This is a genomic window from Planotetraspora silvatica (assembly GCF_016863315.1).
Classification (GTDB): domain Bacteria; phylum Actinomycetota; class Actinomycetes; order Streptosporangiales; family Streptosporangiaceae; genus Planotetraspora; species Planotetraspora silvatica.
In genome coordinates this window covers 110,978-168,648 of sequence record NZ_BOOQ01000032.1, presented here as the reverse complement: position 1 = coordinate 168,648, position 57,671 = coordinate 110,978, and the positions used below count along the sequence as shown (strand labels likewise).

48 protein-coding genes and 2 riboswitches (2 of these 50 running past the window's edge) are annotated in these 57,671 nt (G+C 68.3%); of the genes, 39 read left to right on the top strand and 9 right to left on the bottom strand.

All coding sequences use genetic code 11. The features are described from left to right. Positions 1–1,437 carry the 5' portion of an FxSxx-COOH system tetratricopeptide repeat protein gene (gene fxsT / locus Psi02_RS25195; protein WP_239095134.1) on the bottom strand. The gene continues 1,110 nt to the left of window position 1, outside the view, so only the first 1,437 of its 2,547 coding nucleotides appear in the window; the start codon lies at positions 1,435–1,437; its stop codon lies off the left edge, out of view. Positions 1,438–1,581: 144 nt separating this feature from the next. On the opposite strand from fxsT, the gene fxsA reads away from it, so the two are divergent. The 4 genes from fxsA to Psi02_RS25170 all read left to right on the top strand — a co-directional run bounded on the left by fxsA (position 1,582) and on the right by Psi02_RS25170 (position 8,113). Further along, on the top strand, positions 1,582–1,734 hold the full coding sequence (gene fxsA / locus Psi02_RS41120) for an FxSxx-COOH cyclophane-containing RiPP peptide (protein WP_203978109.1): 153 nt from the start codon (positions 1,582–1,584) through the stop codon (positions 1,732–1,734). Between the two features lie 98 nt (positions 1,735–1,832). Further along, positions 1,833–3,824, top strand: coding sequence for a tetratricopeptide repeat protein (locus Psi02_RS25180; protein ID WP_344052452.1), 1,992 nt, complete (start codon positions 1,833–1,835; stop codon positions 3,822–3,824). 55 nt (positions 3,825–3,879) lie between these two features. Then, positions 3,880–5,298 carry an MFS transporter gene (locus Psi02_RS25175; RefSeq protein WP_308442266.1) on the top strand — a complete coding sequence of 473 codons (1,419 nt, stop codon included), beginning with the start codon at positions 3,880–3,882 and terminating at the stop codon, positions 5,296–5,298. Between the two features lie 52 nt (positions 5,299–5,350). Next, positions 5,351–8,113, top strand: coding sequence for a P-loop NTPase fold protein (locus Psi02_RS25170; protein WP_203978105.1), 2,763 nt, complete (start codon positions 5,351–5,353; stop codon positions 8,111–8,113). A gap of 12 nt (positions 8,114–8,125) precedes the next feature. On the opposite strand, the gene Psi02_RS25165 is transcribed toward Psi02_RS25170, so the two are convergent. Beyond that, positions 8,126–9,130: a DUF2278 family protein gene (locus Psi02_RS25165; protein WP_203978104.1), complete on the bottom strand. Its 1,005-nt coding sequence runs from the start codon at positions 9,128–9,130 to the stop codon at positions 8,126–8,128. A 254-nt stretch (positions 9,131–9,384) separates the two neighbouring features. Between Psi02_RS25165 and Psi02_RS25160 the strand changes: the two genes are divergently transcribed. The 3 genes from Psi02_RS25160 to Psi02_RS25145 all read left to right on the top strand — a co-directional run bounded on the left by Psi02_RS25160 (position 9,385) and on the right by Psi02_RS25145 (position 11,892). Next, complete coding sequence (locus Psi02_RS25160) at positions 9,385–9,663, top strand: YiaA/YiaB family inner membrane protein (RefSeq protein ID WP_373317673.1); 279 nt, start codon at positions 9,385–9,387, stop codon at positions 9,661–9,663. A 280-nt stretch (positions 9,664–9,943) separates the two neighbouring features. Further along, positions 9,944–10,906 (top strand): hypothetical protein, encoded by a 963-nt coding sequence (locus tag Psi02_RS25155; RefSeq protein WP_203978102.1) that lies wholly within the window; start codon positions 9,944–9,946, stop codon positions 10,904–10,906. Between the two features lie 599 nt (positions 10,907–11,505). After that, positions 11,506–11,892, top strand: a complete 387-nt coding sequence (locus tag Psi02_RS25145; RefSeq protein ID WP_203978101.1) for a VOC family protein — start codon at positions 11,506–11,508, stop codon at positions 11,890–11,892. A gap of 13 nt (positions 11,893–11,905) precedes the next feature. On the opposite strand, the gene Psi02_RS25140 is transcribed toward Psi02_RS25145, so the two are convergent. Further along, a complete protein-coding gene (locus tag Psi02_RS25140) occupies positions 11,906–12,739 on the bottom strand; it encodes a helix-turn-helix domain-containing protein (protein WP_203978100.1) in 834 nt (277 codons plus the stop codon). Positions 12,740–12,853: 114 nt separating this feature from the next. Here Psi02_RS25140 and Psi02_RS25135 point away from each other — a divergent pair, with 114 nt between their 5' ends. After that, positions 12,854–13,576, top strand: a complete 723-nt coding sequence (locus tag Psi02_RS25135; RefSeq protein ID WP_203978099.1) for a GNAT family N-acetyltransferase — start codon at positions 12,854–12,856, stop codon at positions 13,574–13,576. A gap of 9 nt (positions 13,577–13,585) precedes the next feature. Here the strand turns inward: Psi02_RS25135 and Psi02_RS25130 are convergent, their stop codons facing one another. Then, positions 13,586–14,701, bottom strand: a complete 1,116-nt coding sequence (locus Psi02_RS25130; protein WP_203978098.1) for an alpha/beta hydrolase — start codon at positions 14,699–14,701, stop codon at positions 13,586–13,588. A 154-nt stretch (positions 14,702–14,855) separates the two neighbouring features. Here Psi02_RS25130 and Psi02_RS25125 point away from each other — a divergent pair, with 154 nt between their 5' ends. The 6 genes from Psi02_RS25125 (at position 14,856) to Psi02_RS25100 (ending at position 22,955) form a co-directional block, all read left to right on the top strand. Next, entirely contained in the window at positions 14,856–15,692 is an 837-nt protein-coding gene (locus Psi02_RS25125; protein ID WP_203978097.1) for an alpha/beta hydrolase, read from the top strand. A 270-nt stretch (positions 15,693–15,962) separates the two neighbouring features. After that, positions 15,963–17,600 carry an ABC-F family ATP-binding cassette domain-containing protein gene (locus tag Psi02_RS25120; protein ID WP_373317672.1) on the top strand — a complete coding sequence of 546 codons (1,638 nt, stop codon included), beginning with the start codon at positions 15,963–15,965 and terminating at the stop codon, positions 17,598–17,600. Between the two features lie 215 nt (positions 17,601–17,815). Continuing rightward, entirely contained in the window at positions 17,816–18,607 is a 792-nt protein-coding gene (locus Psi02_RS25115) for a hypothetical protein (protein ID WP_203978096.1), read from the top strand. A gap of 85 nt (positions 18,608–18,692) precedes the next feature. Beyond that, positions 18,693–19,796, top strand: a complete 1,104-nt coding sequence (locus tag Psi02_RS25110) for a saccharopine dehydrogenase family protein (RefSeq protein ID WP_203978095.1) — start codon at positions 18,693–18,695, stop codon at positions 19,794–19,796. Between the two features lie 190 nt (positions 19,797–19,986). Next, positions 19,987–21,603, top strand: coding sequence for an RNA polymerase sigma factor (locus tag Psi02_RS25105; RefSeq protein WP_203978094.1), 1,617 nt, complete (start codon positions 19,987–19,989; stop codon positions 21,601–21,603). Positions 21,604–21,800: 197 nt separating this feature from the next. Continuing rightward, positions 21,801–22,955 carry a C40 family peptidase gene (locus tag Psi02_RS25100; protein WP_203978093.1) on the top strand — a complete coding sequence of 385 codons (1,155 nt, stop codon included), beginning with the start codon at positions 21,801–21,803 and terminating at the stop codon, positions 22,953–22,955. A gap of 66 nt (positions 22,956–23,021) precedes the next feature. Here Psi02_RS25100 and Psi02_RS25095 read toward each other — a convergent pair whose 3' ends face one another. Continuing rightward, on the bottom strand, positions 23,022–23,546 hold the full coding sequence (locus Psi02_RS25095; RefSeq protein WP_203978092.1) for an inorganic diphosphatase: 525 nt from the start codon (positions 23,544–23,546) through the stop codon (positions 23,022–23,024). An 86-nt stretch (positions 23,547–23,632) separates the two neighbouring features. On the opposite strand from Psi02_RS25095, the gene dacB reads away from it, so the two are divergent. The 11 genes from dacB to Psi02_RS25040 all read left to right on the top strand — a co-directional run bounded on the left by dacB (position 23,633) and on the right by Psi02_RS25040 (position 33,520). Next, positions 23,633–25,027, top strand: coding sequence for a D-alanyl-D-alanine carboxypeptidase/D-alanyl-D-alanine endopeptidase (gene dacB, locus Psi02_RS25090; protein ID WP_239095132.1), 1,395 nt, complete (start codon positions 23,633–23,635; stop codon positions 25,025–25,027). A gap of 76 nt (positions 25,028–25,103) precedes the next feature. Next, complete coding sequence (locus tag Psi02_RS25085) at positions 25,104–26,171, top strand: Rv3626c family coenzyme F420 biosynthesis-associated protein (RefSeq protein WP_203978091.1); 1,068 nt, start codon at positions 25,104–25,106, stop codon at positions 26,169–26,171. A gap of 148 nt (positions 26,172–26,319) precedes the next feature. After that, positions 26,320–27,300, top strand: coding sequence for a tRNA lysidine(34) synthetase TilS (tilS, locus tag Psi02_RS25080; RefSeq protein ID WP_203978090.1), 981 nt, complete (start codon positions 26,320–26,322; stop codon positions 27,298–27,300). Positions 27,301–27,312: 12 nt separating this feature from the next. Continuing rightward, on the top strand, positions 27,313–27,870 hold the full coding sequence (gene hpt / locus Psi02_RS25075) for a hypoxanthine phosphoribosyltransferase (RefSeq protein WP_239095131.1): 558 nt from the start codon (positions 27,313–27,315) through the stop codon (positions 27,868–27,870). A 264-nt stretch (positions 27,871–28,134) separates the two neighbouring features. After that, positions 28,135–30,135, top strand: a complete 2,001-nt coding sequence (ftsH, locus tag Psi02_RS25070; protein WP_203978089.1) for an ATP-dependent zinc metalloprotease FtsH — start codon at positions 28,135–28,137, stop codon at positions 30,133–30,135. Positions 30,136–30,137: 2 nt separating this feature from the next. After that, on the top strand, positions 30,138–30,722 hold the full coding sequence (folE, locus tag Psi02_RS25065; RefSeq protein ID WP_239095130.1) for a GTP cyclohydrolase I FolE: 585 nt from the start codon (positions 30,138–30,140) through the stop codon (positions 30,720–30,722). Positions 30,723–30,876: 154 nt separating this feature from the next. Beyond that, the gene (folP, locus tag Psi02_RS25060) at positions 30,877–31,752 is read left to right on the top strand and encodes a dihydropteroate synthase (RefSeq protein ID WP_203978088.1); all 876 of its coding nucleotides are present in this window, start codon (positions 30,877–30,879) and stop codon (positions 31,750–31,752) included. Beyond that, the gene (locus Psi02_RS25055) at positions 31,749–32,174 is read left to right on the top strand and encodes a nuclear transport factor 2 family protein (protein WP_203955131.1); all 426 of its coding nucleotides are present in this window, start codon (positions 31,749–31,751) and stop codon (positions 32,172–32,174) included. The genes folP and Psi02_RS25055 overlap by 4 nt, the downstream gene beginning before the upstream one ends. A gap of 26 nt (positions 32,175–32,200) precedes the next feature. Further along, a complete protein-coding gene (gene folB / locus Psi02_RS25050) occupies positions 32,201–32,560 on the top strand; it encodes a dihydroneopterin aldolase (protein WP_203978133.1) in 360 nt (119 codons plus the stop codon). Beyond that, positions 32,557–33,057 (top strand): 2-amino-4-hydroxy-6-hydroxymethyldihydropteridine diphosphokinase, encoded by a 501-nt coding sequence (gene folK / locus Psi02_RS25045; RefSeq protein ID WP_203978087.1) that lies wholly within the window; start codon positions 32,557–32,559, stop codon positions 33,055–33,057. Before folB ends, folK begins: the two co-directional genes overlap by 4 nt. A 13-nt stretch (positions 33,058–33,070) precedes the next feature. Beyond that, complete coding sequence (locus Psi02_RS25040; RefSeq protein WP_203978086.1) at positions 33,071–33,520, top strand: DUF3180 domain-containing protein; 450 nt, start codon at positions 33,071–33,073, stop codon at positions 33,518–33,520. Positions 33,521–33,527: 7 nt separating this feature from the next. Here the strand turns inward: Psi02_RS25040 and Psi02_RS25035 are convergent, their stop codons facing one another. Together Psi02_RS25035 and Psi02_RS25030 are read right to left on the bottom strand one after the other, a co-directional pair. Then, a complete protein-coding gene (locus Psi02_RS25035) occupies positions 33,528–34,712 on the bottom strand; it encodes an NADH-quinone oxidoreductase subunit D (protein WP_203978085.1) in 1,185 nt (394 codons plus the stop codon). Between the two features lie 75 nt (positions 34,713–34,787). Next, positions 34,788–36,095: an aminotransferase class V-fold PLP-dependent enzyme gene (locus Psi02_RS25030; RefSeq protein WP_203978084.1), complete on the bottom strand. Its 1,308-nt coding sequence runs from the start codon at positions 36,093–36,095 to the stop codon at positions 34,788–34,790. Between the two features lie 29 nt (positions 36,096–36,124). Further along, positions 36,125–36,240, bottom strand: a riboswitch (SAM riboswitch). A gap of 121 nt (positions 36,241–36,361) precedes the next feature. Here Psi02_RS25030 and Psi02_RS25025 point away from each other — a divergent pair. Continuing rightward, positions 36,362–37,561 (top strand): cytochrome P450, encoded by a 1,200-nt coding sequence (locus Psi02_RS25025; protein ID WP_203978083.1) that lies wholly within the window; start codon positions 36,362–36,364, stop codon positions 37,559–37,561. Here the strand turns inward: Psi02_RS25025 and Psi02_RS25020 are convergent. After that, positions 37,558–38,571, bottom strand: a complete 1,014-nt coding sequence (locus Psi02_RS25020; RefSeq protein WP_239095129.1) for an SAM-dependent methyltransferase — start codon at positions 38,569–38,571, stop codon at positions 37,558–37,560. The genes Psi02_RS25025 and Psi02_RS25020 overlap by 4 nt on opposite strands. 148 nt (positions 38,572–38,719) lie before the next feature. Here Psi02_RS25020 and Psi02_RS25015 point away from each other — a divergent pair, with 148 nt between their 5' ends. From Psi02_RS25015 to Psi02_RS24985, 7 genes are all read left to right on the top strand, one after another. After that, complete coding sequence (locus Psi02_RS25015) at positions 38,720–39,610, top strand: Rossmann-like and DUF2520 domain-containing protein (protein WP_203978081.1); 891 nt, start codon at positions 38,720–38,722, stop codon at positions 39,608–39,610. Positions 39,611–39,651: 41 nt separating this feature from the next. After that, positions 39,652–40,449, top strand: coding sequence for a pantoate--beta-alanine ligase (panC, locus tag Psi02_RS25010; RefSeq protein ID WP_239095137.1), 798 nt, complete (start codon positions 39,652–39,654; stop codon positions 40,447–40,449). A 734-nt stretch (positions 40,450–41,183) separates the two neighbouring features. Continuing rightward, entirely contained in the window at positions 41,184–43,682 is a 2,499-nt protein-coding gene (locus tag Psi02_RS25005; protein ID WP_203978079.1) for an L-aspartate oxidase, read from the top strand. Between the two features lie 7 nt (positions 43,683–43,689). Beyond that, positions 43,690–44,472, top strand: a complete 783-nt coding sequence (locus Psi02_RS25000; RefSeq protein WP_203955141.1) for a type III pantothenate kinase — start codon at positions 43,690–43,692, stop codon at positions 44,470–44,472. 59 nt (positions 44,473–44,531) lie between these two features. After that, positions 44,532–46,208: a lysine--tRNA ligase gene (lysS, locus tag Psi02_RS24995; RefSeq protein WP_239095128.1), complete on the top strand. Its 1,677-nt coding sequence runs from the start codon at positions 44,532–44,534 to the stop codon at positions 46,206–46,208. Between the two features lie 20 nt (positions 46,209–46,228). After that, positions 46,229–47,707 carry a bifunctional lysylphosphatidylglycerol synthetase/lysine--tRNA ligase LysX gene (gene lysX / locus Psi02_RS24990; RefSeq protein WP_203978078.1) on the top strand — a complete coding sequence of 493 codons (1,479 nt, stop codon included), beginning with the start codon at positions 46,229–46,231 and terminating at the stop codon, positions 47,705–47,707. Positions 47,708–48,070: 363 nt separating this feature from the next. Continuing rightward, positions 48,071–48,277, top strand: coding sequence for a helix-turn-helix domain-containing protein (locus Psi02_RS24985; protein ID WP_203955283.1), 207 nt, complete (start codon positions 48,071–48,073; stop codon positions 48,275–48,277). A gap of 79 nt (positions 48,278–48,356) precedes the next feature. Here Psi02_RS24985 and Psi02_RS24980 read toward each other — a convergent pair whose 3' ends face one another. Continuing rightward, a complete protein-coding gene (locus tag Psi02_RS24980) occupies positions 48,357–49,289 on the bottom strand; it encodes a C40 family peptidase (RefSeq protein WP_203978077.1) in 933 nt (310 codons plus the stop codon). Positions 49,290–49,478: 189 nt separating this feature from the next. Next, positions 49,479–49,642, bottom strand: a riboswitch (cyclic di-AMP (ydaO/yuaA leader). Positions 49,643–50,020: 378 nt separating this feature from the next. Between Psi02_RS24980 and Psi02_RS24975 the strand changes: the two genes are divergently transcribed. From Psi02_RS24975 to Psi02_RS24950, 6 genes are all read left to right on the top strand, one after another. Then, positions 50,021–50,569 (top strand): amino-acid N-acetyltransferase, encoded by a 549-nt coding sequence (locus Psi02_RS24975; RefSeq protein ID WP_203978076.1) that lies wholly within the window; start codon positions 50,021–50,023, stop codon positions 50,567–50,569. A 121-nt stretch (positions 50,570–50,690) separates the two neighbouring features. Next, positions 50,691–51,902 (top strand): RDD family protein, encoded by a 1,212-nt coding sequence (locus Psi02_RS24970; protein WP_203978075.1) that lies wholly within the window; start codon positions 50,691–50,693, stop codon positions 51,900–51,902. 163 nt (positions 51,903–52,065) lie between these two features. Beyond that, the gene (locus Psi02_RS24965) at positions 52,066–52,620 is read left to right on the top strand and encodes an RDD family protein (protein ID WP_203978074.1); all 555 of its coding nucleotides are present in this window, start codon (positions 52,066–52,068) and stop codon (positions 52,618–52,620) included. A gap of 556 nt (positions 52,621–53,176) precedes the next feature. After that, complete coding sequence (locus Psi02_RS24960; protein WP_203955147.1) at positions 53,177–53,521, top strand: histone-like nucleoid-structuring protein Lsr2; 345 nt, start codon at positions 53,177–53,179, stop codon at positions 53,519–53,521. 268 nt (positions 53,522–53,789) lie between these two features. Further along, positions 53,790–56,291 carry an ATP-dependent Clp protease ATP-binding subunit gene (locus Psi02_RS24955; protein ID WP_203978073.1) on the top strand — a complete coding sequence of 834 codons (2,502 nt, stop codon included), beginning with the start codon at positions 53,790–53,792 and terminating at the stop codon, positions 56,289–56,291. A gap of 451 nt (positions 56,292–56,742) precedes the next feature. Further along, positions 56,743–57,671, top strand: the 5' portion of a protein-coding gene (locus Psi02_RS24950; RefSeq protein WP_203978072.1) for a TIM barrel protein. 7 nt of this gene lie beyond the right edge of the window; only the first 929 of its 936 coding nucleotides appear in the window; the start codon lies at positions 56,743–56,745; the stop codon falls past the right edge of the window.

Genomic DNA, 57,671 nt, shown 5'->3' with positions numbered 1-57,671 from the left:
GAATGTCTCCTCGCTCAGCCGGCGGGACTCGGCGTACTCACCCAACTGCCAGCGCACCGTGCTGAGATGGCGGCGCAGTTGGAGGACCTCGGCGTTGGTGGTGCCGGACGCCTCAGTCCATTTCTCGTTGAACTCCTGGGCGAACGTCTTGGCCGACTGGTAGTCGCCCAGGCGGTACAGATAACGGACGATGTTGATGGCGAAGGCGCGTGGCATCCCCTCCGTGCACCTGGCCAGCCGGCAAGGCCCGATGTGCGGGAGCAACTCGCTGAAGTTGCGCCACATGCTCGTGTTCTCCGGATCGGCCGGAGCGCCTTCAGCGAGCAGGAGGTGGACCTCATGCCGAACCTCACGCTGTTCGTCCTCGAGCAGCGTGTCGCGGAGCAGGGCTTGTACGAGGCGGTGCACCTGGATGGTGCCGGTCTCCTGGTCGATTCTGGCGAGGGCGAACCGGCCGAGCTCGCCGAATGCGTCGAAGAGCATCAGGGGGTCGGTCAGGATGGGTCCCAACGCACCGCTCGCGATGGCCTTGTTGCCTCTGCGGAAGACGTCCATGGGAATGGGCTCGGGCCCGAAGAAGGCCAGACAGCGCAGCAGGGTGGCGGCCTCCGGCATTCTCTGCTCGATCGCCTGGACGGACAACTGCCAGGCCGCCGTCATCGACTGCGGGTAGTCCGTCGACTTGCCTTTGGTCAGCGTGCGTCGAGTCTGCCTGTCCAACTCCGTGATGTACTCGTCGGTGGTCATCCCCGTCTGAACCCGGTAGGCCGCAGCCTGCTCGATGGCCAGGGGAAGGTCGCCCAGGGCCTCGGCGAGGCGGTCGGCCTCCGCGGTGTCGAGATCTTTTCCGAGCCGCTTCCTCAGGAAGGCGACGCTCTCCTCACGGTCGAACACGTCGACGGCGATGCTCTCCGTCGCGGCACTCCATCGAGTGTTACGCGATGTGATGAGCACATGCCCCGGCCCGCCGTCGGGAATCAGCTCTCTGATCGACTCGGGATCGTCCGCGTTATCGAAGATCAACAGCCAGTCTTCGTACGGGTCGCCCTGCTGGAGAGCCTTACGGACCGCTGCCGCGGCCTCCTCGATGCCGACCAGGCTGGCCGGCGGCAAGCCCAGTTCCGGTGCCAGGCCGGCGAGCGTGGCCGGCACGAGCGAGGGCTGGTCCGCGGTGACCCACCACACCACCTGATAGGAGTGGCGGAACTTCCAGGCGTACTCGGTCACGAGTTGGGTTTTGCCGACCCCACCCAGCCCGTGCAGGGCCTGAGGCGTCGGCGTGTGGGCGATGACCGCGGTCGGCGTGGGTGAGCGCATGCTCGACCTCAAGCGTTCAAGCAGGGCCTCACGCCCGGTGAAGTTCCGGTTTCTCGGGGGGATCTTTCCCCAGACCCGGGGCATCCGTGTCGGCGTGTGCTCGCTGACCTGCTCATCCACGTTGCCCTCCAGTCGCTCTCCCGCAATTCGAATCCTAGGATTGATTTGACCGAACTGCCGTCACAGAATCGCATATAAGCGCAGAGGATCCGCTTGGTCGGCCATTAGCCGTAATTGTGGGTGACCGTAATCTAAGGGGACAGGGTGAGCGAAGAGGGTGGGACCGGCCTCATCGACGTCAGCACGATCGATCTCGAAACTCTCAAGAGTGTCGACTCGGCCGTCCTGAACAGGGCGTATCGACGGCTCGCCACGGACGACGACGGCGCGATCGCAGGATTCCAGTCTGCACTTTAACTGCAAGGGTACATTTGTATCAATTGTGATAATTCCACATCTGCTCGCGGAAGGCGCCCGAATAGCTGGCAGAATCGCGGCGTGGACGGGACACGGTGATGCATCCCAACGGCGGCGGAAACCCGCAAGAGCGCCCGTACGTCAACACGCGTGCCTTCCGCAGGGAGGACGCCGTCCGCTTCTTCGGCCGTGAGCGGGAAGCACGAAAGCTTGCGGGGCAGTGGCGGGACAACCGTGTCACGATCCTGCACGGACCGGCGGGAATCGGGAAGTCGTCACTGCTCGCCGCCGGAGTAGTGCCCATGTTCGACCCGTACACGACCGATGTGCTGCCGATCGGACGCATCAGCCGGCGGCCGGATGTGCCTGCCGCGCTCATCTCGAGGAACGACAACCCGCTCGTTCTCCGTCTGCTCTCGTCATGGTCCCCGTACGAGGCGCCCACGACCCTCTCCGGTTTGACCATCTCCGCCTTCCTTCGCAGACGGACGGTCAAACGTGATTCCTCCGGTGATCCGGTCCCTGTCATGACCGCGATCGATCAGGTCGAAGAACTTTTCACCGACTTCGACCGCAGATCGACTCATTGCGAGGAACTGCTGGAACAGTTCTCCGACGTCCTCGACAGCGAGCTGCCGTTTCACCTGCTCATCGCGGTGGACGACGACCATCTCGACGCGGTGGTCGGACACCGGCGAATCGGCGACCGCATGACGGCGCCCCCCTACAGGCTGGGTCCGCTGAGCGTCTCCTCGGCACAGAACGCGTGCCGGAAGCCCATGGAGGAGATCGGCCGGTCATTCTCACCAGGGGCGGTGGAGGCGCTGGTCGACGATCTTCGTACGGTGCGCCTGGGCACCGATTTCAAGCGGACCGTCAAGATCCAGGCTTCTGTGGAGCCTTTGCTCCTTCAAGTCGCCTGCGCCTCGTTCTTCGATTCGCTGGCTCCCGGACACCAAGTGATCAGCAAGGACGACGTGGCAGGCGTCGATCGATGGATCGCGGGTTTCTGCCGCAGGATGATCGAAGAGGTCGCCGACGATCATTTCCACGGTGATGCGTCAGAGCTCAGAACACGCTTACTGGAATCCTTCGTCGATCCACAGGGGCTGCCCGAGATCGTCAAGCGAGGAGCCACCGAGACCGGGGGGCTGCCCAACCAGGTGATCGAGGCGCTGATGGCGCGCCGCATCCTGCGTACGGCCGCGGATGAGATCGGGGGGCCGTGTCGGATCTGGCACGAACGCCTGGTGCTTCCCCTCGTGCGCGGTGGGGCTGTGGAGCAGGGAACACGAAGTGCCGCCGACGAATTCCAACTGGCGCAGTGGGCGCTGCGGGCCGGTCGGTTCGACGTGGCGATCAGGCGTGCAGGCCAGGCCCTTCGAACGGCGGGCGAGAACGGACGGCTGCGTGCAGAGATCGAATCCTTTCTCGGCGACGTGGCGTACCTCAGTGAAGATCTTGACGGTGCGATCGTCCACTACCGTAGGGCAGCCCAACTGCTCGCGGCCGGGCCGGGCACCGGCGTCCTCGTCGCGACTCTGTTGACCGCGGTGGGCCGAATTCTCATCAGACAGGGAGAGTTCGACGAGGCCATCAAGGAGCTTCACGCCGCGGGCCGTCGCAGCCCGGACGACTCCGCGATACAGACGGATCTCGCCTGGGCCATGTGGTACAGCGGGCGCGAAAACGGAGCCGTGGACGTCCTCGACAGCGCCTTGGAGTTGGAGGGGAACGCCCCCGAAGCGCTTCGCGCGCGAGGAGAGATCATGTCGGATCTCCAGCAGCCGGATCGCGCCATCCGCGATCTCGAACGCGTGCGCCCGCTCCATCGGTCCTCCACGAAAGCCGCGTACGCGCTGGCCCTCGCCTTACGCGGAGACGTCTCCGAAGCGGTGCTGACCATCCCGCCCATCGATTCGGAACAGAGCAGCGCCACTCTGCTTCGCGTGGCCAGAGTGCTGGAAGTCGCGGGGGAACTCTCGGAGGCGGCCCAACTCGCTCAGCGTGCTCGGCAAGCCACCGGCCGGCCGCTGCTGCCTCCCCGGCTCGCCGCCGAAGCCGACCGCCTGAGCCGTCGTCGAGACTGATCAGGGACTCGGGTAATCACCGTTACATCTGTCCTTGATGCTTTAGTCTCTGACAGTGCCACCCCCTCTACTCCTTCGCCGTGAACGGCACACTGTCGCCGGGATCCAGTCGAGGGGAGATGCGGCGGTGGTCAGGCGGGGGAGTGAGCGTTCATTCAGTGCGCTTTTCTCCGCCAATCAGGGATTCCGCCGATCCTGGACGGCATCCGCACTTTCCATGTTGGGCACCCGCACTCTCGGCGTCACTTATCCACTGCTCGCCTTCGCTGTGACGAAATCCCCCGCGTGGACGGGATGGGTGGTATTCGCGTCCACGGTTCCCGGACTTTTGTGCTACCTGCCGGCAGGGACGCTCATCGACCGCCTCGGCCCGGGGCGGGTGATGGCCTGCAGCGAGGCGGCGCGCGGACTCCTCATGGGAGCGCTGACCGCCGCGTTGATCTGTGACGTGCCGGAGATCAGAGGACTTCTGCTCGCGATCGCGTTCGTCGAGGGGGGTCTCGCTGTTCTGTCCTCGGTCGCGGAGACGGCGCTCATACCGGCTGCGACGAGGCGGGATGACATCCCCACGGCCCTGGCGGCGCACGAGACGACCGCACACGCCGTCGTCCTCGCCGGCCGGCCGGTCGGGGGGATCCTCTTCGGCCTCGGGGCATACATGTCGTTCTTCGCGAACGCGGTCGTCTTCATGTGTTCCGCAGCCCTGCTCTGGCGGCTGAACCCCGGTCAGCCGGCGCGAACGCCGCACCGTGAACCAGTCCTGCACCAGATCCGAGAAGGAATCCAGGAGGTCTGGCGGAATCCCTTCCTCCTTTCCGCGACCATCCTGACCGCGGTCATCAATTTGATCGTGCAGTCCCTGATCGTGGTGTTCATCTCGTATCAAACCTCGTCGGGGCTGGGCGCGGCGGCGGTCGGGGGCATCCTCGCGGCATCCGGGGTCGGAGGCGCGGCCGGTGCCTTCATCTCGCCCAAACGCAAGAAGATCTCACGGAAGATCGACGGATGGGCGAGACGCTGGAACTGGACCGATCGGCTGGCCGAGTTGGTGGGGCTCACCCATCGTGGCCGCTCCACGTTGCTGGTTCACGCATGGGTGTGTTCAGGCGCGATCGCGGTGATCTTCATGACCGGGTTCGCTCCGAGTGCGTTCGCGCTCGCCCTGCTGATGATCGGTGTGGCGGGGGGACTCAGCAACGTGACCATCCGGACCTTGCTCAGCCGGGTCCCCGCGGACAAGGTCGCCCGGGTGGTCAGCGTCTCGCGGCTCGGAAGCTACAGCACGGTCGCACTGGGACCGGTCCTCGCCTCACTTCTCTACGAGAGCGCCGGTCCGAGGGCAACGCTCGGAACCGTGACGGTGTCGATGGTGGTCGTCGCGCTGGTCATGACACTGGTGCCGACGTTCAGGAAGAGCCTGTCGCCCAGGTGGCCGTCCGGACGACTGTGGAAGGCCCGGCTGGCCTCCAGATAACCGACTGATCACACCACACACGCATCCATCGTGTTTGGGATGGAATCAAGGTATGCGCTTTCTGCGGTTGAGTTGCGGTCTGATGGCGGCTGTACTGCTGGGGCTCATGGGGACGGAGGTCGCGGCCGCGGGGGCCGCCGGGCCCGAGTTCATGGACAGGGATCCGCTCTCCATCACGCTGGATCGCCTGGCATCGGGCCGACCGTTGCAGGTCGCGATCGTCAATCCCGGACCTGCGGTGGACGCGCAGGTCCGGATCGCCGGAGCAGTCGCCGATGCGCTGACCGTCTCCGGCGCCGGAACGATCCACCTCGCCGCCGGTGGAGCCACGATGATCACCGTCACTGCCGGCCCGCATCGGCATGCCGGGGGTGGACAACTGGTCCTCATCGCGGAGACAGGCCTCGCGCGGCGCCAGATCATCGTGACCGAATCCTGGTGGTTCATCAGGTACTGGGTACCCCTGGCGATTGCTCTGCTCCTCGTGTCAGGTGGGCTCTTGTGGTGGTGGCGGCGCAGACGTCACACGGAGACCGACGGGGCGGGAATCGGCGACGAGCCGAAGCAGGCGGTGTTCACGCACAGTGACGAGCCCGCGAAGACGGACAGGCTCAACCGGTCCGAGTACGCCAGAGAGCTGGCACTGCTGGCCAGTTCCGCCACTCCGCCGATGGTCATCGGCGTGTTCGGGGAGTGGGGAACCGGCAAGACTTCACTGCTGATGCAGGTCAGAGAAGTACTCGAGCAGGATTACCCGGACTGCGCCCACGTTTGGTTCGATCCGTGGCCACATCAGTACGAGGGCAATCCCGTACTCCCCCTCCTCCACGTCATCGTCGCCGAACTCAAGCTGGCCAGGAGGGAGGAAATACGGCGGACACTGAGAACGATCTCTGAAGTCCTGGGCTCACTGGTCCTCACGTCGTCGGTCGGACTCAATCTGGATGACGTGCGCAAGTCCATCAAGGCCTATGACGAGACGAACTTCCGGATCCGTTCGGAGCGGACTCGACTGGACGAGCATCTCAGCTCGCTCATCAGACAGGCACTCGTGGCGACCGGTAAGCGCCGCCTCGTCGTTTTCATCGATGATCTCGACCGATGCGCGGCCGACCAGATCACAGCATTGCTTGAGGCGCTCAAACTGCACTTCAATCGCGACAACTGTGTCTTCTTCCTCGGCGTGGCCAAAGAGCCGCTGATCGCTGCGGTCCGTGGCAAATACGGTGAGCAGCCGGCCGTGAACTATCTCGACAAGATCGTTCAGTTTCCGTTTGAGATGCCGCGGCTTTCGCAGGACGAGTTCCGCGCCTACCTGGAGAGCTTGTTGCGGGATGAGATCAGGCCCGCCCGCGAACTGCTGGCGATAGGCCTCCCGCACAACCCGCGCACGGTCAAACGATTCGTCAATGTGCTCATCTTGCAGGACCGGGTGGCCAGAGCCAGGCGGCTGGCATCGTACGACGTGGCCATTCTGGCCGCTGTCCTGTTGATCCGGGACGGCGACGGAGAGTTCTACAAGCGGCTCGGTAAGGACTCGACCCTTCTGAAGAGGATCGCGGAGGACATCGAGACCGCCGAAGAGGGTCAGGTCCCCGACTGGGATCCGCTGGCGCTGGCGATCGTGGGATTCCTGCGGACGGAGCGCGGCGTTCCCGACGACGTGCGGCCGTACATCGACCTGGTGAAGGCTTCACCTGCGCCGCAACAGCCCGAGGGTCCGGAGCCGGAGTCGACCTCGGAGACCTTCTCCGATCTCGGCCGTCACGGCCAGGGGGAGTTGCGGTCCGTTCTGCATGTCCTCGCCGGTCGGGTGGACAGGCAGGTGAGTCAACTCGTGGGTGACGAGAGCACGCTGCTGGCTCCCGTGGTCCGCGTGGACGAGATGCCGCCGCGACCGATCGCGATGGAGGAACTCCTCGAACTCTGGAACGAGGGGTTGATCCTCCTAGGGTCTCCCGGCACCGGAAAGACCGTGCTCGCGGCGCGGCTGACCCGGCGTCTCATCCAGCAGGCGGGACCCGATGACCCGATCCCCGTGTTCCTCCGGTTCCGCGCACTCAAGTTCGCCGACGCGAACTTCGAGCTGTGGGTGACGCACGCGTTGACCGACGAGTACCGGATTCCGATCACCAACGCGTTCGCCCTGGTCAGCCGAGGCCATTTGGTCTACGTACTCGATGGGCTCGACGAGGTGGACCCCCCGGACCGAAGCAAGATAGTCCAGGAACTGCTGAACTGGCAGGCCCTGACCGGCGCGAAGATCCTGGTGACCGACCGAGTCCGGCCCGCTCGCGACCCTTTGGCGGATCACCCCGCATTCCGGCGGGCTGAGGTCCTCGGGGTGCTGGAAGAGGACTCCACCGAACTGCTGCGAAAGGTGCTGGCCGCGCGTGGGGTCCGCCTGGAGCGCCTGCGGATGCCCGCCGGGACTCTTCGTTCCCCGGAGTTCCTCGCGGTGCTGACATCGATGACAGCCTGGATCGAGGATCTGCCCGCCCGGCAGGTCGACTTCATTCCCTGGTACGCCGACTGGGCTCAGCAAAAGGCGGCCGCCGGCGTCGGACCACCTATCAAGCAGATTCTCCACGACCTTGCGCGTCATCTCGTCTACGAACGGAAGGAGACCTTTTCGAGCGAGGATCCCGAGGTCAGAAACATATTCCGCCGAGGCGAGGTGCGAGGGCTGGAGGTGCCGAATGCGATTCGTGCGATGAGTGAGGCCGGTCTCATCCGAGAGGTGGCCCCCGACGTCCACCACTTCGTCCACCCACTTCTGCTGGAGTATCTCGCCGGACCGCACAACGGGTCATGAGGGCCGGGAGTGTCAGAAGGTGATCGTCCACCCTTCCCTGGCCGCCTGCTGTTTGGTGTAGGAGACGCCGTCGGCTTTGGGGCCGGTGGGGTCGAGCAGGGTGATCGCCCCGCCGGAGTTGCCCAACTGGAGCCCCGCGGTGACGGGAAGGCAGAGGGCGGCCCCCGGGCCGATGAGCCCGGTGAGACGGAGCGTGCGTCTTCCCTGGTCGGTCAGGCGCCAGCCGTCGAGGTCGATCGGTTCGGGTGAGGCGTTCATGAGGGTGACGGTCTCGGGTTCGGGGGCGGGGCCGAGGGGGTTGACCAGTGCGGCGAGGATGCGCAACGCCCGCTCACCCGGCACGGGCCGCGGGGGCGCCTCGTCGACGGCGTGTCCGGTGGCGTCGTCGGTGTGCCAGGCCTGGGACTGGAAGGCCAGGAAGATCGCGATCCACCGCTGCTCGGCGGGCAGGTGGATCAGAAGGCCTCCGTCCTGCCAGACGCCGTCGTCCTTGCGGAAGCTTCCGCTGTTGCCCTGGTTCATGTGGACGTCGTGGACGCCGTTGCCGGGCAGGAAGCCGAAGACCTTGTCGCGGGTGGAGGGTTCGGGCCCCCACCGCTCGCCGAAGACGTAGACGCCGGCGGCCGGGTCGGCGATCGCCCGCTGGAGGTAATGGTCGAGTTTGTCGGCCAGGTCGTTGTCCTGGCCGGGAAGTTCGGGCGGGAGCGTGCGCATGAGCGCGGGGTCGAACAGGTTGCCGCGGATGAAATCCAGGCTCGCGCCGCCGGATCTCGACGCGAGTGCCGTCCAACCGCTGCCCGGCTCTGGCAGGAGCGCCGTGACAGGGTGACTGAAGTCCTCGTCGGCGAGGTAGAGCAACTCGGAGGGGGACTGCTGCGACTGGACGTTGACCGCGGCCCGATAGGCGGTCCCGCCGGCGTCGAGGAGATGGATCTGGAAGTGCGGGGTGTCGGTGGTTCCCTCACGGCGCCGGTCGACGGCGCGACCGGCCAGTACGCCATAGGACCGCAACGGCATCGGCGAGGCTCCAATCACCTGGCGTCGAGTCACATCGGCTCGTGTGCGATTTCGACAGTAATCTCGACGCCGGTCGAATGGCCAACATTGCGGCATTTGGAAAACAAGTCCCGTTATTCGTGCCTCCCCGCGGGCATCGCCGGAGAACTCCGTTCCGTACGACATCGGATCGTGCGCCTACTCATCTCGCGCTGAGTAGGCGCACTCACGACACGCGGACAGACCATGCCGACGATGGTCATATGACACGACCCGTGCAAACCGCTCCGACCACGACGACCGCCTTCTACATTCAGGCCGTGATCTCGTTCGGGATCTCGGTGACCGCTCTCGCGGTCGGCATCGCGTACCTGCCCGTGAACGGCTGGGTCCGGGCGTTTCTGAGCCTGGGCCTGCTCTACGTGGTGACGTCGACGTTCACCCTCGCCAAGTGCGTCAGGGACCGGCAGGAGGAGAGCACCCTCGTCGGCCGGGTCGACCAGGCCAGACTCGACAAGCTGCTGGCCGAGCACGACCCCTTCAAGGCCGACTGACCGCCGTCACCCGGCCGGCGGGATGTTGTGGTGTCCTCCCGAGTTGTCCGGACACCTACGTTCGGTGGCGGAGCGACTGCTGCGAGCCGCGCAGGAGCCGCCTTTCTTGACTGGTTCATCGACCGGTTGAGTCACGTTCGCTCACAAGAACATCACGGCCGAAAAGGTCATTTCGGGTCTGAGTCAGGCGTTTCGTTCGCGCGAACGCACCGGTCATCGGTCGCGGACGGGCGAGCGATCCGGCGCCTTCCCTCAACGCGAAGTGCCCTTGGAGGAAATGATGCCCACCCGAGCGAAGATCGCCACTGGACTGGCGGCCTCGATCACCGTTGGAGCGCTCGCCCTGAGCACGGGCCTCGTGCCCGCCCAGGCGGCAGCGCCGGCGCATGTCGCGACCACCGTGTCGGCCGCGGCCGCCGTCGAGCCCCCGGTGTTCACCGCCACTCTCTCCAGGTCCTATGACACCTTCGACGCGAACCAGGCCGTCGCCGTCGACAAGAAGTACTTCTACGTGGTCGACAACCGTAAGATCACCAAGCACGACAAGGCGACCGGCAAGCCGTTGCTGCAGTTCGTGAGTGACCCCGCCGGCCCGATCATCCACATGGACAGCGCCGTGGTGGTCGGCGACAAGCTGTACGCCGCGCACTCCAACTACGACCAGTCGCCGATGGAGAGCTCGATCGAGGTGTTCGACACCAAGACGATGCGGCACGTCGACACCTACAGCTTCGGCATCTACCGCGGCTCGCTGACCTGGCTGGACCGGCACGACGGGGCGTGGTGGGCGGGCTTCGCCAACTACGACGTAGTGCCGGACGGCGAGACCGTGCCGTATGGCGAGACCTACAACACGCAGATCGTCAAGATGGACGACCACTTCCAGGTCGTCGAGTCCTGGAACATCCCGAAGACGATCCTCGACCGGTTCAAGCCGATGAGCAATTCCGGTGGATCGTGGGGACCCGACGGCCGGCTCTGGCTCACCGGGCACGACCTCGGCGAGGCGTACGTCATGAACCTTCCGGCCGCCGGCCCCGAACTCGAGTGGGTCGCCACGGTCACCCTGCCGAACGTCGAGGGCCAGGGCATCGCCTGGGACCGCTCGGGTGACAAGCCCACCCTCTGGGCGATCAAGCGCTCCACCTCGCAGGCGCTCAGCTTCGCCGCTCCGTATCGGTCGATCGACGACCCGCACGGCTCCTCCTGGCAGGTGCTCGGCCCCGGCCACTTCCAGCAGTGAGCTTCACGCGCTGATCGGCGGATGATCGGTGGAGTCCCACTGCGAGGCGGCTCCACCACGAGGCCCTTCCGGTTCGCCGGAAGGGCCTCACGCGTGCACGCCCGGGGTTGACCCTCCGAATCGATCCGAAGAAGACTGCACCATGGCCGACATCGGAAACTCGCTGGAGAAGGCGTTCGACTTCGTCTGGGACCGCTTCCTCGATCGACTGGACGGCCTGAGCGACGACGAGTACTTCTGGGAACCCGTTCCGGGCTGCTGGTCGGTGCGTCAGGACGACGCCGGGCGGTGGCGGATCGACGGCGACGGGGGCGGCCCGACGGGAGAACCCGCTCCTGATCCGGCGCCCGTGCCTTCCTGGAGCGCGCCTACCGGGACTGGCGTGCGGGAATCGGCGGGATCGACGAGCAGCGGTGGTGGAGTCCCATCGGCCCGGCCTTCGGCCTCTACGCCAAGGACTCGACGGTCGACCTGGCCCTGCACGTCTTCGATGAGATCGTGCATCACGGCGCGGAGGTCGGCGTCCTGCGTGATCTCTACCGCCGGAGAAGCGAGCTCGGAAACCTCTGATCCGGGGCGAACTGGGAGACGATGGCGTCATGGCCCGGATCAAGGACATCGTGGTCGACTGCCGGCATCCCGCCACGGTCGCGCGGTTCTGGGCGGCCGCACTCGACGACTACGCGATAGCGCCGTACGACGAGGCCGAACTCGAGCGCCTGCGAAGCAACGGCATCGACGATCCGGAGGACGATCCGACCGTTCTGGTGGAGTCGCGGCCGGGTGTGACGCCACGCTTCTTCTTCGTGCTGATCCCGGAGCCGAAGGTCGTCAAGAACCGGCTCCATCTCGACCTGACCTGCGACGACCTCGACGCGGAGGTGGAGCGGCTGTGCGCACTCGGAGCGCGTCTGGCCGCCGTCCACGAGGGCTGGGTCGTGCTGACCGACCCGGAAGGCAACGAGTTCTGCCTCCTGCCGGCCTGAGCCGTACGGGAAGTCAGGCCGAGGCCCGCGCGAGCGTCTGGCCAAGATGGGCGAGAGCGCGTTCCGACGTGCTGTCGGGCTCGGCGCCCATGACGATGAGCTGCTGAGTGGGTGCGCTGTTCACGGTGAACACGTCCCAGGACACGGTCACCGGGCCGACGTCACGGTGCCGGAACCGCTTGACCTCGTTGCGCCGGGTCCGGACGTGATGGCGCGCCCACAGGCTGCGGAACTCCTCACTGTGCTCGGAGAGCTCCTCGACGAGCTGAATGAGATCCGGGTTGCCGGGGTCCCTTCCCACCGCCGCACGCAGTTCGGCCACCTTGTACGCGGCGGCCTCCTCCCAGTCGAGGTAGAAGTCCCGTGAGCTCGCGCAGAAGAAGACCAGCTTCAGGCAGTTCTCCTGGTGGGCCACTCCCTCATAGAGCGTGGTGGCCAGCGGGGTCGCGGCCAGCACGTTCAGGCCGCGACCGATCACGAACGCCGGATTGCTGTGCCAGCCCGCCATGAGCTGGAGAAGGGCCGGGCTGACATGCTCCGGTCCGCGGACGTCCGCACGAGGCGGCCACGCACGCGTGTGCACGAGCTCGTACAGATAGTCGGTGGTGTCGGCGTCGAGCCGCAGGGCCTCCGCGAGGGCGCTCAGCACCTGCTGGGACGGGTTGCGTTCCCGGCCCTGCTCCAGCCGGATGTAATAGTCGCTGCTGACGCCGGCGAGCATCGCGAGTTCCTCGCGGCGCAACCCCGGGGTGCGTCGCCGGCCACTGGGCGGCAGGCCGACGTCCTCGATGGACGTCGTCTCACGCCGGGTGCGGAGGAAGTCGCCGAGAAGCCTGTCGTTGTCCATTCGACCAGGCTATTTCGCATTACCTATCTAGACAGTGGGTGTGCTGCACCCCCTCATCCGCCGCCGGCGGAAATCCGGTTGCTCCCGCTCTGGGGCCTGCGCGACGCTTCCATAATGGACGACGAGCGCCAGATCATCGCCGATGACGACGGAAACCCCGTGCTCAGCTACGTGGAGGGCGTCCGGGACGGCAGGCCGTGGGCCGACCTCGTGGAGGTGCTCGGGCCGGGAGCGGCCGACCTCATCATGACCCGCCTGCGCGGCTGGATCGTCTCGACGTCGGAGGACCTGTCCGGCGAGCTGATCGAGCAGGGCGCCCGGCTCGTACGGCACGCGCACGGGATGTCCTGCGACCTGCGCGCCAGGACGCCGTCGAAGGTCGCGCCCCCGAGCGGTTTCCGGTTCGTGCCGTGCGACCGGTCGCCGGAGGACCTGCTTCCCACATGGATGGCGGCCTATCCGCCGGGCCACCCCGATCACCGGCCGCGCGACGAGGCGCAGACGTTGTCCGAGCATCTGGTGCCGCTGCTCGGCGGCGAGATCGTGGGCAGGCTGCTGCCGTGCAGCGCTCTCGCCGTGGACGCGGACGACACCGTGGTCGGGGGAGTGCTGGTCAACGACTGGCGCGGCACCCCCTGGATCTCGGACGTCGCCCGCCATCCGGTCGCCTCGCCCCCGGGCCTCGGGCACGCGCTGCTCGCGGCCACCATGGACAGGGCCGCCGCCGACGGGCACCGTGCCATCGGCCTGGCGGTCTCGCACGCGAACCCGGCCATGAGGGTCTACGAGCGACTCGGCTTCACCGTGGTCCACACCGGGGTCACGGTCGCGATCTGACGCACGGGTCTACAGGCCCGACACGAACGTCCGCACGGCGTCCTCGTACTGCTCCGGGTCGACGTTCCACGAGCCGGTGTGCCCCCCGCCCTTGGTCCGCACGAGCGTGACGAGGTCGGATCGGATCCTGGCGAACTCCAGAGCCGGTTCGACGGGAACGGTGCCGTCGGCCGAGTCGACGAAGATCAGCGCCGGGATCGAGAAGTCGCGGGCATGCCGTACGTGGTCGAGGTCGTCGAAGGACAGACCGGTGCGCCGCTCGATGACCCAGTCGGCGACCGAGACCAGGAAGTCGGGCACGCCCATCTGGCGGCCGCCGTACGCGATGGGCGACCGCCAGTCCATGACGGGACTGTCCAGGATCATGCCCGTGATCGGTTCGTCCGGGAGCTTCCGCACGGCCATGGGCACGATTGCGCCGCCCATCGACCACCCGTAGAGGACCATTTCCGTCGCGCCCTGGCCCTTGGCGTAGGTGATGGCCGCCGCGAGGTCCTCCCACTCGCCCGCCCCGAGGTGGAGCTTCCCGTCAGGGCCCGCGGGTGCGCCCTCGTCGTTGCGGTAGGTGATGCCGAGCACCGGCATTCCGAGCCGGCGGAGGGTCGGCAACACACGGAGCGCCTCGGCCGCGTCGCCGTTCCGCCCGTGTACGGCGATCACCCACGTGGACGAGGTGCCCTCGGTCTGCCACGCGGGGAAGTCGCCGAGCGGGGAGGGGACCTTCACGTCCTTGTACGGCATGCCGACGGCCGACGGGCCCACGCGGCCCCACAACGATCGGTCGAGATAGGCCCGGACGCCCGGACGGAGTGTGCCCCGCGACACCTTCTCGACTCTCCGGGTCACCGTCCCGATTCCGGTGGAGACGACAGGGCCGAGGAGGGCGTTCCCACCCGCCCAGGTCAGGCCGTATGTCCCCGGTGCCGCCGTGTCCGCGCCGCCCTTCAGCGTGACCTGGTCGCCGTTCACCGCCGTCACCTCGAGCGGATAGTCCGAGGAGTGGTAGGGATCGATGACGAGACCGGAGTAGTACCACCCGGCACCACCCAGCGCGATCACGGATGGGAGGGCGACCCCCGCCACGGCCCAGACGAGACGACGTCTCCATGGGGGCATCGCGCGCATGGCCCAAAAACCTAGCGTGAAATGCCGTGATACCTCCATTTATGAGGCCGGATCTGCATGTGGTGTGCACCACGGCGGGACGACCGGTGATTGTTCACCCGTTCGCGGCCATTTGCTCGATTGCGTATCCCGGCCCGCCGCGTAGTTTCTTGGCATGACCACTTCGCATGACGTACAGCAGGTCGAGGAAGCCAACGCGAGCGGCCGCACGCCGGTCGTCTTCGTCCATGGCCTGTGGCTGCTTCCGAGCAGCTGGGACCGGTGGGCCGCGTTGTTCGCGGAGTCCGGATACGCTCCCGTGAGCCTGGGCTGGCCGGACGACCCGGAGACGGTCGAGGAGGCCAACGCCCATCCCGAGGTCTTCGCGAACAAGACCGTCGGACAGGTCGCCGACCACCTGGCCGACCTGATCGCCAAGCTGGACAAGAAGCCGGTCGTCATCGGCCACTCCTTCGGCGGGCTGCTCACGCAGATCCTCGCCGGGCGCGGCCTGTCGGTGGCCGCCGTGGCGATCGACCCCGCTCCCTTCCGCGGCGTACTCCCCCTGCCGATCTCCGCCCTGCGGTCCGCCTCGCCGGTGCTGACCAACCCGGCCAACCGGCACCGCGCCGTCCCACTGACCTACGACCAGTTCCGCTACGCCTTCGCCAACGCCGTCAGCGAGGACGAGGCCAAGGAGCTGTACGAGACCTTCGCCGTGCCCGCCCCCGGTGCTCCGCTGTTCCAGGCGGCCGCGGCCAACCTCAACCCGTGGACCGAGGTCAAGGTCGACACCGACAACCCCGACCGCGGCCCGATGCTGATCATCTCCGGTGAGAAGGACCACACCGTCCCCTGGGCGATCGCCAACGCGTCCTACAAGCAGCAGAAGGACAACCCCGGCCTCACCGAGATCGTCGAGATTCCCGGCCGCGGCCACGCCCTCACGATCGACAGCGGCTGGAAGGAAGTCGCCGACACGGCCCTGACCTTCGTCCGCCGTTTCGCCTGACACGGCGGTCGCGTCCTGTGACGCATGCGCGGGTCCGCCCGCCGGGCCGGTCTCCGGTTCCGGCCGGCGGCCTGCCTGAGAGGCGGGCTTGAGAGGCCTGCTCGGGAGGCCTGCTCGGGAGGCCTGCCAGAGAGGGCGGGCCTGAGAGGCGGGCTTGAGAGGGCGGGTTGAGGGGGCCGGCCGCATATCCGGTGGCCAGGTTCGTTCTTCGCTGTCTACGCTTCGCGGGTGTCCTCTTCATCCGATTGGCCTGCGACCAGGGGCCACAGTGTGCAAGTGAGCCGTCTGACCCATGTGCTCCCTGACGGCAGGCCGTTGCTGAACGACGTGTCGTTCCGGATCGGCGAGGGAACCAAGGCCGCCCTGGTCGGCCCCAACGGGGCGGGCAAGACGACCCTGATCCGGCTGATCGCCGGAGACCTCCAGCCGATCGAGGGGTCGGTGACCCATGCCGGCGGACTGGGCGTGATGCGGCAGTTCATCGGCAGCCTGCGAGGTGCGGGCGAGAGCTCTCCCGGAGGAGACGGCCGCGACAGCCGTACGGTCCAGGACCTGCTGCTCAGCGTCGCCCCCGTGCGCGTGAAGGAGGCGGCGGAGCGGCTCAACGGCGCCGAGCTCGCCATGATGGAGCGCGAGGACGAGAAGACGCAGATGCGTTACGCCCAGGCGATCACCGACTACACCGACGCCGGCGGTTACGACATCGAAGTGCTCTGGGACACCTGCACGATGGCGGCGCTCGGCGCGCCATACGACAACGTGAAATATCGGGACCTCACCACACTGTCGGGCGGCGAGCAGAAGAGGCTCGCGCTGGAGGCCCTGCTCCGGGGACCCGACCAGACCCTGCTCCTCGACGAGCCGGACAACTACCTCGACGTGCCCGGCAAGATCTGGCTCGAACAGGCTCTCCGGGAGACCTCCAAGACCGTGTTGCTGGTCTCGCACGATCGCCAGCTGCTGGCCAACGCCGTCGACCGGATCGTCACCGTCGAGTCGGGGAACGTCTGGATCCACGGGGGCGGCTTCGCGACGTACTCCGAGGCGCGCAAGGATCGCAACGAGCGGCTCGACGAGCTTCGCCGCCGCTGGGACGAGGAGCACGCCAAGCTGAAGCGCCTGGTCGTGATGCTGCGGCAGAAGGCGACCTACAACGACAGCATGGCCGCGCCGTACCACGCGGCCCAGACCCGGCTGCGCCGGTTCGAGGAGGCCGGGCCGCCCGAGCTCGCCCCGAAGGACCAGCTCATCAGCATGCGCCTGCGCGGCGGCCGCACCGCCAAGCGTGCCGTGATCTGTGAGAATCTCGAGCTCAGCGGCTTGATGAAGCCCTTCGACCTGGAGATCTGGTACGGCGAGCGCGTCGCCGTCCTGGGCTCCAACGGCTCGGGCAAGTCGCACTTCCTGCGCCTGATCGCGGGGGAGGAGGTGCGGCACACCGGAGTGGCGCGTCTGGGCGCACGGGTCGTCCCCGGGCACTTCGCGCAGACGCATGCCCGGCCCGAACTGCTCGGACGCACGCCCTGCGAGATCGTGATGACCGAGCACGCCCGCCTGAAGAACGAGGCCATGAAGGCGCTCGCCCGCTACGAACTGGCCGGCGGCGTCGCCGAGCAGCGGTTCGAGACGCTCTCCGGTGGCCAGCAGGCCCGGTTGCAGATCCTGCTGCTCGAGATGTCCGGGGCCACGCTGCTGCTGCTCGACGAGCCGACCGACAACCTGGACCTGGCCAGTGCCGAGGCGCTGCAGGCCGGGCTGGACGCCTTCGACGGCACGGTCCTCGCGGTAACGCACGATCGCTGGTTCGCCGCGGACTTCGACCGATACATGGTGTTCGGCACCGACGGCCGCGTCTACGAATCCCCGGAGCCGGTCTGGGACGAGACTCGGGTGGTCCGCCCGCGATAAACCACGATAAAAAGCAATAAAAATCGATGAATCTGCTTGATCGCGGCCGACTCGATGCCCGGACGGCGACCGCCCGCTCATCACGCGCGCGTAATGGCATTTCCGGCGCCGGTTGCGCGGCCGGTGGAGAAGGCGAAGAGAACGGCCGTTAAAAACAACGCACGCATTGCGCGTGTCACGGGTCCGGCCCTCTGATTCCGGGTTAAGACGGCTGAGTGACGCGACGCACCCACATCACGATCGCCCTCGCCCTCGCCGGACTGGTGGCCACGGCGTGCTCCGGCGACGACAAGTCGGACGGCCTCCGGCCGCTCTCGCTGAAGGAACAGGCCTCCTCCGTCGTCAAGTCGGGCAGTGGTTACGTGGTGAGCTGGGCGGGCGTGCTCAGCAACGCCAACCGCTGGCACTTCGGCGAGAACGCGGTCGCCGTGATCACCGCTGTGGACGCCGCGGGCAAGGAGGTCGTCCACATGGAGCAGCCGCTCGACGCGGTCGCTCCGGGCGCGTCGTTGCCCTTCTCCGGGCAGGTGACCTCCAGTGCCAAGCCCGTCCGAGTGAAGATCGACTACAGGCCGGCCTCGTGGCGTGCCGCGACCCGGATACCGTCGGCGTTCCTGGCCTTCCCGGTGTCCGAGGTCTCGACCGACCGGCTGCCGGCCGGTTCCTACCTGGTGACCGGCTACGTCTCCGACCCGTTCCTGAAGGCGGCCGACGGGCTCGCGGTCACCGCGCTGCTCCGGGACGCCGCCGGCAAGCTGGCGGGAGGCGGCACCGCCTACGTCGACGACGTCCGCGCAGGTGACAAGCGCCGTTTCGTCATCACCGTGGACGGGGTGCGCGGAGCCGTCGCCAAGACCGACGTCCTGGTCACCACCTGGGGCGCGACGGCCAAGCCGTACGAGGACCTGGCCACCGCGGGGGCGGTTCCCATCCACACGGTCATGCCCACCACCGAGCCGTTCGTCAAGGACCGCGGCTACCAGACGATCACCGACCGGCGTCAGTGATGCAGCCCGTCGCCGGCTCCGGTCACCCGGAACCGGCGGCGACCCACTGTGGATCTTGAAATCCGAGGCAGGTTACCGTAACGGCATGACGAGCCCCAGGATCGTGGTCTTCGGAGCCACCGGCTTCACCGGCGGGCTCATCGTCGAGGCCCTGCTCTCGATCGGGGTCCGGCCACTGCTCGCGGGCCGCGACCGGGCCAGGCTCGACGCACTCGCGGCGACCCTCCCCGCCGAGGTGCCCACGGCCGTCGCGGACGCCAGGCGGCCCGAGTCGGTGCGCCGCGTCGTCAGGCCGGGTGACGTGCTCGTCTCCGCGGTCGGGCCGTTCGTCCGCATGGGTGACGCGGCGGTGAGCGCCGTGACGGAGGCGGGGGCCGTCTACCTGGACACCTGCGGCGAGCCGATGTTCATCAAGCGGGTCTTCCAGCGGTACGGCCCCGCCGCCGCCACACGGGGGGCGGCCCTGGTCACCGCGTTCGGCTACGACTACGTGCCCGGCAACCTGGCCGCGAGCCTGGCGCTGCGGAAGGCGGGCGCGGAAGCGGTCCGCGTCGACGTCGGATATTTCCTCAGCGGCAACGTCGCCAGGCGCGCCAGCGCCGGCACCCGTGCCTCCATGCTCGGCGTCGCCCTCGACCCCATGTACGGCTTCCGCGAGGGCCGCATCGTCCGCGAACACGGACGGACGAGGGTGTTCCACACCGGCGGCCGGCGGCGTCACGGCGTCTCGGTGGGCGCCTCCGAGCACTTCACCCTTCCGCCCGCCCATCGGGGGCTGCGCGAGGTGAACGTCTACCTGGGCTGGTTCGGCGGTCTCGGCCGGGCCGCCGGCCTGCTGGCCAGGTCGGCCCCGGTGATCGCGGCCCTGCCGGGCGCCAAACGGGCGACGGAGAACATGGCCGATCGCCTGCTCCGTTCCGCCGACCGGGCGCATCCGGCGGGCAGGCCGCTCTCTTCGCAGGTCGTCGCCGAGGCATACGACGCCAGGGGCAGGCTGATCGCCTCGGCCGAACTCGACGGGGGAGACCCGTACGACTTCACCGGGCGCGTCGTCGCCTGGGCCGCCGCGACCGCGCTGGCCGGGGGCGTGCGAGGAAAGGGCGCTCTCGGCCCTGTGGACGCCTTCGGTCTGGATCCCCTCGTCGAGGGCTGCGCGGAGGCGGGGTTCACCGCCCAGGAGAACGGCTGACGCTCGGCTTTCTTTCCCGCGCACGATTTCGGCAATGAACATGAATTGTCCGAATAAGGTGGCATAGAAGCCGAGCGGAATCGACGTTGATCGCCAGTCGGCATCCACGCGTTAAATGCGAGCCGTGTAGTTACGCGACTTCAGGTGAATCGGTGGAGCTTTAAGTAACAGAGCCTTTACGCTCGGTTATATGAACGATGGCATCCTGGTCGAGGCATTGCGGGCCCGCGATCCCGGCGCGCTCGCGGCTCTCTATGACACGTATGCCGAAGGGGTCTACCGCTACTGCCGCGCGACGCTGGGCAGCCCCGACGGCGCCCAGGTCGCGTTGCGCGACACCTTCGTCGCGGCCGAGGCTCTCGTGGGTTCGCTCGGCGACCCCGCGAAATTCCGGCCCTGGCTCTACGCCCTGGCTCGCGGCGAGTGCCTGCGCCGCCTGATGCCCGGGGAGCCCACGCCGGTCGGCACCGGCCCTCTTCCCGTCATGACGCCGCCGAACGGCGATCCCGGCGACGCCGATCTTCGGAACGTGGCGTGGAGCGCCGTCATGGGGCTCGACCCGCGGGATCGCGAGGTGCTGGAGCTGGCCACCCGGCACGAGCTCTCCGGAGCGGAGGTGGCGGCCGTTCTCGGCACGGGCGAGCGGTACGCCGAGGGGCTCCGCGAGGCCGCGGTCGCCCGGCTCCGCGACGCCGTCACCGCCGAGATCCTCGCCAGGCAGGAACCACGCGGCTGCCACCGCCTGGCCGGAATCCTCGCCGGCTTCGGCGGCGACCTCCCGCGTGAGATGCGTGACCGGGTGACCAGGCACCGGGCCCGTTGTGAGACGTGCTCCCGCCGAGGGATCAAGCAGATCTCGGCCGCCAAGGTCTTCGCCCTGCTGCCCGAGATCACGCTGCCGGGCGCATTGCGCGTTCGCGTGCTGAGCTGTTTCATCGATCCCGAGCTCGTGCCGTACCGCCGGTTCGTCGCGCGGAGGATCGGCCCGCTGGACATCTCCGGATTCCCCCGCTCGGGGATCAGGGGCGAGGGTCGGGTGGCCCAGGGGATCGCCGGGACGGTGGCCGCCCTCGCGGCCGTGGCCGCGGTGGTGCTGGTACTGGCGCAAGTGGTCGGCGGCCCGGAGGAGACGATCACGACCATCACCGCGCGCCGGGTGCCCGTCCCCAGCGGGACCTCGGTGGTCGCGGCGCCCCCGCCCTCGCAGAGCGCGAAGCCGGAAAGGACGCCGACCCTCATCATGCCGGTGGCGGAGGAGGCGCCGATCGACACCCTCGGGCCCCGCAAGCTCGTGGCGGCCGTCCCCGGATCGACGAACAGGCCCCAACCGACCCCCGAGCCCCTTCCAGCGCCGACATGGTCCAGGCCGCAGGGCCCGCTCCGTCCGCCCTCGTGGACGCACCGGCCGACTCCCCGGCCCTCCAGCCCCGCTTCACCGACACCCACACCGACGCCGACCCCGACGCACACACCGACTCCTGAGCCGAGCGAGCCGACCACGCCCCCCACGCCTTCCGCGCCGCCGGAGCCGCCGACGTCCCATCCCCGGCCCCCGCACGAGCATCAGCACGGCTCCGGTCATCCTCGGCCGCACCGTGAGCGGGACTGCCCGCCCTCCACTGACCCGCAACCCCGGCCGAGTCGTCCCGGGGGATCGCACCCCAGGCCGGAGCGTCGCGCCGAGCCGGAGCGCCGCGCGGAGCCGCGCCCCGAGCCGCGCCCCGAGCCGGAGCAGCCCGCTCCGCCCGCGCCCGCGCCGACTTCCTCGGTCGAGCCCACCGCGCGCCCGGAGGCGCCGGCGGAGTGACTGGCGCGACACGTCGTCGGGGTCTCCGTGTCACCCGACGGCGGGTCCGACCGAGCCCGCTTCCCCGGGGCAACGGCCGACCCTTTCCACCACATGCCGGGCGATCTACCCCATAACCAAATTACTTTCCGTGTCTTAGATGTGTACGGAGAGTAACCAGTGGGAACTGAGGGATGTGGAATTAGGGAAGGGGTAGCATGCCACTCCTCAGAGCGTCGGGCCTGGTCGCAGGCTTGGGTTCAGGTCTCGTCCTGACCCTTGGCTGCCCGGCCGCGGCGGATCCGAGACCCTCGGCACATGACGTCGCCGAGGCCCGGCAGCAGGCTCAGGACCGAGCGCATCAGCTGGGCGAGGCGGAGGCCGACCTGGCCGTCGCGCAGGCCCGGCAGGACGACCTCGCCTCCAACGCGGAGCGACTCGTCGAGGCCTACAACGGTGAGCTCGTCCGGCTCGAGAACGCGCGGACTCAGTATGAGCAGGCGTCCAGCCGCGTTCGGCAGGCCGCGGACCAGTACCAGCAGGCGCGGGCGGCCGCGGCCGCGGAGGCCGCTCGGGCCTACAGCGACCTGATCGCCTTCCGGCCGGCAGCCGCGATGTTGTCCACCTCGGGAGGCTTCGGCGCCTACCTGCAGCAGGCCAGCGTGCTCAGTCATCTCGACAGCGAGCGCGCCGCGACCCTGCAGCAGTTGCGCGACGCCCAGGAGGTCTTCGGGATTCTGCGCGACCAGGCCGCCGAGGCCTACGAGACGCAGAAGAAGACGGCAGAAGAGGTGAAGCTGGCCAGGGACGCCGCCCGCGCGTCCGTCGACCAGCAGGTCCAAGAGACAGAGAAGATCAGGCACCAGAAGACCGCGATCGCACAGCGGCTCGACGCCGCCCGGTCGCGGGTCGAGCGTCTGCGCAGCGCCCGTGCCGTGGCGCAGCGGACGAGTGTGGGGCTGCGCGCCGGCCTGGCCGTACCAGGCTGGGCGGGATCACTGGCCTCGGGCAGAGGCGGCCGTGCGGCGCAGTGGGCGCTCAAGCAACTCGGCAAGCCATACGTCTGGGCGGCTGACGGGCCCTCGAGCTTCGACTGCTCCGGCCTGACCATGCGGGCCTGGCAGCGGGCGGGCATCTCGCTCGACCACTGGACCGGAACTCAGTGGAGCTCCGGCCCGCACGTGCCGGTCAGAAATCTCCGCAGTGGCGACCTGGTGTTCTACGGGCAGCTGACCCGTTACCCGGGCACGATCCACCACGTCGGGATCTACATCGGCCGGGGGCTGATGGTCCACGCCCCCCAGACGGGGGACGTGGTCCGCATCTCGAGCATCTGGCGTCGTGACCTCGTGGGGGCGACCCGGCCGAGATAGCCCGGCGCGGCGGGGGGAGCACGACTTCAGGCGTCCGGTATTCCGGGGTCCCGATTCTTCGGCGACTCAGTGCTCCGGGCTCTGCTCCTGGTCCTGCTCCTCGTGGTGCTCTTCCGCGAGGGCCCGCTTGGTCGAGGCCACGATCTCGGCCTCGGCCTCGGTGCGGCCGACCCAGTTCGCGCCCTCGACCGACTTGCCGGGCTCCAGGTCCTTGTAGACCTCGAAGAAGTGCTGGATCTCCAAGCGGTCGAACTCGGCGACATGGTGGATGTCGCGGATGTGTTCCATGCGAGGATCCGTGGCGGGGACGCACAGAACCTTGTCGTCCCCGCCCTTCTCGTCCGTCATCCGGAACATGCCGACGGCCCGACACTTGATCAGGCACCCGGGGAAGGTCGGCTCCTGCAGCAGCACCAGGGCGTCAAGGGGGTCACCGTCCTCACCCAGGGTGTTCTCGATGAACCCGTAGTCGGCGGGGTACTGAGTCGACGTGAAGAGCATGCGGTCAAGGCGGATCCGGCCGGTCTTGTGATCGACCTCGTATTTGTTCCGTTGCCCCTTGGGAATCTCCACGACAACGTCGAACTCCACTGCGGTTCCTCCGCTCACGCCCCCGGATTCCCGGGCTGGCGTTAATGTCTCGTATGCGTTTTATGGCTGGCGCGAATTGAGGTCTCGTGGTGCGACGTGAGCGATGGGTGGCGGTGGCCACACTCGCCCTCCTGCAGGTCTTCGTCGTCGTCGCGGGCAGCTACGTGCTCTCCCATGACAGCGCCGAGAATCCGGTCTCCATCGCGTCCCCGAAACCGACCCCGACCCCTCTCGTCACCGCGGGTCCGGTTCTGGCCGCGGCGGGGGACGGGGCGCTCCCCGCCAAGGGTACTTTGAGCGCCGGCCTCGCCGAAGCGCTGGGTGACCCGGGGCTCGGCAAGAACGCCGCCGGTGTCGTGCTGGACGCGAAGACCGGCGGAATGCTCTTCGACGGCCGTGCCACGAAAGCGCTCACGCCCGCCTCGACGACCAAGGTGGTCACGGCGACGGCGGTGCTCGACTCCGTCGGGACCGACGTGCGACTGGCCACCACCGTGGTCATGGGCAAGGCCGCGAACTCGATCACGCTCGTGGGCGGAGGCGACCCCACCCTGGCAGGGCCCAAGACGGTGGCGGACGCGAAGAAGTCGAAGCAGGACCCGTATCCCAAACCCGCGTCGCTCGCCCAGCTCGCGTCACGGACGGCCAAGGCGCTCAAGGCCGCGAAGATCACATCGGTCGAGATGTCGTACGACGCGTCGCTGTTCAGCGGGCCGGTGACCGCTCCGGGCTGGAAGCCGAACTACGTGCCGGAGGGCACGGTGGCTCCGGTCGCGGCGCTGACCATCGACGAGGGCCGCTCGCTCAGCGGCCCGCGGTACTCCGACCCGCCGCTCTCCGCCGCCAAGGCCTTCGTCACGCAACTCGAAAAACACGGCATCGAGGTCGAGGGGGAGATCACCCCGGCCAAGGCCGCGCCCGGCGCCCGGGAACTGGCCAGGGTCGAGTCCGCGCCCATGTACGCCCTGGTCGAGAAGATGCTGACCGAGAGTGACAACGATCTCGCGGAGGCCCTCTCACGTCAGGTCGCCATCAAGGAGGGGTTGCCGCACACCTTCGTGGGGGAGGCCAAGGCCGTCCACCAGGTTCTGGGCCGCCTAAAGGCGGACCAGGGGGTCGAGGTCCACGACGGCAGCGGCCTGTCGACCAGGAACCGCATCACGCCGGCCGCGCTCGCACGCCTGATCGCCGTGGCGGCCTCTCCGGCGAACCCCCACCTGCACTCCCTCATCAGCGGCCTGCCCGTCGCGGGCTTCACCGGAACGCTGGACAACAGGTACGGCAGGAGCGACTCGAAGCCCGGCGCCGGATTGGTCCGCGCGAAGACGGGCACGCTCACCGGCGTGAACACGCTCGCAGGCATCACCTACACGGCCAGTGGACGATTGGTGGCCTTCGCGTTCATGGCCGACGAGGTGTCCGATCCCGGAGCGGCCGTCGCCGTCCTGGACAAGATGGCGACGATCGTCGCGCAGAGCTGATGGTGCCTGCTCACCCCACTCGCTGCCCGAGGTGCTCCTCGCGCGGCGGGAGCGAGGAGAACGTACGGTGGTGGGTATGCAGGTGATCGACTGGGATCTGGCCGTAGCGACCGGCGTGCGCCTGGTGCGCCCCGGTCCGCAGGTGACCCGAGAGGAGGCCAAGCAGGCGGTCCTCGACCTGAGGACCCTCTCGCGCGAAGCCGAAGGGCATGTGCGTGAGTTCACCGGTATCGACTCCGCGCCTCCGGAGGAGGCCACCGTCGTCGACCGGCCGGGATGGATCCGGGCCAACGTCGACGGGTTCCGGGTCGTCCTCGAACCGCTGACCGACAAGATGTCGAGCATGCCGCCGATCGTCAGCGCGGTCGGCTCGCGGATCACCGGCGTCGAGGTGGGCGCGGTTCTGGCGTTCCTGGCGTCCCGCGTGCTCGGGCAGTATGAACTGTTCCTCCCGCCGGATCCGTCGGGCAACGCGCCGACGGGCCGTCTGACCCTGGTCGCGCCCAACATCGTCCACGCGGAGCGCGAGCTCGGGGTGTCCCCGCGCGATTTCCGCCTGTGGGTCTGCCTGCACGAGGAGACGCACCGTGTCCAGTTCACCGGCGTGCCCTGGCTGAGGGAGTACGTCCGGGGCCAGATGACCGAGTTCCTGCTCGCGTCCGACATGGACCTCACGACCCTCCTGGAGCGGCTGCGCGCGGCCGGTGACGCGGTGGCCGACGCCTTCAAGGGCGGCGAGGGCAACCTCATCGAGGCCATCCAGACCCCCGAGCAGAAGGCCGTGCTCGACCGGGTCACGGCCGTGATGACCCTCGTCGAGGGGCATGGCGACTACGTCATGGACGCCGTGGGGCCGTCCGTGGTGCCGTCGGTCGCCGACATCCGGGCCAAGTTCCAGCGCCGCCGCGAGGGCGGCTCGCGGATCGACCAGCTCATCAGGCGCTTCCTGGGCATCGAGCTCAAGATGAAGCAGTACGCCGAAGGTTCGCGGTTCGTCCGCACCGTCGTCGACGAGGCCGGAATGTCCGGGTTCAATCGGGTCTGGACCTCCCCGGAGACCCTCCCCGACCGGGACGAGATCGCCGACCCCCGCGCCTGGATGAACCGAGTCCTCGGCACCCGAGCCGTAGAACCCGGCATCTAACCCCTTTCGGCGTGATCATGCACAGGTTCGGCCGCAGGCCCTCTGGCCTGCCCCGACCCCCGGCGTGATCATGCACAAGTTCGCGATCGGCCGGGGCGACCTGCGCGGATGCGTTCCGTGATCATGCACGGGTGGACACAATGGGCCTATGGGCCCACATCCCGCCGTCGCCGACGTGCGCCGTGCCGTACGGCAGTCGCTCGGGGGTCTCACGCCCGGCGGACTGGTGCTGGTCGCCTGCAGCGGCGGGGCCGACTCGCTCGCCCTCGCGGCGGCGCTGGGGTTCGCCGCGCCCCGGATGGGCCTCAAGGCCGGGCTCGTGACCGTCGACCACCGCCTGCAGGACGGGTCCGCCGCCCGCGCGCTCGATGTCGTACGGCTCGCACCTGCACTCGATCTTGAGCCCGCCGAGGTCCTGACGGTCACCGTGGGCCGGGCCGGAGGTCCCGAGGCCGCCGCCAGGGACGCCCGTTACGCCGCACTCGCGGAGGCGGCTCAGCGGCTCGAGGCCGCGGCGGTGCTCCTGGGGCACACGATGAACGATCAGGCCGAGACCGTGCTTCTGCGGCTCGCGCGCGGCAGCGGCAGCCGTTCCCTGTCCGGCATGCCCGAGGTCTCCGGCGTCTATCGCCGGCCCCTGCTCGGGCTGAGCCGTACGAGGACCAGGGACGCCTGCGCGGCTCTGGGCCTGCGGCCGTGGGAGGACCCGCACAACACCGATCCCGCCTACACCAGGGTCAGGGTCCGGCATGACGTGCTTCCGGCGCTCGAGACGGCACTGGGGCCCGGCGTGGCCGAGGCCCTCGCCCGTACGGCACGGCTCTGCCGGGACGACGCGGACGCCCTCGACGCGTGGGCCGACACGGTGTATGCGGCGTCGGCGGGCCCGGACGGGCATCTGGAGGTGTCCGCGCTGGAGGACGTGCCGGCGGCGGTGCGGCGGCGGGTGATCCGTCGGGCGGCGGTGTCGGCGGGCGCGTCCGCCTCCGCGCTGGGCGCCGTCCACATCGAAGAGGTGGAGCGCCTGGTCACCGAGTGGCGAGGTCAGAAGGCCGTTCACCTACCCGGGGGGGTGGGCGCCGTTCGGCGCTATGGGACGCTGATATTCGCCACAGACAACCTCTCGTAAGGAAAACCCCAGGTGGACGCAGCCGACATGGGTCAGGACCTCTCGAGTGTCCTCATTCCGGAAGAAGATCTCCAAACCAAGATCAAGGAGCTGGCGGGCAAGATCGACGCCGACTACGCCGGGAAGGACCTCCTGATAGTCGGCGTGCTCAAGGGCGCCGTCATGGTCATGGCCGACCTCGCACGCGCCCTCCACGTGCCCGTGCACATGGACTGGATGGCCGTGTCGTCCTATGGAGCCGGCACCAAGTCGTCCGGTGTCGTGCGGGTGCTCAAGGACCTCGACACGGACATCGCCGGGCGGCACGTCTTGGTCGTGGAGGACATCATCGACTCCGGGCTGACGCTGTCGTGGCTCATGAACAACCTGAAGTCGCGGAACCCCGCATCGGTTGAAATATGCACGCTTCTCCGCAAACCGGACGCGGTAAAAGTGCCCATCGACGTGCGGTACGTCGGTTTTGACATCCCGAACGAGTTCGTGATCGGGTTCGGCCTCGATTACGACGAGCGATACCGTAACTTGCCCTTCATCGGGACGCTCGCCCCTCATGTCTACGGCGGGGAGTAAGCCCTAAGCGAAGTGCCCTTCCAGTCCGGCGTTATTCGCTCCCAGGTAGGGGAACACGGGAACGGCTGACGTACGTTGGAAGGGCAAGCCGGAATCGCACGGGCAGTTACCGCCTGGGGCGGCCCGGTGTACCTTCGGAGATCCGTGGGGAACCAGTCGGTTACTCATGGGTAGTCAGAAGGAGCGGCAGGATGCCGCGACCCCGGGTTTCCCGGGGCCAGGCCTTGGTCAGGAAGGGACGGGCCCGCCGGGGTTCCGCAACGGATGGATCTCAAGCGATTTACACGTGGGCCACTGCTGTGGATCCTGGGCATCGTCGTGCTGCTCCTGCTTGTCACCACGATGTTCAGTGGCGGCGGCAATTACACCACCGCGGACACGTCCACGGTGGTGCAGCAGATTACGTCGGGCAACGTCAAGAACGCGACGGTGGTCGACAAGGACCAGCGCGTCGAGCTCACCCTGAACAAGCCGATCGAGGTCGCCGGTAAGTCGACCGACCGCATCCAGGCCCCGTGGGTCGAGGGCCAGGGTGTCAAGCTGACCGACGCGCTGACGGCGGCCAACCCCTCCAAGGGCTGGACGGTCGAGGTGCCCCGGGAGAACTTCCTGGTCAGCCTGCTGGTCAGCTTCCTGCCGATCATCATCATCGTCCTGATCTTCCTGTTCATCATGAACCAGATGCAGGGCGGCGGCTCCCGGGTGATGAACTTCGGGAAGTCCCGCGCGAAGCTGATCACGAAGGACACCCCCAAGACGACGTTCGCCGATGTGGCGGGCGCGGACGAGGCCATCGAGGAACTTCAGGAGATCAAGGAGTTCCTCCAGGCTCCCGCGAAGTTCCAGGCCATCGGCGCCAAGATCCCCAAGGGCGTCCTCCTCTACGGCCCCCCCGGAACCGGTAAGACGCTGCTCGCCAGGGCCGTCGCCGGTGAGGCGGGCGTCCCGTTCTACTCGATCTCCGGCTCCGACTTCGTCGAGATGTTCGTGGGTGTCGGCGCCTCCCGCGTCCGCGACCTGTTCGAGCAGGCCAAGGCGAACGCGCCGGCGATCATCTTCATCGACGAGATCGACGCCGTCGGCCGCCACCGCGGCGCCGGCCTCGGCGGCGGTCACGACGAGCGCGAGCAGACGCTGAACCAGTTGCTCGTCGAGATGGACGGATTCGACGTGAAGGGCGGTGTGATCCTCATCGCCGCCACCAACCGGCCCGACATCCTCGACCCGGCGCTGCTGCGTCCCGGCCGCTTCGACCGGCAGGTCGTGATCGACCGGCCCGACCTCGAGGGTCGCAAGGGCATCCTGCGGGTTCACGGCCGCGGCAAGCCCTTCGCCTCCGACGTCGACCTCGATGTGATCGCCCGCCGTACGCCCGGGTTCACCGGTGCCGACCTGGCCAACGTGATCAACGAGGCGGCCCTGCTGACCGCCCGCCAGGACCAGAAGCTCATCACGATGAACACCCTCGAGGAGTCCATCGACCGCGTGATGGCGGGTCCCGAGCGCAAGTCCCGGGTCATGTCGGACCAGGAGAAGAAGATCATCGCGTACCACGAGGGCGGCCACGCCCTGGTGGCCCACGCGCTGCCGAACTCCGACCCGGTTCACAAGATCACGATCCTGTCCCGCGGCCGCGCGCTCGGTTACACGATGACGCTGCCGATGGAGGACAAGTTCCTGGCGACCCGGTCCGAGATGATGGACCAGCTCGCGATGTTGCTCGGCGGTCGCACCGCGGAGGAGCTCGTCTTCCACGAGCCCACCACCGGAGCGTCCAACGACATCGAGAAGGCGACCTCGATCGCCCGCCGCATGGTCACCGAGTACGGCATGAGCGAGAAGCTCGGCGCCCGTAAGTTCGGCAGCGGCAACGGCGAGGTCTTCCTCGGCCGCGAGATGGGTCACGAGCGGGACTACTCCGAGCAGATCGCCTCCTCGATCGACGAGGAGGTCCGCCGCCTCATCGAGACGGCGCACGACCAGGCGTGGGAGATCCTCGTTCAGTACCGTGACGTGCTGGACAACCTCGTCCTGGAGCTCATGGAGAAGGAGACGATCTCCCGCGAGCAGGTCGTGCAGATCTTCTCGTCGGTGGTCACCAGGGAGAAGCGCCCCTCCTACGCCGGTTACGGCAAGCGGCTCCCGTCCGACCGTCCTCCGGTCATCACGCCGAAGGAGCGGGCGAACGGCAACGGGGCGGCGCTGCCCGCCGGCAGCCCGGCCTCCTACTCACAGGACCAGGCGACCCAGCGGGACGAGGCCTGACAGTGGTGCCACCAGTTCCGCAGTTCGACCACGGGCGGATCGAGAAGGCCGTTCGCGAGATCCTTTCGGCGATCGGCGAAGATCCGGATCGGGACGGGCTGCGGGACACCCCCGCTCGCGTGGCCCGTGCCTACGCCGAGCAGTTCGCCGGTCTCGGTCAGACGCCGGAGGACGCGCTGACCACGATGTTCGACGCCGACCACGATGAGATGGTGCTGGTGAAGGACATCGAGGTCATGTCCACCTGCGAGCATCACCTCCTCCCGTTCCACGGCGTCGCGCACATCGGCTACACGCCCAACGAGAAGGGGCAGATCACCGGCTTATCCAAGCTGGCCAGGCTGGTGGACGTGTACGCCCGCCGGCCCCAGGTCCAGGAGCGGATGACGTCGCAGATCGCCGACGCCCTGATGCGGGTGCTCGAGCCTCGCGGAGTGATCGTGGTCATCGAGGCCGAGCACATGTGCATGACGATGCGCGGCGTCCGCAAGCCGGGAGCCAAGACGATCACCTCGGCCGTCAGGGGCGACTTCCGCACGAGCGAGGCGACGCGCGCGGAGGCGATGTCCCTGATCCTCCGCGGCTGATCGCGGCGGGACCCGATTCGTTATGGCGGTGGGCGCACCCATGCGACTGATCGCGACTCGGCAGCACCTAGGCTTGGTTGCGAGCGAAACGAGTGGGCCCTCCGACGCGGGAGGCCACGGTCATTCGCCGACGAGCCGCAGGCGAGGAGGGGCAATGACCACACGACATGTGCGCGGCCTGCCCGCGCTTGGGCGCTGCCTGGTCATGGGCGTGGTCAACGTGACGCCTGACTCGTTCTCCGACGGCGGCCAGTGGTTCGACGTGGACACCGCGATCAGGCACGGCCTCGACCTTGTCAGGGAGGGTGCCGACATCGTCGACGTGGGCGGCGAGTCGACCCGCCCCGGCGCCGTCCGGGTGTCGCTCGACGAGGAGCTGCGCAGGGTCGAGCCCGTGATCCGCGCCCTCACCGAGGAGGGCGTGACGGTCAGCGTCGACACCATGCGGGCGGAGGTCGCCGAGGCGGCCGTCAAGGCCGGGGCGAAGCTGGTCAACGACGTCAGCGGTGGGCTGGCCGACCCGGTGATGCCCCGGGTGGTGGCCGCCACGGGCGTGCCGTACGTGGTGATGCACTGGCGCGGGCACAGCCGCGACATGGAGAGCCGCGCGATCTACGCCGATGTCGTGACCGAGGTGGCCGAGGAGTTGCGCAAGCGGGTCGACTCGGTGCTCGCCGAGGGGGTCCGCGAGGAGCAGATCGTCCTTGATCCTGGTCTGGGTTTCTCCAAGCAGGCCGAGCACAACTGGGCTCTGCTCGCCGGCATCGGCACACTGAACGAGCTGGGTTACCCTCTGATCATCGGCGCGTCCAGGAAACGTTTCCTCGGCCGCCTGCTCCCGGACGCCGACGGCACGCCCAGGCCGTTCAGCCGCAGTGACGACGCGACGCTCGCGGTCACCGCGCTGGCCGCCCAGGCCGGTGCCTGGTGCGTCCGGGTGCATCACGTCGCGGCCAACGCCGACGCCGTGCGCGTGGCCGCCGCGTGGACGGCGGCCAGCGATGGACATGCCGACAAAGGACGCGGATGAAGGACATCGAGGAGCTCAACGAGGCGTTCTACAACGCGATCGAGAGCGCCGACCTCGACAAGATGTCGGAAATATGGGTGGAGGACGTCGCCGACCGGGTCGCGATGTGCGTGCACCCCGGCTGGCCGATGCTCAGCGGCCGTTCCGAGGTGCTCAGGTCATGGGCGCTGATCATGGCGAACACTCCGTACATCCAGTTCGTGCTCACCGACGTCCAGACCACGGTCGTGGGCGACGTGGCCATCGTCACGTGCGCGGAGAACATCCTCACGGCGGCCGACACCGACGAGCCGGGCTTCGCGGCCGGCCGGGTCGTGGCCACCAACACCTTCCTGCGGACCCCCGCCGGCTGGCGGCTCTGGCTGCACCACGGGTCTCCCGTCCTGCAGGGTGACGACGACGACGAGGAAGAGGAGCCGTGAGCGAGCCGACCGGACGTACGGCCCGGATGGACAGCGTGCGCCTCGCCGGGCTCAGGGCGCGCGGGCGGCACGGCTGCCTGCCCGCCGAGCGCGAGCTCGGCCAGGAGTTCGTCGTCGACGTGACCCTGTTCCTCGACACCGCCCCCGCCGCCGCGTCCGACGACCTGACCAAGACCGTCGACTACGGCGCGCTGGCCCTCCAGCTCGTCCGGACGGTCGAGGGCGAGCCGGTCAACCTGATCGAGACCCTCGCGGATCGGCTGGCGTCGGACTGCCTGGCGTATGACCTGGTCGACGAGGTCGAGGTCAGCGTGCACAAGCCGGCGGCGCCCATCCCGCTGCCGTTCGACGACGTGGTGGTGACCATCAGAAGGGCTCGCGGATGAGGGTCGTCCTGTCGCTCGGCAGCAACCTCGGCCGCCGGATCGACTACCTCCAGGGTGCGCTGGACGCTCTGTTCGACGCCCCGGGGCTCACCTTCGTGGCGGTGTCGCCGGTCTACGAGACGGATCCGGTGGGCGGCCCGGAGCAGGACGCCTTCCTGAACGCCGTGGTGATCGCCGAGAGCATGCTGGCCCCTCGGGTGCTCCTCGACCGGGCGCACGACATCGAGAAGGCCTTCGGCCGCGAACGGCTCGAACGCTGGGGACCGAGGACGCTCGACGTCGACCTGATCATGGCGGGTGACGTGGTGTCCGGCGATCCCGAGCTCACCCTGCCGCACCCGCGGGCACACGAGCGGGCATTCGTGTTGATCCCCTGGGCGCAGGCCGATCCCGCGGCCGACCTTCCCGGCCTCGGGCCCGTCTCCGCGTTGCTCGCCGGCCTCGACCACAGTGGCGTACGGCTGCGCGCCGATCTCTGCCTCGAACCCCCTGCCTGACGAGGAGCCCAGCGTGAAGCCCAGCAATCCCGGCGTGCTCGTGGGCCTGGTGGTCGTGTTCGCCCTGGCCACCTGGGGAGTACTGCAAGAGCTCTACTCCCAGATTCCGACCGTCCCGTGGACGGCGATCCCGACGCTGCTGATCCTCGCGATCGGCGAGGGGTACACGGGCTGGCTGACGCGCGCCAGGATCCTCCGTAAGCCGGACACCAAGCCGGTCGAGCCGCTGGCCGTAGCCCGGCTGGCGGCGCTCGCCAAGGCGACGGCCTACGCGGGGGCGGTCTTCGGCGGGATCTTCGCCGGGTTCGTCCTGCATGTGCTGAACCTGCTCGATCTGCCGAAGCCGCGGCAGGACGCGATCGTGGCCGGCGGCTCCTTCATCGCCTGCGTGGCCCTGATCTGCGCCGCCCTGTTCCTCGAGTACTGCTGCCGGGTCCCCGGCAAGCCCGAGGACGAGGAGTAGAGCCGGCCTACTTGTCGATGTCGCCGACGACGAAGAACATCGAGCCCAGGATCGCCACCATGTCGGCGACCAGGTTGCCGGGGAGCAGTTCGCGCAGGACCTGCACGTTGTTGAAGGACGCGCTGCGGAGCTTGAGCCGCCAGGGTGTCTTCTCTCCCCGGGACACGAGGTAGTAGCCGTTGAGGCCGAGAGGGCTCTCCGTCCAGGCGTACGTGTGCCCCTCGGGGGCCTTGAGAATCTTGGGCAGTCGCTGGTTGATCGGCCCCGGCGGGAGTTGCCGTAGCCGCTCGACGCACGCGTCGGCGAGGTCGAGCGAGACCTTGACCTGCTCCAGCAGCACCTGGAACCGGGCGTTGCAGTCGCCGGCCGAGCGGGTCACGACCTTGACCGGCAGTTCGCCGTACGCCAGGTAGGGCTCGTCGCGCCGCAGGTCGAAGTCGACTCCCGAGGCCCGGGCGATCGGGCCGCTCACGCCGTACTGCATGATCGTCTCTCGGTCGAGCACGCCGACGCCCCTGGTCCTGGCCAGGAAGATCTCGTTTCCGGCGATCAGCTGCTCGATGTCGGGCAGGCGGCGGCGCACGTCGGCGACGGCCCCGGACGCGCGGTCGAGCCAGCCGTACGGAAGATCCTCCTTGAGGCCGCCCACCCTGTTGAACATGTAGTGCATGCGGCCGCCGGAGATCTCCTCCATGACGTGTTGCAGGGTCTCCCGCTCGCGGAAGGCGTAGAAGAGCGGCGTGATCGCGCCCAGCTCCAGCGGATAGGAGCCGAGGAACATGAGGTGGTTGAGCACCCGGTTGAGCTCGGCGAGCAGCGTGCGTGCCCAGATCGCCCGCTGCGGCACCTCCATGCCGAGCATGCGCTCCACCGCGATCACGACGCCGAGTTCGTTCGCGAAGGCCGACAGCCAGTCGTGCCGGTTGGCCAGCACGATGATCTGCCGATAGTCGCGCACCTCGAAGAGCTTCTCCGCGCCCCGGTGCATGTAGCCGACGATCGGCTCGGCCGACACGATCCGCTCGCCGTCCAGCGTGAGCCGCAGCCGCAACACCCCATGGGTGGACGGGTGTTGCGGGCCGATGTTGAGGACCATGTCCTCGGTGGCCAGCTCCCTCGCCTGGACGGCTTCCGCGCCCGCGCCGATCCCGACGACGCGTTCGCGGAGCCTGCCCTCGGGCTCTTCCGTCATAGGTCCCATGCTCCCACGCTCGTACGGCCTGGCGAAGAGCGTGAACCCCAGCGAAGCCGTACGAGCCGGGATATGTCAGGCCTTGGCCAGGCCCCGCAGCGCCTCGAGCAGGCGGTCGACGTGTTCCTCGGTCGAGCCGATGCCGATCGAGGCGCGCACCGCGCTCGCCGTGTCGTCGTCGCAACCGCCGTCCGCGGTGCCGAGAAGGTGCCGGACGAACGGATGGGCGCAGAACTTGCCGTCCCTGACCCCGATGCCGTGCTCGGATGACAGGAACTCGGCCACCTCCCGCGCGGAGCGGCCGTCGACCACGAAGGACACGATGCCCACCCGCGGGTGGTCCGGACCCCACAGCGAAAGCTCCCGGACGCCCTCGATCCCGGCGATCCCCGCGCGCAGACGGGTCACGAGCCGCTCCTCCTCGCGCACGAGGTCCGTCCAGCCGGTGGCGCTCAGGGTGTCGCAGGCGGCGGCGAGGGCGATCGCGCCCAGCACGTTGGGCGTCCCCGCCTCGTGCCTGGCCTCCGGGTCGTCGCTCCACTCCACGACGTCCGTGACGGACTTCACCGCGCCGCCGCCCCGCAGGTACGGCAGGGCCTGCGCGAGCCAGTCCGCGCGGCCGATCAGGGCGCCCGCGCCGAAGGGGGCGTAGAGCTTGTGACCGGAGAAGGCCACGTAGTCGAGGTCGAGCGCCGTCAGATTGAGCCGCCGATGGGGGACGAGTTGCGCGGCGTCCACCGCGATCCTGGCGCCGTGGCGGTGGGCGATGTGCGCCAGACCCGCGATCGGCCACAGCTCGCCGGTCACGTTCGACGCCGCGGTGACGACGAGCAGCGCGGGGCCGTCGATCTCCGACAGGGCCTCGTCGGCCGCCCGGATCGCCTCGCCGGGGAAGGCCGGGGGCGCCAGCCGTACGACCTGGGGCCAGGGCAGGAGCGAGGCGTGGTGCTCGGAGTCGAAGACCACGACGGTGGCGCCCTCCGGCAGGGCGCGGGCGAGCAGGTTCATCGCGTCCGTGGTGTTGCGGGTGAAGACGAGCGCGTCGTCGGGACGGGCGCCGACGAAGGCCTTCACGGTGTGCCTGGCCTGCTCGTACCTGGCGGTGGTGAGCTGCGAGGCGTAGCCGGCGCCGCGGTGGACGCTGGAGTAGGCCGGGAGGGCGGCGGCGACCGCGGCGTTCACGGCCTCCAGACAGGGCGCGCTCGCGGCGTAGTCGAGGTTCGCGTACGGCACGAGCCTGCCGCCCTTGACGGGCACCTGGAGGTCGGAGCCGAGCACGGCGGGGATGTGGGCTTCCCGGACGACCGCGGTGATGGGGGAATCAGCAGAGGCGGAACGGCTCAGAACGGACAACGTAGACAACGCCGGACTCCTTGGGGTCATGGGACCCCGGCCATGGCGTCGTACGGCGGAGCCCGCGCTTGCCCGGCACACCTCGTGCCGGACCTGGTCCTCACCCGGGGCACCCCGCCGCGGACGCGAGGGTTGCCGGCCAGCGAGCCGGGGCTTGACGCTGGCGCTCATGACCTGATGTGGACTATAACCGACAGCCCCCTGTCGTCCGCAAATCCCCAGGTGAAGCGGGCAATGGTGGCGAATGGGGCAGTGACTCGGGTGCGGTCCGCGGCCGGGATCCGTATGGTGGCTTTGTGAAGTTTGATCCTTGGAATCCCCAGTTCGTGGCTCATCCGTACGACGCCTATCGCGATCTGCGGGACAACGAGCCGGTCAGCTTCTTCGAGCCCACAGGACAGTGGCTGATCGCCCGGCACGCCGACGTCAACGCGCTCCTGCGCGACCGGCGGCTCGGCCGGTCCTACCTGCACGTGGCCTCGCACGAAGCCTTCGGACGGGAGCCGGAACCGGCCTTCCAGGAGCCGTTCTGGCGGGTGACCCGCGCCGGGATGCTCGATGTGGAGCCCCCCGTCCACACCCGGCTGCGCCGCCTGGTGTCCAAGGCATTCACTCCGCGGATGGTGGAGGCGCTGCGTCCCCGTGTGCGCCGCATCGCCACCGAGTTGGTCGAGGGTTTCGTGGAGCGCGGCGGCGGAGACCTCATCGCGGAGGTGGCCGAACCCCTCCCGGTCACCGTGATCGCCGAGATGCTCGGCGTGCCCGAGTCCGACCGGCACCTGCTCCGGCCCTGGTCGGCCGACATCTGCAAGATGTACGAGCTGAACCCGCCGATGGAGTCGCAGCAGGCTGCGGTGCGGGCGTCGCTGGAGTTCGGCGACTACCTGCGTGAGCTGGCCAGGTCGCGGAGGGACGAGCCCGGAGACGACCTGATCTCGGCGCTCGCCCAGGTCGTGGACGAAGGAGACCGGCTCACGGAGGACGAGCTCGTCGGGACGTGCGTGCTCCTGCTCAACGCCGGTCACGAGGCGACGGTCAACGTCACCGGCAACGGATGGTGGTCGTTGTTCCGCAACCCCGCCGAGCTGGACCGCCTGCGGGCCGACCCCGGCCTGCTGCCCACCGCGGTCGAGGAACTCATGCGCTACGACACCCCGCTGCAGATGTTCGAGCGCTGGGTGCTCGAGGACATCGAGGTCGGCGGCGTGGAGATCCCGAAGGGCGTCGAGGTCGCGCTGCTGTTCGGCTCGTCCAACCGGGATCCCGCCGTGTTCGACGATCCCGACCGGCTGGACGTCGGGCGGGCCGAGAACCCGCACATCTCGTTCGGCGCGGGCATCCACTTCTGCCTGGGCGCGCCGCTGGCCCGGGTGGAGCTCATCGAGTCGTTCGGCGCGCTCCTGCGGGCCGCTCCCGATCTGGCGCTCGTGGAGGAGCCGGTCTGGAAGCCGGGCTACGTCATCCGGGGCCTGGAGTCGCTGAAGGTCACCGTCTAGTTCGCGGACCTCGTGGACCGGCTCCGCCCGTGGATCGGTTCGGCCTGAGTCGTGGACTGGCTCAGCCAGCCGAACCCGCCCAGTCCGGAGGGGGTGATGAGCTCGGCCTCCTCGGACGCCAGGCTCAGTGCCCTGAGATAACCGGCCGGATCGCCGCGGGCCAGGTCGAGGGGCGGCCGCCCGCCGCGTATCCCCAGGTCGCGGAGGGCGTCCCGCTGGGTGGTCAGCGTGGTGGAGACGGCGCCCGCCCGCTCGCCCGCCGCCGCGCACGCGTCCAGGGCCACGTGCGCCGTGATGTCACAGGTCCCGTCCGGTACGGCAGGCACGATCGACCCGGCGCGGTAGCCCGTCAGCGTGCCGATGGGCGGTCGCCGGTCCCGCTGGTGGGCGTAGTCGACGGCGACCGCCGTGCCGCGCGAGAGCCGTACGAGCACGGAGGCCCAGGCCTCGTCGCGCGGGCGGCCGATCTCGGCACGGCAGCCAGGTGCGCACATCGGCCACCAGCGCTCCAGCCAGTCGAGATCGGCGGCGTCGGGCGCCGGTCCGACGCGTTCGTCGCCCGTCGCGGGATCGACCAGTACCAGCCGCGGCCCCGACGGCGTCTGCTCCGCGACGTCGAGGGGGATGTTGTCCAGCCACTCGTTGGCGACGACCAGGCCCTCCGCCGTTGCGGGCGGGGTGGAGGCCCAGGCGATCCTCTCGTCGAGACCCGGGGGGCGGGAGGACAGGTCGACGGCGGTGACGCGCAGCCGTACGGCCAGGTCCGGGGGAGCGGAGGCCAGGACCCGGGCGGCCAGCAGGCCGTCACCGCTGCCGACGTCGACGAAGTCGATCGCCGGAGGGCGCCCGAGTGCCTCGTCGACCCGGCAGGTCAACTCGAGCAGGGCCCGGGCGAAGGACGGCGAGGCGTGCACCGACGTCCGGAAGTGCTGGTCCGGGCGCTCGCGCCGGTAGAAGCCGTCGTCGCCGTACAGCGCCTCCTGAATGGCGTCGCGCCACGTGACCCACACGACACCCCACGTTATCGAGCCTCGGCCTACTGACGAAATGCGTACTCGCCGCCCGACATAGCCACATCGCAAAAGGGACAAAATTCGACCGTTGGGTCCAGGCCAGGCAGGCGGGCGGTCGCCGCTACCCTGGGCGAGGGGAGGCGTCATGGACACTAGTGACCGCCCGGGGCGGCTCGCCGTGGGAGTGCTCGGCGCGGGACGGGTCGGCTCAGTTCTGGGAGCCGCGCTCGTGCTCGCGGGCCACCGCGTGGTGGCCGCCAGCGGGGTCTCGGACGCGTCCCACAGACGGGCCACCGAGCGGCTGGCGGTCGAACTGACCCGGCCGGACGACGTAATCACCCGCTCCGATCTGGTGCTGCTCACCGTGCCGGACGACGTCCTTCCCGGTCTCGTCGCCGGGCTGGCGGCCACCGGGGCCGATCTGCGCGGCAAGCTGCTCGTGCACGCCAGCGGCGCGTACGGCCTGGACGTCCTCGGCCCGGCGACCGATCTGGGGGCGCTGCCCCTGGCCCTGCATCCCGTGATGACGTTCACCGGCAGGGACGACGACCTCGTCAGGCTGAACGGGTGCTCGTTCGGCGTCACGGCGCCCGCGATGTTGCGGCCGGTGGCCGAGGCGCTGGTGATCGAGATGGGCGGCGAGCCGGTCTGGATCGCCGACCAGGACCGGGCCCTGTACCACGCCGCCATCGCCGGGGCGGCCAACCACATGGTCACGCTGATCGCCGAGTCGCAGGAACTGCTCGGCCGGATCGGGGTCGAGCACCCCGGCCGGTTGCTCGGCCCGCTTCTCGGGGCCGCCCTGGACAACGTGCTGCGGCTCGGCATCGCCGGGCTGACCGGCCCGGTGGTGCGCGGCGACGCGGGGACCGTGCGCAAGCATGTGGACGCGCTCATTCTGGCCGCCCCCGAGGCGGCCGACGCCTACGTGGCCCTCGCCAGGCTCACCGCGGACCGGGCGCTGGCCGCCGGACTGCTGAAGCCCGAGGCCGCCGAACGCCTGTTGGACGCATTGGGAGGAAACATATGGACGTGATCGTCGCAGGCGATCGCGCGGATCTGGTCAAGGCGAAGGACATGCTCGGCGCGGGGACGCTGGCCCTGGTGCCGACCATGGGGGCGCTTCATGAGGGGCATCGGTCGCTGATACGGCTCGCCCGTGAGCATGCCGATCATGTTGCGGTCAGCATTTTCGTCAATCCACTCCAGTTCGGCCCTAACGAGGATTTTTCGCGTTATCCACGGACATTTGATGTCGATCTGGAGGTGTGCGCGAAGGAAGGCGCCGGCGTGGTCTTCGCACCCTCCGCCGAGGAGATGTACCTCCCGGACCGGCAGGTCGGCGTCTTCGCCGGGGGGATGGGCACGATCGTCGAGGGCGCCTTCCGGCCCGGCCATTTCGACGGCGTCCTGACCGTGGTCCTGAAGTTGCTGAACCTGGTCCAGCCCGACGTCGCGGTCTTCGGCCAGAAGGACGCCCAGCAACTCGCGATGATCCGCCGGATGGTGGCCGATCTCGACGTCCCCGTCGCGATCGTCGGGGCCCCCACTGTGCGCGAGCCCGACGGCCTGGCCCTGTCGAGCCGCAACCGCTACCTGTCGGTGCGGGAACGGGCGACCGCGCTGTCCCTTTCCCAGGCCCTCGCGGCGGGGGCCGCGGAGACCACACCGGTCAGGGTTCTGGCGGCCGCGAAAGCCGTACTGGAGGGCGCCACGCGCCTGGATCCGCCCCTCCTCCTGGATTACGTGGAACTGGTCGACCCCATGACGTTCCGGCCGGTGGACGACGACCACCAGGGCGAGGCCCTCCTCGTCGTGGCCGCCAAAGTCGGCACCACCCGCCTGATCGACAACACCCCCATCCTCCCCAAGTGATCACGAACCCCCTCGGCCGTGATCACGAACCCCTCGCGCGTGGCCACGCACCCCCCGGCGTGATCATGCACACCTTCGTGAATCAGCCCCCTGGCCTGCCCTTCCCTCGCGCGTGATCATGCACAGGTTCGTGGATTGGCCCACCGACCTGCGGCGTCCTTATTCGTGATCATGCACAGGTTCGGCCGCAGGCCTCTTGAGCTGGACGTTTCCGGTCCGTGATCATGCGCAAGTTCGGTACGGCATGGCCTGACCTGGGGCTTTCCGCTTGGTGATCATGCACGACCATGCCCTTTCCATACGGCGATGCGGCTCTGCCGTACGGAAAGGGCGTGAGCCAGGCCGCGATGCCGGGTGTGCCGATTGGGCGATGAATGCACCCCTGCACGCGGTCGCCCGTCAGAACAAGGGCGGGTTGCAAGTCTCTGCTCGTGCATGATCGCAAACCGTGTAGGTCCAGCTCAACGCGTACGACGTCGAACTTGTGCATGATCACGCATTGGAAACGTCCAGCTCAAGAGGCCTGCCGCCGAATCCGTGCATGATCACGAAATGGGACGCCGCAGGTCAGCCGACCAATCCACGAACCTGTGCATGATCACCCCCAGGGAAAGGGCACGTGAGAGGCCGGATTCACGAACCTGTGCATGATCACGCCCAAGGGAGGGTGGGGGTGGGGGGATACCGGGAAAAGGGGGGCGTTATCGTCATATTGACGAAAGGGGAACCCCCTCATGGTGGCGATACCGAGAAAGCTGACGGCTCCCGTTCCCGGATGGAGTGTGGACGCCGACGTCGTCGTGGTCGGGTCGGGCATCGCCGGCCTGACGGCGGCCCTGACCTACATCGAGCTCGCCCCTGAGGCGCGAGTCCTCGTCGTCACCAAGGACGTGCTGTCCGCCGGGTCCACCCGATGGGCCCAGGGCGGCATCGCGGCGGTCCTCGACCCCGAGGACACCCCCGACGAGCACCTCAACGACACCCTCATCGCGGGCGTCGGACTCTGCGACGAGGAGGCCGTGCGGATCCTGGTCACCGAGGGTCCCGACGCGCTGAAGCGGCTCATCGGGCACGGGGCCCGTTTCGACCGGGACACCGACGGCGAGCTCCAGCTCACCCGCGAGGGGGGCCATCGCCGCAACCGGATCGTCCACGCGGGCGGCGACGCCACGGGTGCCGAGGTGCAGCGTGCCCTCACCCAGGCCGTCCTGGCCGAGCCGCGCATCGAGATCATCGAGCACGCCCTCGTCCTCGACCTCCTCCAGGACGAGACAGGCCACGCGAGCGGAGTGACCCTGCACGTCATGGGAGAGGGCGCCAGGGACGGCGTGGGCGCCGCGAACGCCGGAGCCGTCGTCCTGGCCAGCGGCGGCATGGGTCAGGTCTACGCGGCCACGACCAACCCGGTCGTCTCCACGGGCGACGGCGTCGCGCTGGCCCTCCGCGCGGGAGCGGTCGTGCGGGACGTCGAGTTCGTCCAGTTCCATCCGACGGTCCTCTGGCTCGGCGAGGGCTCGACGGGCCAGCAACCCCTGGTGTCGGAGGCGGTCCGCGGTGAGGGCGCCGTTCTGGTCGACGCGAACGGCGACCGGTTCATGCAGGGCGTGCACGAGCTCGCCGACCTCGCGCCGCGCGACGTCGTGGCCAAGGCGATCACCCGGAAGATGCACGAGACCGGCGCCGACCACGTCTACCTGGACGCCCGGGACTTCGGCGAGGAGAAATGGCGGGCGAGGTTCCCGACGATCCTCGCGGTCTGCCGCGAGCACGGCATCGACCCGGTCACGCAGCCGATCCCGGTCGCGCCGGCGGCCCACTACGCCAGCGGCGGCGTCCGCACCGACCTGTACGGCAGGACCAGCGTTCCCGGCCTCTACGCCTGCGGTGAGGTGGCCTGCACGGGTGTCCACGGCGCCAACCGGCTCGCCTCCAACTCCCTGCTCGAAGGTCTCGTCTTCGCCGAGCGCATCGCCTCCGACCTGGTCGCCCGGACGAGGACACCGGAGAGGCCGGACGCGCGGCACCGGCCGGATGGCCTGGTCGACCCCCGGGTCAGGGCCCGGATCCAGAGCCACATGAGCCGGGGGGCCGGGGTGCTCCGCAGCGAGGAGAGCCTGGCCGAAGTCGCCCGAGCTCTCGAGAACGCCCGCTGGACCCCGGTCGCCGTCGAGCCATGCACCGAGTCGTGGGAGGCCACGAACCTGCTCACGGTCGCGTCCGCTCTGGTCGCGGCGGCGAAGGAGCGGGAGGAGACCCGCGGCGCCCACTGGCGTGAGGATCACCCGGAGCGCGACGACGACCGCTGGCGGCTGCACATCGACATCTCCCTTGGAACGGAAGGACTGCTCATGCGACACCAGGCCCACGACATCGACGCCGAGCTGACCGGTCTGGGCATCGAGCCCGCCCAGCTCACCCACCTGGTGTCCACGGCGCTCGACGAGGATCTCGCCGGCGGGCTGGACGTGACGTCGGCCGCCACCATCCCCACCGACCAGACCGCTATCGCCGACGTGGTCGCCCGTAAGGAGGGCGTGGTCGCCGGGTTGGCGATCGCCGAGGCCGTCTTCCGTCAGGCCGGCCCGGAGACGGTCGTCGAACGCCGCGTCAAGGACGGCGACCGGGTCGGCCCCGGGGACGTCCTCATGACCGTCCACGGCCGCACGAGGGACCTGCTCACCATGGAGCGGACCGCGCTGAACTTCCTCACGCACCTGTCGGGCGTCGCCACCGCCACCAGCCGGTGGGTGGACGCGGTCGCCGGGACGAAGGCCCGCGTACGGGACACCCGTAAGACGCTGCCGGGCCTGCGCGCATTGGAGAAGTACGCGGTGCACTGCGGCGGCGGGGTGAACCACCGGATGGGCCTCCACGACGCCGCCCTGATCAAGGACAACCACGTGGTCGCGGCGGGAGGCGTCGCCGAGGCGTTCCGTGCCGTACGGCAGGCCTTCCCCGATGTGGCGATCGAGGTCGAGGTGGACCGGATCGACCAGATCGAGCCGGTCCTGGCCGAGGGCGCCGAGGAGATCCTGCTCGACAACTTCACGGTGGAGCAGCTCGCCGAGGCCGTACGGCTGGTCGGAGGCCGGGCACGCCTCGAGTCGAGCGGCGGGCTGACCCTCGACAGCGCGCGCGCCGTGGCCGAGACCGGAGTCGACTATCTGGCGGTCGGAGCCCTCACGCATTCGGCCTCCGCACTGGACATTGGCCTGGATCTTCGTGGTGCATAATCGGGGAATGCTGCTCACCATCGATGTCAGCAACACCCATACGGTGCTTGGCCTGTTCGAGGGTGAAGAGGTCATCGAGCACTGGCGGATCGCCACCGACCCCCGCCGCACCGCCGACGAGATCGCCGTCGTGCTGCAGGGTTTGCTCGGCCAGTCGCCGATCCTCAAGGACGCGGACATCAGCGGCATCGCGATCTGCTCGACCGTCCCCTCGGTCCTGAACGAGATGCGCGAGATGTCCCGCCGCTACTACGGCGACGTGACGGCTGTCGTGGTCGAGCCGGGCGTCCGGACGGGCGTCCCCGTCCGGATGGACAACCCCAAGGAGGTCGGCAGCGACCGCATCGTCAACGCCCTCGCCGCCGCCACCCTGTACGGCGGGCCGTGCGTGATCGTGGACTTCGGCACGGCGACCTCGTTCGACGCCGTCTCCGCCCGCGGGGAGTACATCGGGGCGGTGACGGCTCCAGGCCTGGAGATCTCGGTGGACGCCCTGGCCACGGCTGGTGCGCAACTGCACAAGGTCGAGCTGATCCGCCCGCGCTCGGTGATCGCGAAGAACACGGTGGAGGCCCTCCAGTCGGGCATCGTCTACGGCTTCGCGGGGCTGGTCGACGGCATCGTCGAGCGCATGACGGCGGAGTTGTCCGACGACCCCGACGACGTCACCGTGGTGGCCACCGGCTCGGGCGCTCCCCTCGTGGTGAGCGAGGCCAGGACGATCGACGTCCACGAGCCCTGGCTCACCCTGATCGGCCTGCGCCTGGTCTACACGCGGAACACCGCCTGAAGCACTCCCCGGCGTGCGGGACCATAGAAGGCAGGATTCCCTGAGAGAGGACTGCCGTGATGGACGCCGACTGGGTGGCGCGTTTCGCCGATGAGGTCATCGCCGAGGCCGAACGGCGCGCGCCGGGCAAACCCATCGTCTGCGCGTCCGGCCTCAGCCCCTCGGGGCCGATCCACTTGGGCAACCTGCGTGAGGTCATGACCCCGCACCTGGTCGCCGACGAGATCAGGCGGCGTGGGCACGAATGCGTGCACATCCTGTCGTGGGACGACTTCGACAGGTTCCGCAAGGTGCCCGCCGGCATCGACCCCTCGTGGGGCGAGCACATCGGCAAGCCGCTGACCTCGGTGCCGGCCCCGCCCGGCAGCCCGTACCCGAACTGGGCCGAGCATTTCAAGGCGCCGATGGCCGCCGCCCTCGCCGAGATGGGCGTCGAGTTCCGCGGCATCAGCCAGACCGAGATGTACACCTCGGGGGCGTACCGGGAGCAGGTCCTGCTCGCCATGCGCGAGCGGCGGCGGATCGACGCCATCCTCGGCCAGTACCGCACCAAGGCGAAGGCCAAGGTCGCGGACGACGACGAGGCGGCCGCGCTCGAGGGTTCGGGGGCGGCGGGGGAGGACGACGGCTCCGGCGCGAGCGGCTACTACCCCTACAAGCCCTACTGCTCGGTCTGTGACCGTGACCTGACCACGGTGACGTCCTACGACGATGAGACGACGGCCCTGGCGTACACCTGCGCGTGCGGCCACGCCGAGACCGTGATGCTCGCCGAGCACACCCGGGGCAAGCTGGTGTGGAAGGTCGACTGGCCGATGCGCTGGGCCTACGAGGGCGTGGTGTTCGAGCCGTCCGGCGTCGACCACACCTCGCCCGGGTCGTCCTTCGTCGTCGGCGGTCAGATCGTCAGGGCGATCTTCGGCGCCGATCAGCCGATCGGCCCGATGTACGCCTTCGTCGGAATCAGCGGCATGGCCAAGATGAGCAGCTCCAAGGGAGGCGTGCCGACCCCGGCCGACGCCCTTTCGATCATGGAACCCGCTCTGCTGCGCTGGCTGTACGCGCGCCGCAGGCCCAACCAGTCGTTCAAGGTCTCCTTCGACCAGGAGATCCAGCGGATGTACGACGAGTGGGACACGTTGTCCAGGAAGATCGCGGACGGCTCCGCGCTCCCGGCCGACCAGGCGGCCCATCGCCGCGCGGCGACCACCGCGTCGGCGACCCTGGGCGAGACCCCTCGGCGGTTGCCGTACCGGACGCTCGCCTCGGTGGCCGACATCACCGGCGGCGACGGGGAGCAGACGTTGCGGATCCTCCGCGAGTTCGACCACGAGATCGCCGGGCTGGACGAACTGCGGCCGAGGCTCGACCGCGCCCAGCACTGGGTGGCGACCTACGTCCCCGCCGAGGAGCGCACCCAGGTCCGCGAGGAGCCAGACACCGCACTGCTCACCACCCTGGGTGACACCGAGCGGGAGTCGCTCAAGCTGCTGGCGGACGGTCTCGACGAGCACTGGTCGCTCGACGGCCTGACCGCCCTCGTGTACGGCGTGCCGAAGATCCTGGCCGGGCTCGACCTGAGCGCCAAGGCGGCGACGCCCGAGCTGAAGGCCGCTCAGCGGGCGTTCTTCGCGCTGCTCTACCGGCTGCTGGTGGGCCGGGAGACCGGGCCGCGGCTGCCCACGCTGCTGCTCACCGTGGGTCGTGATCGGGTGCGTAGCTTGATCGCTTCGTAGGGCCCGTACGCTGTGTGACCATGCATGACCTTCCTGAGCAGATGCGGGTGCGCCGGGACAAGCTGGACCGACTGCGCGCCCAGGGCATCGACCCCTACCCGGTGACCTTCCCACGGACCACGACCATCGCCGAGGTCCGGGAGAAATACGCCGATCTGGGGGCAGGAGCGGCGACGGGCGACCGGGTCGGCGTCACAGGCAGGGTCATGTTGTCGCGCGTCGGGGGGAAGCTCTGCTTCGCCACGATCCGGGACGGCTCAGGCGATCTCCAGGTCATGGTGTCGCTCGACCGGGTGGGTGAGGAGTCGCTCGCCGCCTGGAAGCGCGACGTCGATCTCGGAGATCACGTCGGTATCGAGGGCGAGGTCGTCACCTCCCGGCGCGGCGAGCTCTCCGTGATGGCGGAGAGCTGGCAGATCACCTCCAAGTGCCTGCGGCCGCTGCCGGAGAAGCATGCGGGCCTCAGTGACCCGGAGGCGCGCGTACGGCACCGCTACGTCGATCTGATCGTCAACGACGAGGCCAGGCGGATGGCGTACCTGCGCAGCGCCTCGGTCAGGGCGGTGCGCGACTTCTGGCACGAGGAGGGGTATCTCGAGGTCGAGACCCCGATGTTGCAGCCGATCCACGGGGGTGCGGCGGCCCGGCCGTTCACGACCCACATCAACGCCTACGACATGGAGCTCTACCTTCGCATCGCGATCGAGCTCTACCTCAAGCGGCTGGTCGTGGGCGGCATCGAGAAGGTCTTCGAGATCAACCGGAACTTCCGCAACGAGGGCGCGGACGCCACGCACAACCCCGAGTTCACCATGCTCGAGGCGTACGGGACCTATCTCGATTACAACGACATGGCCGACCTGACCCAGCGCATGTACCAGCGGGCGGTGGTGGCGGCACTCGGCACCTCCGTCGTGGTGCACGAGGGAAGACAGATCGATCTCGGCATGCGGGAATGGCCCCGCGTCACGCTGTACGACGCGGTCTCGGCGGCCCTCGGTGAGGTGGTCACTCCCGAGCTTCCACTCGATCAAGTCCGGAAATTTGCGGACAAGGCGGGGGTGCATTGGGAGCCCGCGTGGGGCCAGGGCAAGGTCGTTCAGGAGATCTTCGAGGCACTGGTCGAGCACACGCTGATCCAGCCGACGTTCGTCATGGACTACCCGCTGGAGACCTCCCCCCTCACCCGTCAGCACCGGGACAACCCGCTGCTGACCGAGAAGTGGGACCTCATCGGCTTCGGCACCGAGCTCGGCACGGCCTACTCCGAGCTGGTCGATCCGATCGAGCAGCGCCGCCGCCTGGTCGAACAGTCGCTCCTGGCCGCCGGCGGCGACCCGGAGGCGATGCGGCTCGACGAGGACTTCCTGGAGGCCCTGGAGTACGCCATGCCGCCCACCGGCGGCCTGGGCGTCGGTATCGACCGGATGATCATGGCCTTCACCGGCAAGAACATCCGTGAGACGATCCTGTTCCCGCTCGTCAGGCCGCACGGCTGAGCCCTCTCGGAGCCGGCTCGGCCGGGCATCCCCGGTACGCGCGAAAGTCGCGGAATCCGAGCGATTCGGGTGGACCCGATCGCTCGGAAGCGGGCTGTCGGATCTCAGGAGCTCCAGTCCGCGGGAAGTGTCCGTAAAGCCCGCAAGCATCCGGAATCTCACACTGCTGGGAACGGTGTTGCTGCCGTGGCGGCGCGCTCATCCGAGCGCCGTTCTGCACAAGGCCGTACCTTGACGACCTTGTCGGACGGCGTTTACCTTCCCTGAGGGTGGGCCGACCCAATCATCGTCGTGGGGGAGGGCGGGACGATGGGGCTTCCTGACGTCGTCACGAGAGGCGAGGATCTCGCAGTGGACCTCGCTATGGATGTCGAGCGCGCCGGTCTGAACGATGAGGATCTATTGCTCCTCGCGGAGCTCGCCAAAGGGGTCACCGCAGATCGCGTGGGCCGGAGCCTGGATGTGAGCGGCCGCACGGTCCGCCGGCGGCTACGCCACATCTGCGATCAGATCGGTGTGGCGACCGCCATCGAGGCGGTCGCCTGGGCAGCGCGGCGCAGACTCATCTAGCGCCGCCTCAACACAACATTTCGCCGCAGGCCCGGGCTCGGACCTGCGGCGTCATGATGGGGACCGCCTCACCAGGGGCTCAGTCCGCGATTCGTACGACTCCCGCGATCGGCCGCCCGGCCAGAGGCGCCACACGCACCACGTCGCCCGTGTGGGGAGCGTGGATCATGAAGCCGCCCCCGAGGTACATGCCGACGTGGTGCAGGTCCGAGTAGAAGAAGATGAGGTCACCGGGGCGCATGTCCTTGGTGGAGACGTGCGTGCCCGAGGTCCACTGGTTGCCGGTGTAGTGGGGAAGGCTGATCCCGACCGTGTGATAGGCCGCCATCATCAGGCCTGAGCAGTCGTAGGAACTCGGCCCCGCGGCTCCCCAGACGTACGGCTTCATCTGCTGTGTCAGCGCCCACCGGGCCGCCTGGGCGGCCTTGCCGTTGCCGACGACGGGGAAGGACACACGCTTGGCCGCGCCGCCGCTGACGCTGGCGCCGACCGTGCTGTAGAGCTTGCTCTCGGACTTCTTGACCAGCTTGGTGATCTTCTTGCGCTGGGAGTCGAGGCTGGAGAGCAGCTTCTTCACCTCGGCCGCACGCGCGGCGGCGCCGGCCTTCGCCCTCTCGGCCGCCTGCATCGCGTTGGCGACCTCGGTGACCTCCTGGCCCTGCTGCATCTCCAGGGCGTAGGTGGTGGAGGCCTGGTCGAGGTAGGTCTCGGGATCGACGCCGCCCATCAGGGCGAAGGGCGTGGATCCGAAGCCGCCGTTCATGTACGAGTTCTGCGCGAGGTAGGCGGCCTTCTGGCGGCGCTCGGCGAGCTCGGACTCGCTCTTGGCGAGGGTCTTCTTGGCGACATCGGCCGACCGCTGGGCGGCGCTGAGACGGACGCGCTCGCCGTTGTACTGCTCGGAGAGGGTCTCGATGTCGCTGTAGAGCTTCTCGACCTCGGCGGCGAGTTGCTTGGTGGTGGGCTTGGGCTCAGCGGTGGCGGCCACCATGGGAACGCCGACCGTGATCATGGTTATCGCAACGCCGACTAAGGCGAATCTCCGAATGGAGCCGGACAGGGCTCCGCCGGCCACAGGCTGCCGGCCTTGGGCATGTCTACCGGCTGCCCGTTCTCGACGCACGCGCAACAAGACTCCTCTCCAGTGTCGTGTCGTACGGACGGGGTCGCCGTGTGATGCGCAGATGGTCACACGGTTCCGTACGGCACTCCTTGCCGCCTACCGGGTTAGCTGACGGGTTCGGGCCGGAGTAGCCCTACCTTTCGGATTCACCCCTTGTTGATCTAGAACGTCCAGATCCGCACAGTTGGGTCCCCGGCTCCACGTCGCACGTGAGTGCTCGGAAGACTCGGCGGCCCGGTCGCCGTGTGGGGCCACGATGACCGGTAATGTCGCTGGACACTAGTGCATCCGGGGTTCTAGCTCAACCAGAACTCGAAATTCCGTTGAGGTTTCACAACCAAACGATCACGGCAAGGTCACGGTGAATAAGGGCCCGCACCCCTGTCTAGCTGCGGTTTAGCCCTTTTGGAGCGTTTTGCGGGAGGGTCGGCGCAGGTCCGACCCTGGACAAAACCTGAGAGGATGGGGGCAGAGTGACCAGTGGGATCGGTCGGGCCGGTCGGTACACCGCCCCTGACGTGAATTCGACGCCCCATTTTGGGTCTGACCGTTATTGGATTCCTCGCCTCAGCGGTGCCGTGGAACCGGTTCGCCGGCGGCGCCGACTACGCTGACGGACCATGGAGCAGGTCGCGGAGCAGACGTCTGCCGAGTCCAGGCCCCCGGCGGTCACCGTGCGCAGGGCCACGACGTCGGACGTACGCGTCGTCCGCCGCCTCGTCGACGAGTACTCCGGAGTGGGTCCCCGGCTCCTGGAGAAGAGCACGGTCACGCTCTATGAGGACGTGCAGGAGTTCTGGGTCGCCGAAGCGGGGGGAACGGTCGTCGGCTGCGGCGCTCTCCATGTTCTCTGGGAGGACCTGGCCGAGATCCGCACCGTCGCCGTCGATCCGGCCGCGCGGGGCAAGGGCGTCGGCCACCGCATCGTCGGGGCCCTCATCGAGACCGCGCGTGATCTCGGAGTGGGCCGGGTCTTCTGCCTGACCTTCGAGGTCGAATTCTTCGGCCGCCACGGCTTCGTCCCCATCCAGGGCACTCCGGTGGCGCCTGAGGTGTACGCGGAGTTGCTCGCGTCCTACGACGAGGGCGTCGCCGAATTCCTTGATCTCGAGCACGTGAAGCCCAACACGCTCGGCAATACCAGGATGTTGCTCCATCTCGACCGGTGATCTTGACCGGGCTGTTGACGTTGCGCAAAAGTGACTGTTGATATGCGTCTCGCTACGTTAGGCGATATCAGCATGCGAGCCTGACGATGTGCCGCACGCGCACTCGAAACGAGGTGACACGGTGAGCACTGGACAGCCGCCGTACCCGCAGGAAGATCCGGATGGTTCGCCTCCGGCCCGCGGACGCGACCGCCAGGACACCGAGCAGTCCCAGCAGGGCTACGACCCGGACGCCACGATCGTCGGCCAGCCGGGTCCGCAGCAGGGATACGGGTACGGCCAGCAGCCCGGCACTCCACAAGGCCAGCAGGGTTACGGCCAGCAGGGTTACGGTCAGCAGCAGTACGGTCAGCAGGGTTATGGGCAGCAGGGCTACGGTCAGCAGCAGTACGGCCAGCAGGCGCAGCAGGGGGCCAACCCTCAGCAGCCCGGCCATCCGTACGGGCAGCCGGCGCAGCCTCAGGATCAGACGGGGCAGGGCGGATACGGCCAGCAGCCTCCCAACCCCTACGGCCAACAACCTCCGAACCCCTACGCTCAGCAGCCGGCCCAGCCGTACGGCCAGGGGCAGCAGGGCTACAACCAGCAGGGTTATGGCCAGCAGGGCTACGGTCAGCAGGGTTATGGCCAGCCCGATTACGGCCAGACGCAGCAGTACGGTCAAGGTCAGCCCGGATACGGCCAGCAGCCTTACGGTCAGCAGCCCTACGGCCAGCAGGGGTACGGTCAGCCCGGGTACGGCCAGCCCGCCTATGGACAACCCGGCTACGGTCAGCCGGGGTACGGCCAGCAGTACGGCGCTCCCGCGGTGATTCCGCCGGGTGCGCCGGCGCCGCTCGCCGAGTGGTGGCAGCGACTGGTCGCGAGGATCATCGACGGGGTCATCATCGGCATCCCGTTCCTCATCATCACGGCGATCATCACCGCCGTAGTGGTCACGAGCGCCGGTTTCGACGACGTAACAGGAGTCCGGACGCTGGAGAGCGGCGCGTTCCTCGCCGCCGTGCTCATCGCCTTGGTCAGTGGCGCGGCGATGATCGCTTATGAATTCCTCATGCTCCGGCAGCGGGGGCAGACGGTCGGAAAGATCGCCATGGGCATCAAGGTGGTCCCGGTCGGCGGAACGCTCGGCCCGGAAGGCCTTCCACAGGATGTCGCCGCCAAGCGGGCCGGTGTTCTCTTTGGCCCGCAACTGCTCCGATGGATTCCCTTCGTGGGCTGGCTCGCCGGCATCTTCGCCTTGGTGAATGTGCTCTGGCTCCTTTGGGACAAGCCGCTCAGCCAGGCGTTGCATGACAAGGTCGCCAACACGATCGTGGTCAAGGTCAAGTAGTGCTACGAAACGGGGTCGATGGAACGGACCATCGGCCCCGTTTTCGTATGTTCGATACAAGTAGTGCGCAGTGCGGAGGTACGCACTAAAAGCCGTAACGGCCGGGGTTTCTCGTGCGATGCTTGACCGACGCATGTCCCCACGCCGTCACGAGAGGTGACCAATGACTGCGGAACCGCCCCCCGGCCAGAATCCATATGAGTCCTCGCCGCCCCCACCGCCCGGTGGATATCCGCCTCCTGGTTACGGCCCTTATGGGGGCGCGCCGCAAGGTGCACCTATCCCTCCGGGCGCCCCGGCGCCGCTCGCCGAATGGTGGGAGCGCTGGGTTGCGCGACTCATCGACACCATCATCTTCGCCGTCGTGTTCTTCATTCTCAGCGGCATCCTTGGCTTGATCGGCGGGTTGATCGCCTACCTCGGTTATGCGGCCTACGACTACATGCTGCACTCCAAGGACGGTCAGACGGTCGGCAAGAAGGCCATGAAGATCCAACTCGTCGGCGTGGGAGGAGCGCCACTGGATTCGTCCGCGCTCATGAAGCGTTCGGCCATCTATCCGGGCGTCATGGTGCTCAGTCCGTTGGCCTTCGTCCTGTCGGGAATCGTCGGACTCTTCGTTCTCGTGCTGGGCATCCTGATCATCGTGGACAGCCCTCTTCACCAGGGGATTCACGACAAGATCGCCGGCACGCTCGTGGTGAAGGCGCCGCACTGACACAGCGCTGAAATCACTGTGAGATCGTGTCGGCACGGCGCGATCTATGCCTCTGAACTCAGGGCGAAAGGTGGGGCGGCCCGCTTCGGCGGACCGCCCCACTTGGCATTCCTGGGTATGATTTCTCCACATCCGGTAAGGCGGCTGGAGAGACACGGATTACCTTCTGGTCCACAGGTGCCCCCGGAAGGAGGAGCAGGTCCTGGCGGCGCTATCGTCGAGAGGACGCCCTCCGGAGCTGAACGCCACGGTGGCCGGACGTCATCCCGAAATTCACGCGGGTGCCGTGAAAGACACCCCCGGCGCAAGCGAGTCAGAATGACAGATGTATTGTCCGCCTTGATACCTTCCGTGGTCGCTGCGGGAGCGGTCGTGTACGGCATCGTAAAGTTGGTACGTTCCGATGCCGCCGGCCTGCGCTCGACACCGGAGTCGCGGGAGAACTCAGCAAGCTCACAGGTTCCTGAGAATCCACAAACTTGAATTGTCAGCCGCGGGAAACCGGGTATATGTTTGGCTGACGAATCAAATCTATGCTCCGCGAAAGGATTGCCGGATGGCCAAGCACACACAGGTGATTCTCATCGACGATCTCGATGGCGGCGAGGCCAATGAGACGGTCGCGTTCGCGATTGACGGCGCCGCTTATGAGATTGACCTGAGCGACGGCAACGCCAAGCGGCTTCGTGAGGCTCTGTCACCTTTCGTCGGCGGTGCACGGCGAGCCGAATCAGGTTCGACCCGAGGTCGCCGTCGTGGTGTGGGCGGTAGTGCACAGCGGGCGATGAGCCGTGAGAAGAGTGCGGAGATCCGCGCTTGGGCGAAGTCGCACGGCCACCCCGTGAGTGAGCGGGGCCGTATTGCCGCGTCGATCGTCGAAGCCTACGACGCAGCGCACTAACTGCGCCCTTGATCGCGCGGTTATGCCAGTCGTCGGATGTTCTGACGATCGGCATAACCGCGCGATTCTGTTTCCACTCTCCTAAAACCTCGTTCGCTTGCGGCGTATCCGGAACATCTCGCGCCCATCAGGGGGTTGGATAGAGGGTGAACGCCTCGCGCTCGGGGAACCCTTCTGCTATGGGAGCGGTCGCTGGGTCGGGGCTACCATGCGGAACGACGGGCCGGATCTCCCTGGCTCGCCTGACCGCTCTGTGAGGAGCGACGAGATGTTCGAAAGGTTCACCGACCGTGCGCGGCGGGTTGTCGTCCTGGCTCAGGAAGAAGCCCGGATGCTCAACCACAACTACATCGGTACTGAGCACATTCTTCTTGGCTTGATCCATGAGGGTGAGGGCGTTGCCGCCAAGGCTCTGGAGAGCCTGGGCATCAGCCTTGAGGGTGTGCGCCAGCAGGTCGAGGAGATCATCGGCCAGGGCCAGTCGGCGCCGTCGGGGCACATTCCCTTCACCCCGCGCGCCAAGAAGGTCCTTGAGCTGTCGCTCCGCGAGGCCTTGCAGCTCGGCCACAACTACATCGGCACCGAGCACATCCTGCTCGGTCTCATCCGTGAGGGTGAGGGTGTGGCGGCCCAGGTGCTGGTGAAGCTGGGGGCTGATCTCAACAGAGTGCGGCAGCAGGTCATCCAGTTGCTCCATGGTTACCAGAAGGAGCCTGCGGCGGCCGGTGGGCCGCAGGAGGCGGCTCCTTCGACCTCGCTTGTGCTGGACCAGTTTGGCCGCAACCTGACTCAGGCCGCCCGCGAGGGCAAGCTCGACCCGGTCATCGGCCGGGAGAAGGAGATCGAGCGGGTCATGCAGGTCCTCTCCCGGAGGACCAAGAACAACCCGGTGCTGGTGGGAGAGCCCGGCGTCGGCAAGACCGCCGTCGTCGAGGGCCTGTCGCAGAAGATCGTCAAGGGCGAGGTGCCCGAGACGCTCAAGGACAAGCAGCTCTACACCCTCGACCTGGGCGCCCTGGTGGCCGGCTCCCGCTACCGCGGTGACTTCGAGGAGCGCCTCAAGAAGGTGCTGAAGGAGATCCGCACCCGCGGCGACATCATCCTGTTCATCGACGAGCTGCACACGCTGGTCGGAGCGGGCGCCGCCGAAGGCGCGATCGACGCCGCGAGCATCCTCAAGCCGATGCTGGCCCGCGGCGAGCTCCAGACCATCGGCGCGACCACGCTGGACGAGTACCGCAAGCACTTGGAGAAGGACGCCGCGCTCGAGCGCCGCTTCCAGCCGATCCAGGTGGCCGAGCCGAGCCTCAGCCACACGATCGAGATCCTCAAGGGCCTGCGCGACCGTTACGAGGCGCACCACCGGGTCTCCATCACCGACGGCGCCCTCGTGGCCGCCGCTCAGCTGGCCGACCGCTACATCAGCGACCGGTTCCTGCCGGACAAGGCGATCGACCTCATCGACGAGGCCGGCTCCCGGATGCGCATCCGCCGGATGACCGCTCCGCCGGACCTGCGCGAATACGACGAGAAGATCGCCAACGTGCGGCGGGAGAAGGAGTCCGCGATAGACGCGCAGGACTTCGAGAAGGCCGCGGCCCTGCGTGATCAGGAGAAGCAGCTCCAGCTCAAGCGCGAGCGCCGCGAGAAGGAGTGGAAGGCCGGCGACATGGACGTGGTCGCCGAGGTCACCGAGGAGCTCATCGCCGAGGTCCTCGCGACGGCCACCGGCATCCCGGTCTTCAAGCTGACCGAGGAGGAGTCGCAGCGGCTGCTCCGCATGGAGGACGAGCTCCACAAGCGGATCATCGGCCAGGACGACGCGATCAAGGGTCTGTCCCGGTCCATCCGCCGGACGCGTGCCGGCCTGAAGGACCCGAGAAGGCCTGGAGGGTCGTTCATCTTCGCCGGTCCCTCCGGTGTCGGCAAGACCGAGCTGTCCAAGGCGCTCGCCGAGTTCCTCTTCGGGGACGAGGACGCGCTGATCATGCTGGACATGTCGGAGTTCATGGAGAAGCACACGGTCTCGCGGCTGTTCGGCTCCCCGCCCGGCTACGTCGGGTACGAGGAGGGCGGCCAGCTGACCGAGAAGGTGCGGCGCAAGCCGTTCTCGGTGGTCCTCTTCGACGAGATCGAGAAGGCCCACCCGGACATCTTCAACTCGCTGCTCCAGATCCTGGAGGACGGTCGCCTGACCGACGCCCAGGGTCGCGTGGTCGACTTCAAGAACACCGTCATCATCATGACGACCAACCTCGGCACCCGGGACATCTCCAAGGGCATCGGGGTGGGCTTCGCGAAGAACAACGACGCGGAGAGCAACTACGACCGGATGAAGTCGAAGGTCCAGGAGGAGCTCAAGCAGCACTTCCGGCCCGAGTTCCTCAACCGTGTCGACGACATCGTGGTCTTCCACCAGCTCACGCCGAAGGAGATCATCCAGATCGTGGACCTGATGCTCGCCCAGGTGGACGAGCGTCTGAAGGACCGCGACATGTCGCTGGCGCTGACCCCGGCCGCGAAGCAGTTGCTCGCCGACCGCGGGTACGACCCGGTGATGGGTGCCCGTCCGCTTCGCCGGACGATCCAGCGCGAGTTGGAGGACAGCCTGTCCGAGAAGATCCTGTATGGCGACCTGCGTCCGGGTCAGATCGTCAGGATCGACATCGAGGGCGAAGGCGACGCGGCGACGTTCACCTTCGTCGGCGAGTCCAAGGCTCCGGTGGTTCCCGACTCGGCGGCGTCCATCGCCGAGCCGATCCAGAACTGACCGGACGGCACTGACCGAGCAGCACCGACGAGGGGCGTCCCCAATGGGGGCGCCCCTCGGCGTATGTGCGAGGTCGTTCTGACCGCCTGAGGAGCGCTCCGATCCTGTCGCGCCGGAGCCGCGGTCCTGGTCGCGGACACGGGCCTCACGTCGGATCTGTGTTTTGCGTTAGATCGGGTATCCCGCCACCGAACGTAGTACTACACTCTGTAGAGTCTGGCCTGGTTCCATGCGGATCATGACGTTGGCGAACGTGGCGAGACCGCTCTCGAAGTCATCCCGGCGGCGTACATGCGAATCCGCTGCGGGACGGACGCGGGAACCCGGGCATCCGCGGGAGGCTCGGTCGAGGCCGGGAAGATCCCGGTGCCGGTAGGACCTCGGCCCCATGCGATCGGGACAGATCGTGTGGACCATGGTCGGAGAGTGCACAACGTCTGGGAGGCACCTGATGCGCCTGTTGCACGACGACGGGACGCTCGTTCACCTGGCCTACAACGCTGGGGTACATCCGGCCGAGGACCTGGAGAACCTGATCGCCCACCTCACCCGCTACGCGGTGCCGGTGCGGCGGAAGCTGGGCGTCGAGCGGCTCGGAATCGGCCTGTGGCTGGCGCCCGCCGTCGCCGACCACCTCATCGCCGACCGCATCGAGCTGGTACGGCTGCGCCGTTCACTGGAGGAACGCGGGCTGGAGGTCGTCAGCCTCAACGGGTCCGGCGGTCACAACCAGGACGTTCTCGGGCCGGACTGGGCGAAGCCCGAGCGGTACCGGTACACGATGGCGCTGGCGAAGATCCTCGCCTTCCTGCTCCCTGAGGATGTGCGGTTCGGCAGCATCTCGACGATCCCGATCGGCTGGCGCCGCGACTGGCCGGCCGACCTGCACTCGATCGCATCCCGCCGCCTCGAACGGCTCTCGCGGGAGCTGCGCGGCCTCTACAGCGTGACGGGCAAGACCATCCGTGTCGGGTTCGAGCCCTGGCCGGGCTGCGTCCTGGAGACGACGGAGCAGGCGCTCGCGAGGGTCTGCGACATCGACTCCGAGCACCTCGGCGTCTGCCTGGACGCCTGCCATCTGTCCTGCGGCACGGAGGAGCGCGGTGCCGCCCTCCGGGGGCTCGCTCTCGCGGGCGCGCCCGTGGTGAAGCTGGGGCACGTGCACAACCACAGCCAGGAGATCCCGAGCACGCAACCGGTGCTCCAGGACACGCTCAACGCGATCCTGTCCGGTGCGGTCAACGGCTCGGCTCATGTCGAGGTCGAGGCGCACGAGTGGACGGCTCCCAAGTCGAAGGGCCCGGCGGCTCTGGTGGCCAGGCTCGCCGCCGAGCTCGACTGGACCCGCCGCAACCTGACCGACCTCGGCCTCAAACTGGC

What these genes read in the sequence shown, in the direction of transcription:
- lysS (WP_239095128.1), top strand. Translation starts at nt 44,532, where the DNA reads ATGGACGCCGACTGGGTGGCGCGTTTCGCCGATGAGGTCATCGCCGAG.
- Psi02_RS25000 (WP_203955141.1), top strand. Translation starts at nt 43,690, where the DNA reads ATGCTGCTCACCATCGATGTCAGCAACACCCATACGGTGCTTGGCCTG.
- panC (WP_239095137.1), top strand. Translation starts at nt 39,652, where the DNA reads ATGCTCGGCGCGGGGACGCTGGCCCTGGTGCCGACCATGGGGGCGCTT.
- Psi02_RS24985 (WP_203955283.1), top strand. Translation starts at nt 48,071, where the DNA reads ATGGATGTCGAGCGCGCCGGTCTGAACGATGAGGATCTATTGCTCCTC.
- Psi02_RS25140 (WP_203978100.1), bottom strand. Translation starts at nt 12,739, where the DNA reads ATGGACAACGACAGGCTTCTCGGCGACTTCCTCCGCACCCGGCGTGAG.
- Psi02_RS25180 (WP_344052452.1), top strand. Translation starts at nt 1,833, where the DNA reads ATGCATCCCAACGGCGGCGGAAACCCGCAAGAGCGCCCGTACGTCAAC.
- Psi02_RS25005 (WP_203978079.1), top strand. Translation starts at nt 41,184, where the DNA reads ATGGTGGCGATACCGAGAAAGCTGACGGCTCCCGTTCCCGGATGGAGT.
- tilS (WP_203978090.1), top strand. Translation starts at nt 26,320, where the DNA reads ATGGGCCCACATCCCGCCGTCGCCGACGTGCGCCGTGCCGTACGGCAG.
- Psi02_RS25130 (WP_203978098.1), bottom strand. Translation starts at nt 14,701, where the DNA reads ATGCGCGCGATGCCCCCATGGAGACGTCGTCTCGTCTGGGCCGTGGCG.
- ftsH (WP_203978089.1), top strand. Translation starts at nt 28,135, where the DNA reads ATGGATCTCAAGCGATTTACACGTGGGCCACTGCTGTGGATCCTGGGC.
- Psi02_RS25035 (WP_203978085.1), bottom strand. Translation starts at nt 34,712, where the DNA reads ATGACGGAAGAGCCCGAGGGCAGGCTCCGCGAACGCGTCGTCGGGATC.
- Psi02_RS24975 (WP_203978076.1), top strand. Translation starts at nt 50,021, where the DNA reads ATGGAGCAGGTCGCGGAGCAGACGTCTGCCGAGTCCAGGCCCCCGGCG.
- Psi02_RS25105 (WP_203978094.1), top strand. Translation starts at nt 19,987, where the DNA reads ATGAACGATGGCATCCTGGTCGAGGCATTGCGGGCCCGCGATCCCGGC.
- folK (WP_203978087.1), top strand. Translation starts at nt 32,557, where the DNA reads ATGAGGGTCGTCCTGTCGCTCGGCAGCAACCTCGGCCGCCGGATCGAC.
- Psi02_RS25055 (WP_203955131.1), top strand. Translation starts at nt 31,749, where the DNA reads ATGAAGGACATCGAGGAGCTCAACGAGGCGTTCTACAACGCGATCGAG.
- Psi02_RS24980 (WP_203978077.1), bottom strand. Translation starts at nt 49,289, where the DNA reads ATGATCACGGTCGGCGTTCCCATGGTGGCCGCCACCGCTGAGCCCAAG.
- Psi02_RS25100 (WP_203978093.1), top strand. Translation starts at nt 21,801, where the DNA reads ATGCCACTCCTCAGAGCGTCGGGCCTGGTCGCAGGCTTGGGTTCAGGT.
- Psi02_RS25170 (WP_203978105.1), top strand. Translation starts at nt 5,351, where the DNA reads ATGCGCTTTCTGCGGTTGAGTTGCGGTCTGATGGCGGCTGTACTGCTG.
- lysX (WP_203978078.1), top strand. Translation starts at nt 46,229, where the DNA reads ATGCATGACCTTCCTGAGCAGATGCGGGTGCGCCGGGACAAGCTGGAC.
- Psi02_RS25085 (WP_203978091.1), top strand. Translation starts at nt 25,104, where the DNA reads ATGCAGGTGATCGACTGGGATCTGGCCGTAGCGACCGGCGTGCGCCTG.
- folP (WP_203978088.1), top strand. Translation starts at nt 30,877, where the DNA reads ATGACCACACGACATGTGCGCGGCCTGCCCGCGCTTGGGCGCTGCCTG.
- Psi02_RS25155 (WP_203978102.1), top strand. Translation starts at nt 9,944, where the DNA reads ATGCCCACCCGAGCGAAGATCGCCACTGGACTGGCGGCCTCGATCACC.
- Psi02_RS24955 (WP_203978073.1), top strand. Translation starts at nt 53,790, where the DNA reads ATGTTCGAAAGGTTCACCGACCGTGCGCGGCGGGTTGTCGTCCTGGCT.
- Psi02_RS25125 (WP_203978097.1), top strand. Translation starts at nt 14,856, where the DNA reads ATGACCACTTCGCATGACGTACAGCAGGTCGAGGAAGCCAACGCGAGC.
- Psi02_RS25135 (WP_203978099.1), top strand. Translation starts at nt 12,854, where the DNA reads ATGGACGACGAGCGCCAGATCATCGCCGATGACGACGGAAACCCCGTG.
- Psi02_RS25165 (WP_203978104.1), bottom strand. Translation starts at nt 9,130, where the DNA reads ATGCCGTTGCGGTCCTATGGCGTACTGGCCGGTCGCGCCGTCGACCGG.
- Psi02_RS25030 (WP_203978084.1), bottom strand. Translation starts at nt 36,095, where the DNA reads ATGACCCCAAGGAGTCCGGCGTTGTCTACGTTGTCCGTTCTGAGCCGT.
- Psi02_RS25015 (WP_203978081.1), top strand. Translation starts at nt 38,720, where the DNA reads ATGGACACTAGTGACCGCCCGGGGCGGCTCGCCGTGGGAGTGCTCGGC.
- Psi02_RS24960 (WP_203955147.1), top strand. Translation starts at nt 53,177, where the DNA reads ATGGCCAAGCACACACAGGTGATTCTCATCGACGATCTCGATGGCGGC.
- Psi02_RS24965 (WP_203978074.1), top strand. Translation starts at nt 52,066, where the DNA reads ATGACTGCGGAACCGCCCCCCGGCCAGAATCCATATGAGTCCTCGCCG.
- folB (WP_203978133.1), top strand. Translation starts at nt 32,201, where the DNA reads ATGGACAGCGTGCGCCTCGCCGGGCTCAGGGCGCGCGGGCGGCACGGC.
- Psi02_RS25145 (WP_203978101.1), top strand. Translation starts at nt 11,506, where the DNA reads ATGGCCCGGATCAAGGACATCGTGGTCGACTGCCGGCATCCCGCCACG.
- Psi02_RS25110 (WP_203978095.1), top strand. Translation starts at nt 18,693, where the DNA reads ATGACGAGCCCCAGGATCGTGGTCTTCGGAGCCACCGGCTTCACCGGC.